This is a genomic window from Acinetobacter sp. YH12112 (assembly GCF_013418945.1).
Taxonomy (GTDB): Bacteria; Pseudomonadota; Gammaproteobacteria; order Pseudomonadales; family Moraxellaceae; genus Acinetobacter; species Acinetobacter indicus.
Genome location: NZ_VPBA01000007.1, coordinates 1 through 57671 on the forward strand (window position 1 = coordinate 1; position 57671 = coordinate 57671).

The 57671-nt window shown below is 47.2% G+C and carries 48 protein-coding genes (1 of these 48 running past the window's edge); 20 read left to right on the forward strand and 28 right to left on the reverse strand.

Translation table 11 applies throughout. The features are described 5' to 3' along the window. Positions 1–254: 254 nt before the first annotated feature. Both FTU50_RS03880 and FTU50_RS03885 read right to left on the reverse strand, forming a co-directional pair. Entirely contained in the window at positions 255–692 is a 438-nt protein-coding gene (locus FTU50_RS03880) for a hypothetical protein (protein WP_180054412.1), read from the reverse strand. Between the two features lie 195 nt (positions 693–887). Continuing rightward, the gene (locus tag FTU50_RS03885; RefSeq protein WP_180054413.1) at positions 888–2456 is read right to left on the reverse strand and encodes a phospholipase D family protein; all 1569 of its coding nucleotides are present in this window, start codon (positions 2454–2456) and stop codon (positions 888–890) included. Positions 2457–2579: 123 nt separating this feature from the next. Here FTU50_RS03885 and FTU50_RS03890 point away from each other — a divergent pair, with 123 nt between their 5' ends. Further along, positions 2580–3695: an S-(hydroxymethyl)glutathione dehydrogenase/class III alcohol dehydrogenase gene (locus FTU50_RS03890; RefSeq protein WP_016658079.1), complete on the forward strand. Its 1116-nt coding sequence runs from the start codon at positions 2580–2582 to the stop codon at positions 3693–3695. Positions 3696–4010: 315 nt separating this feature from the next. Then, positions 4011–6119, forward strand: coding sequence for an EAL domain-containing protein (locus tag FTU50_RS03895; RefSeq protein ID WP_180054415.1), 2109 nt, complete (start codon positions 4011–4013; stop codon positions 6117–6119). Between the two features lie 73 nt (positions 6120–6192). Here FTU50_RS03895 and FTU50_RS03900 read toward each other — a convergent pair whose 3' ends face one another. The 3 genes from FTU50_RS03900 to hppD form a co-directional block, all read right to left on the reverse strand. Continuing rightward, positions 6193–7413 (reverse strand): amino acid aminotransferase, encoded by a 1221-nt coding sequence (locus FTU50_RS03900; protein WP_180054417.1) that lies wholly within the window; start codon positions 7411–7413, stop codon positions 6193–6195. Between the two features lie 14 nt (positions 7414–7427). Beyond that, positions 7428–8810 carry an amino acid permease gene (locus FTU50_RS03905; protein ID WP_005178192.1) on the reverse strand — a complete coding sequence of 461 codons (1383 nt, stop codon included), beginning with the start codon at positions 8808–8810 and terminating at the stop codon, positions 7428–7430. A 151-nt stretch (positions 8811–8961) separates the two neighbouring features. Next, positions 8962–10020: a 4-hydroxyphenylpyruvate dioxygenase gene (hppD, locus tag FTU50_RS03910; protein ID WP_016658083.1), complete on the reverse strand. Its 1059-nt coding sequence runs from the start codon at positions 10018–10020 to the stop codon at positions 8962–8964. A gap of 873 nt (positions 10021–10893) precedes the next feature. On the opposite strand from hppD, the gene FTU50_RS03915 reads away from it, so the two are divergent. Together FTU50_RS03915 and FTU50_RS03920 are read left to right on the forward strand one after the other, a co-directional pair. Beyond that, a complete protein-coding gene (locus FTU50_RS03915; protein ID WP_168399217.1) occupies positions 10894–11949 on the forward strand; it encodes a 3-deoxy-7-phosphoheptulonate synthase in 1056 nt (351 codons plus the stop codon). 253 nt (positions 11950–12202) lie between these two features. Next, a complete protein-coding gene (locus tag FTU50_RS03920; RefSeq protein ID WP_045794791.1) occupies positions 12203–13396 on the forward strand; it encodes a PilT/PilU family type 4a pilus ATPase in 1194 nt (397 codons plus the stop codon). A 58-nt stretch (positions 13397–13454) separates the two neighbouring features. Here FTU50_RS03920 and FTU50_RS03925 read toward each other — a convergent pair whose 3' ends face one another. The 13 genes from FTU50_RS03925 to plsB form a co-directional block, all read right to left on the reverse strand. Then, on the reverse strand, positions 13455–14636 hold the full coding sequence (locus tag FTU50_RS03925; protein ID WP_180045741.1) for an MFS transporter: 1182 nt from the start codon (positions 14634–14636) through the stop codon (positions 13455–13457). A 255-nt stretch (positions 14637–14891) separates the two neighbouring features. After that, positions 14892–15266: a glycine cleavage system protein GcvH gene (gene gcvH, locus FTU50_RS03930; RefSeq protein ID WP_180069510.1), complete on the reverse strand. Its 375-nt coding sequence runs from the start codon at positions 15264–15266 to the stop codon at positions 14892–14894. Between the two features lie 68 nt (positions 15267–15334). After that, positions 15335–16363, reverse strand: a complete 1029-nt coding sequence (locus FTU50_RS03935; protein ID WP_005178175.1) for an AraC family transcriptional regulator — start codon at positions 16361–16363, stop codon at positions 15335–15337. 102 nt (positions 16364–16465) lie between these two features. After that, complete coding sequence (locus tag FTU50_RS03940) at positions 16466–16915, reverse strand: MaoC family dehydratase (protein ID WP_016658087.1); 450 nt, start codon at positions 16913–16915, stop codon at positions 16466–16468. A gap of 1 nt (position 16916) precedes the next feature. Then, positions 16917–18770 (reverse strand): ABC transporter ATP-binding protein, encoded by a 1854-nt coding sequence (locus FTU50_RS03945; protein ID WP_005178171.1) that lies wholly within the window; start codon positions 18768–18770, stop codon positions 16917–16919. 278 nt (positions 18771–19048) lie between these two features. Then, a complete protein-coding gene (locus FTU50_RS03950; RefSeq protein ID WP_180069513.1) occupies positions 19049–19411 on the reverse strand; it encodes a NirD/YgiW/YdeI family stress tolerance protein in 363 nt (120 codons plus the stop codon). Between the two features lie 204 nt (positions 19412–19615). Then, entirely contained in the window at positions 19616–20854 is a 1239-nt protein-coding gene (locus FTU50_RS03955; protein WP_016658089.1) for a mechanosensitive ion channel family protein, read from the reverse strand. Positions 20855–21031: 177 nt separating this feature from the next. Then, positions 21032–21565 (reverse strand): DUF2058 domain-containing protein, encoded by a 534-nt coding sequence (locus tag FTU50_RS03960; protein ID WP_016658090.1) that lies wholly within the window; start codon positions 21563–21565, stop codon positions 21032–21034. Positions 21566–21580: 15 nt separating this feature from the next. Beyond that, positions 21581–22255, reverse strand: a complete 675-nt coding sequence (locus tag FTU50_RS03965) for a YoaK family protein (protein WP_005178167.1) — start codon at positions 22253–22255, stop codon at positions 21581–21583. 35 nt (positions 22256–22290) lie between these two features. Further along, positions 22291–23484, reverse strand: coding sequence for a serine/threonine transporter SstT (gene sstT / locus FTU50_RS03970; protein WP_104470169.1), 1194 nt, complete (start codon positions 23482–23484; stop codon positions 22291–22293). Positions 23485–23714: 230 nt separating this feature from the next. Beyond that, positions 23715–25439 carry a SulP family inorganic anion transporter gene (locus tag FTU50_RS03975; RefSeq protein WP_180045747.1) on the reverse strand — a complete coding sequence of 575 codons (1725 nt, stop codon included), beginning with the start codon at positions 25437–25439 and terminating at the stop codon, positions 23715–23717. A gap of 73 nt (positions 25440–25512) precedes the next feature. After that, positions 25513–25830 carry a helix-turn-helix transcriptional regulator gene (locus tag FTU50_RS03980; protein ID WP_005178157.1) on the reverse strand — a complete coding sequence of 106 codons (318 nt, stop codon included), beginning with the start codon at positions 25828–25830 and terminating at the stop codon, positions 25513–25515. Between the two features lie 161 nt (positions 25831–25991). After that, positions 25992–28487 carry a glycerol-3-phosphate 1-O-acyltransferase PlsB gene (gene plsB, locus FTU50_RS03985; RefSeq protein ID WP_180069516.1) on the reverse strand — a complete coding sequence of 832 codons (2496 nt, stop codon included), beginning with the start codon at positions 28485–28487 and terminating at the stop codon, positions 25992–25994. 298 nt (positions 28488–28785) lie between these two features. On the opposite strand from plsB, the gene cysK reads away from it, so the two are divergent. Continuing rightward, a complete protein-coding gene (cysK, locus tag FTU50_RS03990; protein WP_016658093.1) occupies positions 28786–29784 on the forward strand; it encodes a cysteine synthase A in 999 nt (332 codons plus the stop codon). Positions 29785–29839: 55 nt separating this feature from the next. On the opposite strand, the gene FTU50_RS03995 is transcribed toward cysK, so the two are convergent. Both FTU50_RS03995 and FTU50_RS04000 read right to left on the reverse strand, forming a co-directional pair. Beyond that, the gene (locus tag FTU50_RS03995) at positions 29840–30844 is read right to left on the reverse strand and encodes an ABC transporter substrate-binding protein (protein ID WP_180054425.1); all 1005 of its coding nucleotides are present in this window, start codon (positions 30842–30844) and stop codon (positions 29840–29842) included. A 2-nt stretch (positions 30845–30846) separates the two neighbouring features. Then, positions 30847–31434 (reverse strand): ANTAR domain-containing response regulator, encoded by a 588-nt coding sequence (locus FTU50_RS04000; protein ID WP_005178149.1) that lies wholly within the window; start codon positions 31432–31434, stop codon positions 30847–30849. A 444-nt stretch (positions 31435–31878) separates the two neighbouring features. Between FTU50_RS04000 and FTU50_RS04005 the strand changes: the two genes are divergently transcribed. The 13 genes from FTU50_RS04005 (at position 31879) to FTU50_RS04065 (ending at position 47530) form a co-directional block, all read left to right on the forward strand. Beyond that, positions 31879–33219, forward strand: a complete 1341-nt coding sequence (locus tag FTU50_RS04005) for an MFS transporter (RefSeq protein WP_005178146.1) — start codon at positions 31879–31881, stop codon at positions 33217–33219. Between the two features lie 31 nt (positions 33220–33250). After that, positions 33251–35797 (forward strand): nitrite reductase large subunit NirB, encoded by a 2547-nt coding sequence (nirB, locus tag FTU50_RS04010; RefSeq protein ID WP_168381796.1) that lies wholly within the window; start codon positions 33251–33253, stop codon positions 35795–35797. A gap of 93 nt (positions 35798–35890) precedes the next feature. Continuing rightward, the gene (nirD, locus tag FTU50_RS04015; RefSeq protein ID WP_180054427.1) at positions 35891–37501 is read left to right on the forward strand and encodes a nitrite reductase small subunit NirD; all 1611 of its coding nucleotides are present in this window, start codon (positions 35891–35893) and stop codon (positions 37499–37501) included. Between the two features lie 274 nt (positions 37502–37775). Further along, entirely contained in the window at positions 37776–40553 is a 2778-nt protein-coding gene (locus FTU50_RS04020; RefSeq protein ID WP_180054429.1) for a nitrate reductase, read from the forward strand. Next, a complete protein-coding gene (locus FTU50_RS04025; protein ID WP_180045759.1) occupies positions 40550–41179 on the forward strand; it encodes a molybdenum cofactor guanylyltransferase in 630 nt (209 codons plus the stop codon). Before FTU50_RS04020 ends, FTU50_RS04025 begins: the two co-directional genes overlap by 4 nt. A 180-nt stretch (positions 41180–41359) precedes the next feature. Beyond that, positions 41360–42394, forward strand: coding sequence for a GTP 3',8-cyclase MoaA (gene moaA / locus FTU50_RS04030; RefSeq protein WP_373685466.1), 1035 nt, complete (start codon positions 41360–41362; stop codon positions 42392–42394). A 2-nt stretch (positions 42395–42396) separates the two neighbouring features. Then, positions 42397–42648: a MoaD/ThiS family protein gene (locus tag FTU50_RS04035; RefSeq protein ID WP_075166591.1), complete on the forward strand. Its 252-nt coding sequence runs from the start codon at positions 42397–42399 to the stop codon at positions 42646–42648. 3 nt (positions 42649–42651) lie between these two features. Continuing rightward, positions 42652–43176: a molybdenum cofactor biosynthesis protein MoaE gene (locus FTU50_RS04040; RefSeq protein WP_160243143.1), complete on the forward strand. Its 525-nt coding sequence runs from the start codon at positions 42652–42654 to the stop codon at positions 43174–43176. 49 nt (positions 43177–43225) lie between these two features. Then, entirely contained in the window at positions 43226–44149 is a 924-nt protein-coding gene (moaCB, locus tag FTU50_RS04045; protein WP_180045763.1) for a bifunctional molybdenum cofactor biosynthesis protein MoaC/MoaB, read from the forward strand. Continuing rightward, the gene (locus FTU50_RS04050) at positions 44149–45381 is read left to right on the forward strand and encodes a molybdopterin molybdotransferase MoeA (RefSeq protein WP_180045765.1); all 1233 of its coding nucleotides are present in this window, start codon (positions 44149–44151) and stop codon (positions 45379–45381) included. The genes moaCB and FTU50_RS04050 overlap by 1 nt, the downstream gene beginning before the upstream one ends. Before the next feature lie 11 nt (positions 45382–45392). Next, positions 45393–46148 (forward strand): molybdate ABC transporter substrate-binding protein, encoded by a 756-nt coding sequence (gene modA / locus FTU50_RS04055; RefSeq protein ID WP_180045767.1) that lies wholly within the window; start codon positions 45393–45395, stop codon positions 46146–46148. A 12-nt stretch (positions 46149–46160) separates the two neighbouring features. Then, positions 46161–46847 (forward strand): molybdate ABC transporter permease subunit, encoded by a 687-nt coding sequence (gene modB / locus FTU50_RS04060; RefSeq protein WP_127799979.1) that lies wholly within the window; start codon positions 46161–46163, stop codon positions 46845–46847. Further along, on the forward strand, positions 46847–47530 hold the full coding sequence (locus FTU50_RS04065) for an ATP-binding cassette domain-containing protein (protein WP_180054431.1): 684 nt from the start codon (positions 46847–46849) through the stop codon (positions 47528–47530). The genes modB and FTU50_RS04065 overlap by 1 nt, the downstream gene beginning before the upstream one ends. Here FTU50_RS04065 and FTU50_RS04070 read toward each other — a convergent pair. Continuing rightward, complete coding sequence (locus FTU50_RS04070; protein WP_180054433.1) at positions 47527–48450, reverse strand: LysR family transcriptional regulator; 924 nt, start codon at positions 48448–48450, stop codon at positions 47527–47529. The two genes, FTU50_RS04065 and FTU50_RS04070, sit on opposite strands and share 4 nt — an antisense overlap. A 237-nt stretch (positions 48451–48687) precedes the next feature. On the opposite strand from FTU50_RS04070, the gene FTU50_RS04075 reads away from it, so the two are divergent. Then, a complete protein-coding gene (locus tag FTU50_RS04075) occupies positions 48688–49743 on the forward strand; it encodes an aromatic ring-hydroxylating dioxygenase subunit alpha (protein ID WP_180054435.1) in 1056 nt (351 codons plus the stop codon). A 40-nt stretch (positions 49744–49783) separates the two neighbouring features. Here the strand turns inward: FTU50_RS04075 and FTU50_RS04080 are convergent, their stop codons facing one another. After that, positions 49784–50875, reverse strand: coding sequence for a putative zinc-binding metallopeptidase (locus FTU50_RS04080; RefSeq protein ID WP_168397673.1), 1092 nt, complete (start codon positions 50873–50875; stop codon positions 49784–49786). A gap of 338 nt (positions 50876–51213) precedes the next feature. Here FTU50_RS04080 and FTU50_RS04085 point away from each other — a divergent pair, with 338 nt between their 5' ends. Next, positions 51214–52101: a DMT family transporter gene (locus FTU50_RS04085; protein WP_005178106.1), complete on the forward strand. Its 888-nt coding sequence runs from the start codon at positions 51214–51216 to the stop codon at positions 52099–52101. Positions 52102–52221: 120 nt separating this feature from the next. On the opposite strand, the gene pcaD is transcribed toward FTU50_RS04085, so the two are convergent. The 6 genes from pcaD to benD form a co-directional block, all read right to left on the reverse strand. Further along, on the reverse strand, positions 52222–53001 hold the full coding sequence (pcaD, locus tag FTU50_RS04090; protein WP_005178103.1) for a 3-oxoadipate enol-lactonase: 780 nt from the start codon (positions 52999–53001) through the stop codon (positions 52222–52224). Positions 53002–53061: 60 nt separating this feature from the next. Further along, a complete protein-coding gene (pcaF, locus tag FTU50_RS04095; RefSeq protein ID WP_163145792.1) occupies positions 53062–54267 on the reverse strand; it encodes a 3-oxoadipyl-CoA thiolase in 1206 nt (401 codons plus the stop codon). Positions 54268–54401: 134 nt separating this feature from the next. After that, a complete protein-coding gene (locus tag FTU50_RS04100; RefSeq protein ID WP_180045777.1) occupies positions 54402–55055 on the reverse strand; it encodes a 3-oxoacid CoA-transferase subunit B in 654 nt (217 codons plus the stop codon). Positions 55056–55074: 19 nt separating this feature from the next. Further along, positions 55075–55761: a 3-oxoacid CoA-transferase subunit A gene (locus FTU50_RS04105; protein WP_005178086.1), complete on the reverse strand. Its 687-nt coding sequence runs from the start codon at positions 55759–55761 to the stop codon at positions 55075–55077. Positions 55762–55785: 24 nt separating this feature from the next. Further along, a complete protein-coding gene (gene benE, locus FTU50_RS04110; RefSeq protein WP_005178085.1) occupies positions 55786–57012 on the reverse strand; it encodes a benzoate/H(+) symporter BenE in 1227 nt (408 codons plus the stop codon). A gap of 54 nt (positions 57013–57066) precedes the next feature. After that, a protein-coding gene (gene benD, locus FTU50_RS04115) for a benzoate diol dehydrogenase BenD (protein WP_005178084.1) crosses the window boundary here: on the reverse strand, positions 57067–57671 show its 3' portion. It continues 181 nt past the right edge of the window; 605 of the gene's 786 nt are visible here — the last part of the coding sequence; the start codon falls outside the window, past its right edge; it ends in the stop codon at positions 57067–57069.

Consider the following 57671-nt stretch of genomic DNA (forward strand, 5'->3'; position numbering starts at 1 on the left):
AATAATTCAAGTGAATTTGTTTGAAAGAAGAACTTTAAAAGCTTTATTTTCACCCGATAAAATACCCATAAAACAAGAGGAAGCTCAAATGAGCTTCCTCTTGTGAAAAATTGTGGGACAGCAATGAACTGCATATTCATCATAAATTGGATTTAAAAATAGAACGAGAGGAAATCTGACGAGCACAGCTCAGAAAAGAGCGAAAAACTTCGCTCTTTTTTCATGTTTCAGTAGTAAAAGCAGAATAAAAGGACTTAAGCTCCGTATTCCACATAATCCCATAAATTCAGGCGGGCTTTAATTTCCTTGCGGATTTGCGGCAACATCGGTAATAAAGTGCCATCAATCCATAAGCTGAGGGCTTGGGCTGAGAGCGGTTGCTGTGCATCATCCACCAGTTGTGCACCTTTGACCATCACCAAGGTTTCCTGTTCAGCCGCAGTTTCTACACCCTTAAACAACACCTGCAATTCAAAACCGGTGTCCTGAATCAGCCATTCCAGTTCCAGCTGAATATTCTCATTCGATTGCAACACTACCTGACCTTCAAGCTGCTCCGAGTCGGACAGGCAATCATGTTCGACCCGCACTTTGGCCAGAAACCACTCTTGCTGGCACAATTCATTCAGGGTTTTAGTCGGGCTGAGAATATCACTTAATTTAAATTGACGGCTTAAATCAAAAAATTGCATGAGGAGAGATCTAAAAAAGAAGAAAAATAAAGCGTGAATTTTAAAGTAATGTAGCAGAAGAGTAAAACCTTCTGGCGATAAATACGAAGTGAGAGATCACACAATCTCTCTGGGTATCGGGTTTGCTGCAAACCCATAGAGCAACTCGTATTCAATTATCTTGGTCAATGTATATTTACTGTAATGTGGATGTCATTACATCATCCACTCGATTGGGACATGGGTCATTAAATTCATCACAAAACGCTGGAAACTGGTGGTTTCCGGATCAACCTTGTGCTGAATCACTGAACCATCTTTTTGATAATCCAGCCAGATAATATGTCCTTTCTCATCCAACCTTAGTTCATAGGCAATTTGCGGCAGGTACTGATTCAATGAATCTGAAATTTCATCTTGAAGCTCATCAGATTCCAAGACCAGCCCAACTTCAGTATTTAAAAAGGCCGAGCGCGGATCAAAATTAAAAGAGCCAATAAACACCTTGCCATCAATATCAAAGAATTTGGCATGCAGGCTGGAAGCACTGCGGCCTTTGGCCGGAATCACGTTACCGGTAATAATTTCATACCAGGTGCGTTCTTCGCGCTGAATATAACGCTTGAATTCATACAGTCGAATACCACTGGCCAACAGCTGCGGCCGGTATTGCTGATAGAAGGCATGCACAATCGGTACATCATTGGCCATATACGAGTTGGTCAAAACCCGGATATCAATGCCGTTTTCTGCCAGACGGCTCATATAATCCGTACCACGTTGGGTTGGAATAAAATAGGCAGACACCAGTTCCAGATGCTGATTGGGTGTGCCCATAATCTGGATCATCTGATGGTAAATCATCTCTTCATCTTTGGCTTTGCCCTGGATTTTTTCTGGCGGGTCGGCCACAAAATGCGCTTTGGCCCAATGATAGGAACGCTGTTTTAAATACTGCGCCACCTGTTGCTCGGCAAAACTGATCCGGCGTTGCACCTCCTGTTCATCCAGCTGCTGGCTGGCATATTTTTCCCGCAGCAAGGTCAAGCTATTACGATGGTATTTATTGCTGTTCTGGTCCATCAGCTGGACCAGATTAAAACTCAGTTCATGGTTCCAGAAAGTACGGAAATTATCGTTGGCTTTTTTGACCGCATTACCGGCAAAGAGAATATCTACATCGGTAAACTGAAAGTCATCACTGGCATCAAAATATTCCCGGCTGATATTGCGGCCACCGGTCACGGCAATCGCGCCATCGGCAATAATCAGTTTGTTGTGCATGCGGTGATTCACTGCCTGCATCCGGAAGGCATAATCCAGTGCCCGAAAATGACGGAATTTATAAGGATTAAACAGGCGAATTTTAAAGTTCGGATGATGGCTGAGTGCCAGCAAGGTATCGTCCAGTTGGGGGCCATTCTGGTCATCAATCAGTAACCGGACCTGTACCCCGCGGTCGGCGGCTTTGAGTAATTCGGCCAGCACTAAATGACCAATTTCGTCATCGGTCCAGATGTAATATTGCAGGTCTAAATGATGTTTGGCGTTATGAATTAAATGTAAACGTGAAGCAATACTGATAAATCCGTCATACAGCGGTAAATAGGCGGTTTGTCCGCGTTGTAGTTGTGCCTGTGCCTCTGGTCGCGGCATCCAGTGTTCAAAATCTGGTTCAATTGGCGCATCCTGCGCAGCATAGTTCTGTTCAAGCGAATTACAACCGGTACATGCCAGAATCAGACAGCACAACCAGATCATGTTGTAATATTTTAATGGCATCATTTTTATGAAGTAGATTTTTACTGATTCATATAGATTATCATGATGTTATAGGTTGAATCTGTTGATAAAAAGCGGTTACTGTAAGACATCTGTTAAAGACGTATCAAAAGGATGATCAATTTCATGAAATCAAGAGCTGCGGTCGCATTTGGTCCGGGTCAACCCCTTGAAATTGTAGAAATAGACGTGGCTCCGCCAAAAGCTGGAGAAGTCTTGGTTAAAATTAGTCATACCGGTGTATGTCATACGGATGCCTTTACCTTGTCAGGTGATGATCCTGAAGGGGTGTTTCCAGCCGTGTTGGGTCATGAAGGCGCGGGTGTGGTGGTGGAAGTCGGTGAAGGTGTGACCAGCCTTAAACCGGGTGATCATGTGATTCCACTGTATACCGCGGAATGTGGTGAATGTCTGTTCTGTCAATCGGGTAAAACCAACCTGTGCGTGGCGGTGCGTGCTACCCAGGGTAAAGGTTTGATGCCAGATGGCACCACCCGTTTTTCATATAATGGTCAGCCCATTTATCATTACATGGGCTGCTCAACTTTCAGTGAATATACTGTGGTGGCCGAAGTGTCACTGGCCAAAATTAACCCCGAAGCCAACCATGAACAGGTGTGCTTGTTGGGCTGTGGCGTAACCACCGGTATTGGTGCGGTGCATAATACTGCCAAAGTACAGGAAGGTGACAGTGTAGCCGTGTTTGGTTTAGGCGGGATTGGTCTGGCCGTGGTGCAAGGTGCGCGTCAGGCCAAAGCCGGCCGTATTATCGCAATTGATACCAACCCGGAAAAATTTGAACTGGCCAAACAGTTTGGTGCGACTGACTGCATTAACCCGAATGATTATGAGCGCCCAATTCAGGAAGTGATTGTTGAAATGACCGGTTGGGGTGTTGATCATTCCTTTGAATGTATCGGCAATGTCAACGTCATGCGTTCCGCGCTAGAATGTGCCCATCGTGGCTGGGGCCAATCGGTGATTATTGGTGTGGCTGGTGCCGGTAAAGAAATCTCGACCCGCCCATTCCAATTGGTGACGGGCCGTAAATGGATGGGCACTGCATTTGGTGGCGTTAAAGGCCGTTCACAATTACCAGGCATGGTCGAGCAGGCCATGAAAGGTGATATTCAGCTGGAGCCTTTTGTTACCCATACCATGCCGTTAGAACAGATTAATGAAGCATTTGACTTAATGCATGAAGGTAAATCAATTCGTAGTGTAATTCATTTCGAGTCGTAATGACCTTATCTAAAAAACACCGGGCTTAGACCCGGTGTTTTTTTTTGTATCTGCACTCACAGAAACCATCACAACTGATATCTTTTTTCTATCAAAACTGCCCAGTCTCGCTACAAAGTAGAACTAGGCTGCATGCTTAAAGTCAGGAATATGCACAGAAAATTGTATATTTTTAAGCCATTTTAATTACAAAAAGAATATACAAAAACTGGGTATTTTTATTTACCGTGGGTTAAAAATAATTTTTATAGCTCTTATAATACATATTTGTATAGAAGTGTGATCTTATTGGCACTATAACTCGGAAAATGCGATATGAGTCATATTAATCTGCTTGAGGTATTAAAAGACAAGTCCAAACAGGTCACGCCTAAACTTGAGAAATCTCCTTTTCAGAAAGACTTTATTCGCGCCATTGAAATGATGCCACAACTGATTTGGGTTAGTTCAGCCGGACATCATCTATATAATTCTAATTTTAAACAGTATCTTGCTTCAGATGAGCAAAGCCTGACTGCTCAAAGCTGGCTGAATGCCATTCATCCGGAAGATGCCGAGCATCTGCGTTTTTTATGGGAAAGTGCGCAAAAAAGTGGTCAGAGTTTTGAAAAAGAATGCCGGATTCGGGATCGCCAGCAGCGCTATCACTGGTTTTTGTTAATTGCCCGGAATTCGCAGCAGCTCGAGGGCTGTGACCAGTGGATGATCAGTTGTACCAATATTCATGACAGTGCGGTGAAATACCGGGAAACCAAAGATACCTTACGTGCCCACACCCATATGCTGGATGTCAGTGTTGACTGTATCAAGATTGTCAAACCGGATGGCTCGCTATCGCATATGAACCGTTCAGGTTGCCAGGCCTTGCTAGGCAAAGAGCGGGAAAAGAATTTTGGCATGAAATGGCTTGATCTATTACCACCCGAAGCTCGTGAAAAAGGTCAGCAAGCCATTCGTGAGGCCATTAAAGGCAAAAATTCCCGTTTCCCGGGTATGAGTATTAACCAAGATGAAGTGAAATACTGGGACAATATGCTGACCCCAGTGCTAAACGAACACGGCGAAACCACCAGTATTTTATGTGTATCGCGTGATGTGACCTTGCAAAAAATTGCCGAAGATAAATTAAGACTCAGCAGTGAAGTCGATGATCTGACCAAGCTGATTAACCGCCGAACTTTCCGGAAAAAAACCAAACAGGCAATTCAGGTCGCCAAAGAAACCCGCACATTGGTCGGGGTCATGCTGATTGACCTGGATCATTTTAAAAATATTAACGATACCCTGGGCCATCAGGCCGGCGATCATTTATTAAAAGTATTGTCCAAACGCTTTCAAAAATATATTTCAGAACAGGTCAGTATTGCGCGCCTGGGTGGTGATGAGTTTGCCGTGGTGGTGCATTCGGTTGAAAATGAACAGCAGCTGATTGAACTGGCCAAGAAGTTTGCCAAACTGCTGGATGCACCCATTACCTATAGCGGCCGGGTCATTAACTGCGGCATGAGCATTGGCTGTTCGATGTATCCCAAAGATGCCAGAGAAATTCCCGAACTAATGAAATGTGCCGATACCGCGCTGAATGACCTGAAAGCCGGTGGCCGAGGTGGCATCCGCATGTTTGATCATTCTATGCTGGCGGCGGTCCAGAGCAAGGCAGAGCAGTTGCAGACTGCACGCATGATTATTCGTGAACAGCGGATTGTACCGTTTTATCAGCCGAAAGTGTGTATTGAAACCGGTGAGCTGATTGGCTTTGAGGCTTTATTACGCTGGCAGGATGCACAGCAGCGTTACCGTTATCCGAAAGAGCTGCTAGAAGCCTTTAGCGATTATGAGCTGACTACAAAAATCAGTGAATTGATGCAGCAGGCGATTTTTAGTGATTTACAAAGCTGGATCAAACAGGGTCTACAGACGGTGCCGGTGTCAATTAATGCTTCGCCGGTGGAATTGACGCGCGATAACTACGCAGAAGTGCTGTTAAAACGGATGCAGCATTATCAGATTCCGGCGCAATTAATTGAAATTGAAATTACTGAGCAATCGCTGGCCGAGCGTGGCTCTGAATGTGTGATTCGTACCATCCATAAACTGAAACAGGCCGGTATTCGCATTTCGCTGGATGATTTTGGCACCGGACATTCCTCCTTAACCCATTTACGTGATTATCCGGTAGATAGCCTGAAAATTGACTGTGATTTCGTCAACCGCATCAATAGTGATAAATCAATTCAGGCCATTGTCGAAGCGATTATCAAGTTAGGGCCGGTTTTGTCCTTGGATATTATTGCCGAAGGCATTGAAACCAAGGAGCAGTTTGAAACCCTGAAACAGTTTGGCTGCCATTTTGGTCAGGGCTATTTATTTAGCAATGCTGTCAATCAGCTTGAAGCCAAGCAGATGTTAAAAGCCGCTTCATAATCTTCAAATTTCTACGATATAAAAATATAAAAACGGGCACATGGCCCGTTTTTATTTGCGAGGGAACAGAGGTTTAAGCAGTGAGTGCAGTATCGCTATGTTGTAATACCTGTGCCATGGCATGTGCCACTGCATCAACATTGTTCTGGTTGAGTCCTGCCACACACATCCGGCCACTACGCACCAGATAGATACCAAACTCCTGCTTGAGCTGATCGACTTGGGCTGCACTCAAGCCAGTATAGCTGAACATGCCGCGCTGCCGGGTCAGATAGTCAAAAGATTGCCCCGGTAAGGCAAGTTCGAGCTGCTGTTTTAAACGCTCACGCATCTGTTGAATGCGCTCACGCATTTCGGTCAGTTCGTCCTGCCAGCTTTGGTACAGCGCCGGCGTGTGCAACACATGCTGAATCAGCATCGCGCCGGTAGTCGGCGGGCTGGAATAAATCCGGCGTACAGTGGCTTTCAGCTGGCCTAACACACTTTGGGCGGTGGTGGCATCATTACAGACCGCACTTAAGCTGCCAACCCGTTCGCCATATAAAGAGAAAATTTTGGAAAATGAATGGCTGACCAGAAAATTCAGGCCGGCCCTGTCCATCGCCCGGATAGCATAAGCATCTGCGTGAAAATCTTCGGCGAAGCCCTGATAGGCCATATCCAAGAGCGGAATTAGCTGCTTCTGCGCCAGTAGCTCAATCAGCTGATCCCACTGCGCTGGCAATAAGTCGGCACCGGTCGGGTTATGACAGCAGGGATGTAGCAGAACAATACTTTGCGCCGGCAGCTGTTGCAGGCAATCCAGCATGGCAGCAAAGTTCACCTGACCGCTATGCGGATCAAAATACGGATATTCATGACAGCGAATGCCGGCGCCCTGGAAAATCGCAATATGGTTATCCCAAGTCGGGCGGCTGACCCATAATTCAGAGGCCGGGAAATAGCGTTTTAAGAAATCTGCCGCCACTTTTAGCGCGCCCGAACCACCCAGCGTTTGTAAGGTCACTACACGACCGGCCTGACAAACCGGACTATCTTCGCCAAAAATTAGTGCTTGGACGGCGCTGTTATAAGCCGGCATACCTTGCATTGGCAGGTACAGTTTGACCTTCTGCTGCTCGGCATTTAGGTCCTGATAAGCCTGCTGGATGGCACGCAACTGCGGAACCTGCTGGGCCTCGTTATAATACAGCCCGATACTGAGATTAACTTTATGCGGACGCGGATCATGCTGGAATTCTTCCATCAGGGACAGAATCGGATCGCCGGCATAGGTATCGACATGTTGAAACATACAATCTTCCTGAATTAATAGCTTTTGGCTTTGATGAGCGCAGGATCGCGCGCCAGTTTTTTCTGTTTAAGGTAATAGGCCAGTGATAACAGGCCAATCCATACCGGCAGCAGACCGACTGCAATACGCATCGATGGGGTCTGGCTCATAATCACCAAGATACCGAGCATAAAGGCAATACACAGGTAATTGGTAAACGGATAGGCAATACTTGGGAACAGGGTTTGCTGTTGCTGCGCCAGCATCTGACGTTTAAATTTCAGATGGGTATAGGAAATCACCACCCAGTTAATCACAATGGCTGCCACCACCAGCATCATCAACAGGCTGAATGCCGTTTCGGGGAACAGGTAATTCAGCAGCACACAGAGCAGGGTGAAAAAGGCCGAAACCATCACCGCATTCACAGGAATGCCGCGTGAATTGATTTTGCTTAAAAACTTCGGCGCATTGCCTTGTTCCGCCAGGCCTAAAAGCATACGGCTGGTACAGTAGTTGGTGCTGTTATAGACCGACACCGCCGCAGTCAAGATCACGAAATTCAGCACGGTAGCAACGCCTTGACTGCCTAAAGAATCAAACATCATCACAAACGGGCTGCCGCCTTGTGCCATCTGGTTCCATGGATATAAGGCCAGAATAATCAGCAGGGTTAAAATGTAGAATAATAAAACCCGGTATACGATCTGATTGACCGCTTTCGGTAAGGTCTTTTTCGGGTTGTCAGTTTCTGCTGCGGCAATACCGACCAGCTCAATACCGCCAAAGGCAAACATGATCATGGCCATTGCCATCACCAGGCCCATCACACCATTGGGGAAAAAGCCGCCAAGTTCCCATAAATTGCTTAAATGCGCCTGCGGACCGCCGTTACCGGACGCCAGCAGATAGCTACCAAACGCAATCATGGCCACAATCGCCAGCACTTTAATAATCGCCAGCCAGAATTCCATTTCGCCAAACAGTTTGACATGCAGCAGGTTAATCACATTAATAAAAATAAAGAAGCCCAGTGCTGAGACCCAGGTCGGAATCTCCGGCCACCAGTAATGGATATACAGGCCAATGGCACTCAGTTCGGCCATACACACCAGCACATTAAGTACCCAGTAATTCCAGCCCGACATAAAGCCGGCAAACTTGCCCCAGTATTTATAGGCAAAATGACTAAAAGAACCGCTGACCGGTTCTTCGACAATCATTTCACCCAGTTGACGCATCATTAAAAATGCAATCAGGCCGGCAATGGCATAACCCAGAATGACCGACGGGCCAGCCAGTTTAATGGTCTGGGAGATGCCGAGGAATAATCCGGTGCCAATTGAGCCACCGAGGGCAATGAGCTGAATATGCCGGTTGCTCAAACCCTTATGTAGTTTGCCATCATGTTGTTGCATCTTTTATCATCCATGTAAAATCGACATCACTGTGTTGTTATTGTTTTGGCGCAGGTGATGTGATTGCTGAAATTTAAACATGCGTCGCCCCTGACACATACCAAATCGCATGTGCAAGAGCGGCGTTGTCGGGATTTAGAACACCTGAAAATCAGGCAGAGACGTCAAGCACGCCACGTTTAATCTGGTCACGCTCAATCGATTCGAACAGGGCTTTGAAGTTTCCTTCGCCAAAGCCATCATCTGCTTTACGTTGAATAAATTCGAAGAACACCGGGCCAATCATATTTTCCGAGAAAATCTGTAGCAGCAGGCGTTTTTCACCATCTTTGGTATTGCCATCCAGCAAAATGCCACGCTGTTGCAGCTCTGCAGTCGGTTCGCCATGTTCCGGTAAACGTTCTGCCAGCATTTCATAATAGGTTGCCGGCGGTGGAGTCATAAACTTGGCGCCTAAGGCCTTGAGCTTGTCCCAGGTCGCTAGCAGGTCATCGGTTGAGAAGGCAATATGCTGAATGCCTTCGCCGTTAAATTCCGACAGGAACTCGGCAATTTGTCCGTTACCTTTGTCCGAGTCTTCATTCAGTGGAATACGGATTTTGCCATCTGGTGCAGTCAGCGCTTTTGAGGTCAGGCCGGTGTATTCACCTTTAATATCAAAGTAGCGGATTTCCTGAAAATTAAAGATTTTTTCATAGAAATTGGCCCAGTACTGCATCCGGCCTTTGTAGACATTATGGGTTAAATGGTCAATTTCTTTTAAACCGGTACCCACCGGGCGCGGATCAACGCCTTCAAAGAACTCGAAATCCTGCTGATAGATATCGCAGTCGACCAGAAAGATCGGTGAGCCACCAATGCCTTTAATCGCCGGAATATTCAGTTCCATAGGACCAATCACGTTTTTGATTGGTTCGGCACCGAGTTCGAGCGCTTTCTGATAGGCACGGGTTGCATTTTTGGTCTTAAAGCCCATGGCACAGGCCGATGGACCATGTTCATTAAAGAAATACGATGCATAGGATTCTGGCTGATAGTTCAGAATGATATTGATGTCGCCCTGACGCCATAAGTAGACATTTTTGGATTTGTGCTTAGCCACTTGGGTAAAACCGAGCGTTTGAAAAACTGAATCCAGAGCGCCATTTTCAGAGACAAATTCAATAAATTCAAATCCGCATAGCTCTAAAGGGTTAGCTAAGTTGTGCATGTTCCATCCTCATGTATGGTGAGCAATCCAATTGCTTCACTTGTTGTTTTTGCAGGAATTTCCTGAAATCAGGGAGTTCCAGATGAAAATATCTTAGCAAGAGTTAATCTTTGTTCAATACGTAATATGATTACGCATTTCGTAACTTATAACTCAAATCAGGCTTAATGATAAATTAAAGTAATGATATTTATAAAATATTGTTTTGTGTTTTATTGGTGAATAGGAAGAAATATAATTGTAACTTTTTGTAAAAAATGGTGGGTGGGCTATGATTTTTAATGAATTAGTTAATGATTTTAAAAGGTTTTTAATGGTGGTGTTTTGACTGTAAATATCCAATAGAAGGTAATTTTAATGCGGATAATTTTTTATCCAAAAGTAATTTGAGTCTTTCGACGTGATTTAACCCGGAAGATAGGAGATCAATTGGAGGAAAGCTGTGTTTTGCTAATTGTGAAAGGAAATCCGGAAGAATGCTAAAAAACATCCAGAAAACTATTGTCAAAGCTGGAAATAGCGCGTATTTTATTTTTCAGACACATACTTTTTTGAAGAAATAAAGATGTTAAAGCAACCTGTAATCTCAAACGCATACTATTACTTCTGGCAGTTTAGATAATTGCCTGAACGCGTTCGGGCAAAATAAGGTTGCCCACCAGTTGATACCTGATCGGCAACCCTGATCAGGTTTTTTATATCTTGAATTTAATCAATCTTTTGGAGATTCTCATGCGTACATTTAACTATTCATACTTTAGCAACTTTTATTGGTTTTACTTTAGTCAAGCTATGACCAACCTGACCTGTATTAGACCCATATCGCTCAAATAAAAGTTCGGACTGTCAAACCACAGTCCAAAGGAAGAATCAATGAACGCTTTAAATACTGCATTACAACAATCCTCAGCCAAAGAAACAATTTTAAGCTTACCTTATCAGCTCAAGGCGCAATTGCCGCTTTCTGGCGCGTTGGCACAGCAAATTGCCGAGCAGCGTCAAACCATTCAGAATATTCTTAACGGTACCGATTCACGTTTGCTGGTGATTACCGGCCCATGCTCCATCCATGATCCTGCGGCAGCACTGGAATACGCAAAAAAATTACAACAACTGCAAAGCCAGGTGGCAGACCAGATTTTCCTGGTAATGCGCGCCTATATCGAAAAACCGCGCACCACGGTTGGCTGGAAAGGCTTCTTATACGATCCAGAATTAAACGGTTCATCCAATATGCAATTGGGACTGGAAAAGTCACGTGAACTGTACTTACAAATTATTGAAATGGGGCTGCCTATTGCCTCGGAAATTCTAAGCCCGATGGCAACGGCCTACTTTGACGATTTACTGGCCTGGGGTGCGATTGGCGCGCGTACCAGTGAATCTCAGATTCACCGTGAAATTTCTAGCCACATGCCGTACAGCATTGGCTTCAAAAATGGTACCGATGGTTCGGTACAAATTGCTTTAGACGCAATTCAATCGGCTTCACATCCGCATCAGTTCTTAGGCATGAGCCAGCAAGGTTTACCGTGTATTTTAGAATCACAGGGCAACCCGAAAGCACATCTGATTTTACGTGGCGCCAATGCTGGCCCGAACTACCAGCTGGCTGAAATTGAAAAAATCAAAGCCAAAGTCAAAGGCGAGATGCCAGCGCTGGTGATTGATTGCAGTCATGGCAACAGCAGTAAAAATCCGTTATTACAACCAGAGGTGTTAAAAACCATTGTGGCAGAGCGTGCACAGACTCAGGTTCGCGGTGTCATGCTGGAAAGTCATCTGGTCGATGGACAACAGAAAATCTCGGATCAGATGACCTATGGCCAGTCCGTGACCGATGGCTGTTTAGGCTGGAACAAGACTGAACAGTTATTGTTTCAGGTCGCACAAGAACTGGTCTTACGACCGTTAAAACGTAGTGCTTAAACTGCAATTGTATTGAATGAATAGCCCCTGAACCTCAGGGGCTTATTTTTTATCAGCACCTTAAAATTAAAATAGAAAAGTTTGATGAAATTGGCAGATTATCTTGAATTTTTTGAATAAGTTGAAATTTTTATTGATTGTGAAATCAGGATGATTGATGCAATATCGACAACATGCTCAGCGCTGCCAATCGGTTGAATACCGGCGCGTTGGGGCCAAAAATGATGACAGAACAGATAGTGAATAATTGATGATGTACAGTGCAGAATTACTCGAAGATGCGCGTAAGTTTATGTTTCATATGCTCAGCAAAGTGGTTGAGTTTGGGGGATCAGATTTATTTATTACCGCGGATTTTCCACCGAGCATTAAACATCAGGGCATGATGAAAGCGCTGGGACAACAGGCGTTGACTGCAGAAAAAACCAAGCTGTTTGCCTACAGCCTCATGAATGAAAAACAGCGTAGCGAGTTTGAAACTGATCTGGAATGCAACTTTGCCATTAGTGTGCCGGAGGTATCGCGTTTTCGGGTCAATGTGTTTCAACAGCAGCTGCATGTCGGGATGGTAATTCGAACCATTAGCGCGGAAATTCCAAACTTTAGTCAGCTGAAACTGCCGGAATCACTGAAGCATATTATTATGGAAAAGCGTGGTCTGGTGCTGGTGGTGGGGGGAACCGGTTCAGGTAAATCGACCTCTTTGGCGGCGATGATTGATCATCGTAATGAAAATTCAGCCGGGCATATTATTACCGTGGAAGACCCGGTGGAATATGTGCACAAGCATAAAAAGTCGATGATTACCCATCGCGAAGTCGGGGTCGACAGCCATTCCTGGCACAATGCGCTGAAAAATACCTTACGTCAGGCACCGGATGTAATTTTAATTGGCGAGATCCGCGACACCGAAACCATGGAACACGCAATTGCCTTTGCCGAAACCGGGCATTTATGTTTGGGCACTTTACATGCCAATAACGCCAACCAGACGCTGGACCGGATTATCAACTTTTTCCCGGAAGAACGCCGTAACCAGCTGCTGATGGATCTGTCGTCCAATATGAAGGCCATTATTTCCCAGCGTCTGGTGCGTACCGAAGATGGCAAAGGGCGCCGTGCGGCAGTCGAGATTATGCTGAATACGCCGCTGATTTCTGAACTGATTTTAAAAGGCCAGTTCCATGAGTTAAAGTCGATTATGGGCAAATCGCGTGAACTGGGCATGCAGACGTTTGATCAGGCTCTATTTGATTTGTATAACGAAGGCGCGATTTCCTATGAAGAAGCAATTCGTAATGCCGATTCGATGAATGAATTGCGCTTACAGATTAAATTGAAAAGTAACCGGCCAAGCGAAGCTTCGGCAGCTATGAGCTTTAGCATGCTGGAAGAGCCAAAACCGGAAGATGAAGATACGGAATCTGCTCCTCAACAGAGTGCTTAAGCTGCAATTTATCTAGCATCACTTAAAAAATAAAACGCCCAATTTGGGCGTTTTTTATTTAGGCCGTGGCTGGGTGATTAACCACAAACTTATAAAAGACCAGACTCGACAACACCACTCCAGCACAGACCAGATAGGTGATGCTATAGCCTTGCCAGCTAATCAGTAAGCCGACCAGCAGCGAACCGAGGGCAATCCCAATATCGTAGCAGGTGAAGAAAGTTGAGGTGGCATGGCCAATCCGCGATTTAGGCGCACGCTGAATCGCCAAGGTTTGTAAACATGGTTGCAAGGTGCCGAATCCCATCCCAATAAAGATCGCAGAGACCATAAAACTGACCACACCCTGCATCTGGCTGAGCAATGCCAGACCTGCGGCAAACATTAAGATTGAAGAATAAATCACATAGCGCGGACCATAACGGTCATAAATTTTCCCGGTAATTGGGCGCAGGCTCATCATGGAAATGGCGAACACAATAAAGAACATACTGGCATAACTGAGCAGGTCTTTTTCTTCGGCATAGGTAGAAATAAAAGACATGATACTGGCATAGGAAAAGGCCACCAGCATCGCCATCACTGAAACCGTTAAGGCTTTTTTTTCCATAAAGTCATGCAGCGACAGCTTACGGCGAACAGTTTCAGCAGTCGCATTTTTTTCTGGCTCACGTAGCGGAATCATAAAACAGAAGGCAAAGCCCAGGCTGATAATCACCGCCAATACAGTCGCGATAATGCTATAGGACCAGGTCTGGATTAAGGAAATACCCAGCAAAGGTCCGAGGACAATCCCTAAATTCACCGACATGACAAAATAGCCCATGCCTTCGCCTTTACGTTGCTCCGGAATAAAGTCATTGGCAATTGGCACAGTAACGGTGGTTAAAATACTGAACCAGATACCATGAATAAAACGGATGATCAGCAGCAGGGTCAGGTTGTCAGCAAAAATATAGGCAAAAGACAGCAGGCAGAACATGCTTTCGGACAGGAACAAGGTCTTTTTACGGCCCAGCTTTTCAATAATCAACCCGCTAAATGGCCGAACCAGAATAGAAGATACCATAAACAGGGTCATGGCCAGACCGGCCTGTGCCAGTGAACCGTTCAGCTCATTCAGGATATAAATTGGCAAAATGGTGGTCTGGGCAAAATAGAAAATAAACAGAAACAGGTTATTGGAAAAACACAGAAGAAAAGGTTTGTTCCATAAAGGCTGTGACGCGGTGTTTGACATATTAAACCTTTGTGCTGGGATCAATAGGGCGTTTGTTGTTGTGCTGATCTGCCGCTATTGATATATGGGAGAGACAAGGCCTATCTTAAATTATTTTATGGTAAAAATATAGTATTGCTATAATTAATGTAAATTTTAATTTTATTTAATAAATTTAATTAATAAAATTATCTTATTGTGATAATTATATTTATTTAATAGGGTTTTGAGCTAAAAAAATCAGCCCGTAGGCTGATCTTCTTGTAAGATTATTTTTTATAAGCCGGCTTCATATTCGCTGCTTGAAAGCAGTTTTTCGACATCGGCCAGGTTGTCTGGCTTGATTTTATAAATCCAGCCTTTGCCATACGGCTCATCATTCACAAAATCCGGGTCATCTTCCAGCGCAGGGTTAATTTCAACCACTGTGCCGGATACTGGTGCATGAATGTCAGATGCAGTTTTCACAGATTCCACCACGCCGGCCTGTTCCCCCGCGGTTACTTGCTGGCCCACTTCAGGTGCTTCGACATAGACCAGATCGCCCAGTGCATCTTGAGCATGATCAGAAATACCTGTAACAACAAGATCACCTTCAATGCGTACCCATTCGTGTGTAGGTGCATATTTCAGTTCTGAAGGGTGATTCATGATGACTCCTTAACTATTTAAATCATTTTTGGCATGTTTATACATGCTTTTGCAGAAAAACAAAAGTTTTATAAATACGGATCTTTACGCCAGTTGCTTGGACTGCGGCCACTCCAGCGCTTAAAGGCGCGGCTAAAATTGGCGACATCGCTATAACCCAGTTCATCGGCAATCTGTTCCAGGGTGTAATCGGTACGTGACAGCAGTGAGGTGGCATGCCGGTAACGGACTTCATCAACCAGGGTAGAAAAAGAGGTGCCTTCGGCTGCCAGCTGGCGTTTCAGGGTGCGATCTGACATATGCAGCTGGTCGGCGACATGCTCGATACTTAAATAATGCTGTTCGGAATTGGTCAGAATATCGCGCACGCGCATCGACAGGCGGCGCCGTTCACCCAAGGCAGAAAGTTCGGCTTCGCACTGGTTAATGGCAATCTGGCTGGCAATAGGATCGGCATGAATCATTTTCAGCCCCAAATACTGCTTGTCAAAACTCAAGATCAGATAGGGCTGGTCAAAACGGAAACTGTGATTCGGGAATTTGGCTGCATATTTTTCAAAGCCCAGCGGTTCCGGGAAATCAAAATCGACTTCACCAGAAAGATGCTCCATGCCGGTAATGGCTTTGGCCATGGTGATCATGCCAATAATCAGTGCAATCGCAATTTCGGTTCTGAGCGGTTCCAGATCAATTTCACCTTGCAGCTGCAGGGTGGCTTTTTCACCAAAGGTAGAGAAAAACAGCTGTAAAAAGGGCATCCGCAGCTGAATAAAGCGGTTGGCCAGCATTAAAGCATCACTAATATCATTGGCAGTCATAATCGCATAGCCGATAAAGCCATGAATCGAGATGCGCATTTGCGTGCCTAAATGATAGCCCAGCGTCGATTCACCGGTGAGATACAGTGCATGTTTGACCATGTCATTGGCCATGCTGGTCGGAATCCGAAAGTCAGGATCGGCCAGTTGTTCAGTGGTCAGATGGAAGGGAGCAAAAAAGGTTTCAGCGTTATATCCCCAACGGGAAACAACATCCAGAATAAGTAAGCCATAAACACCAGGAACACCCTGATCCTGACGCGGTAAAAGTGTTTTCATGCACGGTCCATTGCACTAATGAGTATTATTTTTTAAATTTGCTTGCCTATATTGGCATGAAAAAACCGGAAAACTAGAAAAATTGTTTGACAAAATGACTGCTTAGGCCACCTGTGCATCCCGCCGGAACACCACAATTTTGGTGGTCGAAATCAGTAAAACTTCACCATGCTGGTTTAAGGCCTGTGTCACATAACTGACCAGACCACGGTCCAGCTTGGTTTTTGATGGACTGATGGCGGTAATTTCAACATCAACATGAATCAGGTCACCCGGACGGGTCGGACGCGGCCAGCGCAGACTGGATTCTGAACCAATCAGGCCATGTGCCACCGGAAAACATTCGGTCCATAAACGCATGGTTACCGCGGCAGTATGCCAGCCACTTGCGGCAATACCTTGAAATACCGGATGCTGCGCGGCTTGCTGCACATCGGTATGGAAAATTTGTGGGTCATACAGGTGGGCAAACTGCTGAATTTCTTCTAAAGTCATTTCGTAGTCACGACTGACAAAGTGATCACCCACCTTCAAATCTTCCAGATACAACATATCAGGTTCCTTGTTTTTGCTTTAATTGTTGTTGCTCAATCAGAAAGCCACCAGTTTGGCGTTGCCACAGCTGAGCGTAAATTCCGTTCAGTGCCACCAGTTCATCATGCGTGCCTTGTTCGGCAATCTGACCCTGATCCAGCACAATCAGGCGATCCATCTGCGCAATGGTCGATAAACGGTGAGCAATCGCAATAACGGTTTTACCTTGCATCAGTTCATCCAGACTGGACTGAATTGCGGCTTCAACTTCAGAATCCAGCGCACTGGTGGCTTCATCCAGAATTAAAATGGGCGCATCTTTTAAGAATACCCGGGCAATCGCAATCCGCTGACGTTGTCCGCCCGACAGTTTCACGCCGCGTTCACCCACATAGGCTTCATAACCGCGTTTGCCACGTAAATCGGTCAGCTGCGGAATAAATTCTTCAGCCTTGGCTTTGGCCACTGCAGCATACATCTCTTCATCGCTGGCATCAGGGCGGCCATATTTAATATTTTCAGCCACGGTACGATGCAGCAGTGAAGTATCCTGTGTTACCAGCGCGATATTTTTACGCAGGCTGTCTTGGGTGACATCGACAATATCCTGACCATCAATCAGAATCCGGCCCTGATTAATCTGATAAAAATGCAGTAACAGCTGGATGAGGGTCGATTTCCCGGCACCGGAACGTCCGACAATCCCGATTTTTTCACCCGGGCGGATGGTCAGGTTAAACTGCTCAATTACGTTTTTGTCGTTATAGGCAAAGCTGACATTTTCAAATTTGATTTCGCCCTGTGCGACATTCAAGGTTTTGGCATCCGGTTTATCTTCAATTGTGATCGGGCGGCCGAGGGTTTTCATCCCGTCTTGAATAGTACCGACATTTTCAAACAGCGCCGAGGTTTGCCACATCATAAATTCAGCAATGCTGTTCAGCTTGAGAATCATGGCGGTGGTGGCGGCAATAATGCCGAGTTCTGCCTGGCCATTCATCCATAACCACAGCGCCGTACCCAGCACACCGACATACAGCACAACCGTCAGCAGGTTAATGCTGATTTCATACTGTGCTCCCAAACGCATCTGCTTATAGACCGTGACCATAAATTCCTGCATGGATTCTTTGGCATACTGGCTTTCGCGGCCGGCATGGGCAAACAGTTTCACGGTCTGGATGTTGGTATAGGCATCGGTCACGCGGCCGGTCATGACGGCGCGGGCATCAGCCTGGCTATTGGAGATTCTGCTTAAACGTGGAATAAAATAACTGGCTGCGGCAATAAACAGGCCCAGCCATACCAGCAACGGGATAATCAGCATAGGTGAAATGGCGCCTAACACCACGCTGATGGTAATAAAGTAAATCACCACATAGGCCAGCATATCGCCCAGAATAATCCAGAATTCTCGTACCGCCAGCGCTGTTTGCATGACTTTGGCCGATAGCCGCCCGGCAAAATCATTATGGAAAAAATCCAGACTTTGACGCAGCAGTAAGTTGTGAAAACGCCAGCGCAGGCGCATCGGGAAATTACTATATAAAATCTGATGTTTGATAATGGATTGCAAACTAGCAAAGAAAATATTGGCCAGCAGGATAAAAGTCAGAATAGTCAGATTGGTTTGATGTTCGGCCAGAAAGGTATCTGGCTGACTTTGACTGAGCCAGTTCACCAGCTCGCCAATTTTGGCATAGAGCAGGGCTTCAAAACTTGCCGCACCTGCGGTACACAGCACCAATAGCAATAAGTACGGACGAACACCGCGCGCGGCCTGCCAGACAAAAGGAAAAAAACGGGTAGGTAGTGGTTTATTTAAACCTTTGGTGGGGTATGGATTAACCAGGCTCTCGAACCACTTAAACATACACAATGTCCTTTTGAGCAAGCAGATTGATGATCATCATTGGTATCGGCCATGCGGCTTGTACAGACGAAGAGCATGTTCTATTCAATGCGCTACTGATCACGATTACCGCTTGCGAGATAAACAACAGATTTATTGCCAAGAATACCCAGTTTAAAAGAAAAGTAAAACTTTTCAGGGCGGTGCTGCTTTAAAATCAGGCAGATAAATAAGGCTTTGCAGTTGAAAGAAACCTCATATTTTTTGCGAGCTTCGATCAGAAAATATCTGCCTGAAACTTACAGAATTTCAATCTCGACTACATCAATATCGGTTGGTTTATAACGGTGTGTATCCACTTCACCGACCACCCGGACTTTTTTACCCGGATTCAGCAATTGCGCCGGTGTCGCCAGATCATGATCAATTTCGACATGGATGATGCCGGTCTCATCCTGAAGCTGGTACATTTCATCTTTAATATGTTTATGAATAGTGCCATACACCGTAACTGGTGTTTCATCTGCGGCTTTCAGTGCCTGCGCAGTGGTCATAATATTTTTTGCTGCTTGCGCAATAATTTTCTGGTCATCATCCGCAAAGGCAGGAGCTGAAAGTGCAAGCAGAACACTGGCGAAGATTAACGGCATTTTAATTTTCATGCAGGATGTACCTCTTTCTTTTATAAGCTTAATTTCAGTATACGTAAAAACAGCGTGCTGTAATGCTGTGTCATTGTAAACATCAGCGGGCAGTGTTTAGGTAAGAAAGAACAGGGAAATGAGTCTGATACATTCGAAAGGGAAGATGAAAAAGAAAACCCACCAAGCGGTGGGTTCTCATGTGTTTAGTTTCAGTCTAAAAACTTAAGATGCTTTAAACGACTCTTTAAAATCGGTTCCAGATGGCGCCTGATACACTTGTAAACCAAACTCCGGAATAATTGCCAGTAAATGATCCATAATATCTGACTGGATATTTTCATACTCTTTCCACACTGTGGTATTGGTAAAGGCATAAATCTCCAGTGGTAAGCCTTCGCTGGTCGGTTGTAGCTGACGCACCATCAGGGACTGGTTTTTGCTAATGCCCGGATGCTGCTGAAGATAAAACTCGACATAAGCACGGAACGTTCCCAGATTGGTCAGACGACGATGGTTGTACTGGGCATGGTTGTTCAGTTGTTGGTTAAATTTCTCCAGTTCTTCCGCTTTGGTATTTAAATACTGATCCAGCAAAATAAACTCTTTCAGCTTGGCCTGTTCTTCAGCGCTCATGAAATGCACGCTGCTCTGATCAATATGAATCGAGCGTTTAATTCGGCGTGCACCGGCTTCCTGCATACCGCGCCAGTTTTTAAAGGTGTCGGTAATTAATTTATTGGTCGGAATGGTGGTAATGGTCTTGTCAAAGTTCTGTACTGTGACGGTATGTAATGACATATCAATGACATCACCATCGGCATTTAAAGATGGCATTTCAATCCAGTCCCCTAAACGCACCATGTCATAAGAGGCAATCTGTACCGAAGCCACCAGCGATAAAATCGTATTCTGGAACACCAGCATCAGCACCGCAGCCATGGCACCAAAACCGGCCAGCAAGGTGAATACATCTTTTTTCAGGAAAGTGCCCAGAATCATCAGACCACAGACAATAAAGATAATCAGCTTGACCAGCTGCAAATAGCCCTTAATCGGTTTATTGCGTGACTTAGGATTACGCTGGTAAATCAGATTAAAGATATTCAGCAATTCGCCAATGGCCAGGGCAATGGTCAGGAAGATAAAGGCCTGCGCGCCCATCTGCACAAAGGTGATGGCTTTATCGGACAAATGCGGAACGGTGGTAATCCCGTTCATGATTACAATCGCCGGCACAATATTGGCAATACGGCGGATAACGCTGTGTTCGGCAATAATTTCGTTGTGGGCAAAAGGAAGTTTGGAAATAAGCTTGCGAATGCCGCGTACCACCACTTGCTTGGCAATAAAATTGGCAATAATCGCCAATAAAATCACAATACTGAGAGATGACAGCATTTCTAGCCATGGGTATTGATCTATCCAGTCTTGCAGATTCTGGATGACGTCAAACTGTTCCAAGTGATCCTCGCTTAATTCATTTTAAAAATGTGATAGAGTTTAAAGGTTTATATTTAAATTTATAACCTCTAATAAAATTTTTATACATATCCTGTGCATCTGCTTACGTTCAATCGTGTCTGAATCACATGAAACGGCCCATAAAAAACCGGCCTAAGCCGGTTTTCTTGGAAATGCTTACCACATCAGGTCATCAGGAATCACATAAGCCGCATACGGATCTTCTTCATCGGTGGTATCCGCGTTGCTTTGTGAATTATTCACCAGAATAAAGCCTTCCATTTTCTGGTTAATACGCTCCGCCAACGCTTTTGGCAAGAAGGCATAAGCTTCATTTTCCTTGGCAATCACCAGACTTCCGGCCACCAGTGCATTATAAATCTGCTGGTTGATGTAGACTTTTTTAATGGTGCCATCAATAAACTGATACACGCTGTCGCCATCGGTGTCGCGGATTTTATGCTGGTTGATCATTTGCATGATGGCAGCTTTCAGCTCTTTTTCCTGCAAGGCGGCTTTTTTCTCTTGTTCCAGCGCCTGATCACGGGCCATTTTCTGCTGTTTGTCCTGCTCGATTTTGGCTTTTACTTCAGCATCTTTACTCACACCTGTGCGCTGCTCATGTACCGCCTGTTTAGACAGTTTTTTAGCCTTTTTATTATCGACTAACCCTGCTTTGAGTAACTGTGCCTGTAATGCATTTTTGACCATGAGAAAATGTCCGAACTATTTCTGAAAATGTCGATAACGAAAATAAATCACCCAGTACACCAGACTTAAGCTAAAGCTTAAAGCCACCGGCACCAGGAAAGAGTTTAATTGTAATAAAGGATAAACCGCTGTCGCAACCAGACCGCCAATAAAGAAGCCAATTAAAATCAGCAGGTGCAGAATCACCCGGCGTTTGCCAACATGCAGGCCACGCACGCGATAGCCCAAAGCCAGACCCAAATCGGTCAATACCCCGGATAAATGCGTGGTCCGGATGATGGTGCCTTTGTAATAGCTGATCATGGCATTTTGAACGCCCATCGCGACACAGGCCCAGAGCAATGCATAACGCGGGAAGTACGGCAGTAAAATCCAGCACAGCAGAATAAAAATAGCCACTAAACTCAGCGGCAGCCCATAACGGCGTCCGAGGAGAAAGTGGCTATTTCCCAAGATAAGTCCACTATAAAATGAACCAATCACATAACAGACAACGACCAGAAACAGATAAATTACCTGTGACCATTGCCAGTCTAAAAGTGCCATTGCCAGCATGCTGACATTACCGGTCATGTGGGAAACAGACTGGTGCAACACAGTCACCAGTCCTAGAACATTAATGATTCCTGCATTCACAGAAAGAAAAAATGCACCCAGCTGAACCCAGAGCGGTAATTTTTGAAATGGCATAATTCATTGATTAATCAACAGACGTCGTGCATATATTAACGCAAACTACGATCAACTGCGGCAGTAAATAATACATCGGTAGATGAGTTCAGTGCAGTTTCCGTCGAATCCTGCAACACGCTAATCACCATACCAATGGCCACCACCTGCATAGCGATGTCCGATGAAATTCCGAACAGGCCACATGCTACCGGAATCAGCAGCAATGAACCGCCGGCCACACCTGATGAACCACAAGCCGAAACTGTTGCGACCACGGATAAAATCAGCATGGTGCTAAAGTCAACCTGAATGCCTAAAGTATTCACCGCCGCCAGTGACAGCACAGTAATGGTTACAGAAGCACCAGCCATGTTAATCGCAGCACCCAATGGAATGGCAACACTGGCAGTCGATTCCTGTACCCCTAAACGCTTGGCCAAATCTAGATTCACCGGAATGTTAGCGGCAGAGCTACGGGTAAAGAAGGCGGTAATGCCACTTTCACGTAAACATTTGAATACCAGTGGATATGGATTTGAACGGGTGACAAAGCCCACCATCATCGGGTTAATCACCAGCGCCACGAAAATCATGGTGCCAATCAGCACAGTTAATAATTGCGCATAGCTAACCAGTGTACTCATACCCGATTCGGCAAAAGTCACCGCCACCAGACCGAAAATACCAAACGGCGCAAAGTTAATCACCAGACGGATCACTTTATTCACAGCATCTGCAGCATCGGTCAGGAAGGCTTTGGTATTGTCAGTTGCATGACGGAAGGCCACACCTAGAGCCACGGCCCAGGCCAGAATACCAATAAAGTTGGCTTCACTAATTGCTGTTACCGGGTTAGCCACAAAACTTAATAGCAGATTCTTTAAAATCTCAGCCAGACTGCCCGGTGGTTGCATGTCGGTATTGGCCGGAATATCCAGGAACAGCGTGCTTGGGAACAGGCTGCTGGCAATTACTGCAGCCAGCGCAGCCAGGAACATACCTGCGGCATACATCAGCATAATCGGGCGGATATGCGCACTATGGCCAACCTTGAAATTGGCAATAGAGGATAACACCAGAACAAACACCAGAATCGGTGCCACGGATTTAAGCGCTTTAATGAATAAATCGCCGAGCAGGCTTAAGTAGGGCGCAAATTGTGGAAAAGCCACCGCAACTATCACACCTAAAATGATAGCGATCAGAATTCGAGTGACTAAGCTCAAGCGCAGAAATGCTGAGAACATAGGAAGGCCTTGTCTGAATTACGGACAATATAGGGGAAAATTAGCGATGTATTTTATACCGAAAATTTAAATAGCTTACAAAAAAAATTCATATAAAAATCAAATGGCTGTTTTTAAATAGAATATTCGAAAAATTAAGCTATGCAAAAGTCATGATTTTTTCATGTTTTTATGCTTATGCCTGCTTTTTAGGGCGAATAATTGCCTGAAAAGCAGACAGGATCGGCATCTTAGGTGATGTCCGGACTCAGCTCGCGAATGGCCTGATAATGGGTCAGGAAAATTTTACCGCTTAAATGATTCAGTAATTTAGAGCGTTGCAGTTTGTCCATGACGGGGCCTTTAACTTCGGAAAAATGCAGCTGGATATTCAGTTTTCTCAGTTCATTGTCCAGATCTTCCAGCATTTCCAGCGCACTTAAATCAATGGCACTAATACTGGAACCGTTAATTACCACATGCTCCAGTTCCGGTTTCTGGCTGACTGCATTAATCAGGAAACCTTTTAAGGTATTGGAGTTTAAAAAGGTCAGGTCTTCATCAATCCGGATCGACAGCACTTTGGCCGAGGTGATGACCTGATGACGCTGGATATTACGGAAATGCTGGGTGCCTTCGACCAGTCCAATTTCGGCAATATGCGGCCGGCTAATACGCCACAGCAGCAGAATAAAGGTTGAAACAATCCCGATAATCAGCCCGGTAGAAATATCAATAAATAACACGCCGAAGAAGGTAATCCACATCGCCAGACCATCAGCCTTGGAATAACGCCAAGTGTCGATAAACGGTTTTAGCTCGACCAGTTTCCAGATTGACACAATAATGGTTGCCGCCAGTACAGTCAGTGGCAGATCACGGAAAAAGCCGGTGAAATACAGGCTGACCAGCACAATAAATAAAGATGACAGCACGCCAGCCATGGAGGTTTTGGCACCGGCATCAGCATTGACCACGGTACGTGATAGGCTGCCGGTCACCGGAAAGGCTGAACTGAGGCCGGCCCCAATATTGGCTGCACCCAGGGCAATGAGTTCCTGATTGCTATTCAGCTGGCTACGCTGCTGCAAGGCGGTGGCTTGGGCAATGGATAATGACTCCACAAAGCTGATCATGGCAATCATCGCGGCGCCGGGTAACAGTTGCAGTACCAGCTCCAGATTCCAGAATGGCATCGACAGCGCCGGGAACCCAGATGGAATTTCACCGACGGTTTTAATGCCCACCTGTTGCAGATTGAAAAAATAGACCAGGGCAATGGAGACCACCACCAGTACCAGCGGTAAAGATTTAATGATAAATCCGTTGGCCCCGAGGCGCTGTTTGACTGCTTCCAGATTAAAAAACTTCGGCATGAAGACCAAAAACAGAATGGATGCGATACCAAAGATCAGGCTTTCCCAATGCATCAGGCCGATATATTCAAAGACACTCAGCACAAATTCTGGAATATTGTTGGCTTGTAACGGCACATTAAACAGAAACTTTAACTGGCCCAGTGCAATCAGCAGTGCCGAAGCAATAATAAAGCTTTTAATAACCGGATGGCTGATCAGCTGGATCAGGAAGCCAAAGCGCAGCATACCGAGCAATAGGGAAATGACCCCAACCATCAGCGCCAGCAGACAGGCGGCTTGAATATACACCGGAGAGCCGACTTCAAATAAGGGATTTAAAGTGGCAAAGGTCATCATGGAGATGATGGCCACCGGGCCAATCGAAAGCGTAGGACTGCTGCCGAAAAAGGCATAGATGATCATCGGCAGTACACTGGCATACAGTCCCATCACCGGTGGAAGACCAGCCAGCATGGCATAAGCCATACCTTGCGGCACCAGCATCGCAATGACAATTAGCGAGGCCAGCAGGTCAGATTTCAGGGTCACGGTATTATAATGTTTTAACCATTGCCAGGCGGGTAAACGATCGAGCAGGCGTGACTTAAAATCTGACATATAAAAATCTAAATCATAAATTTAGATATATTATGCATAAAAAATGCTAAGAAATCTGCCTATGCAAAATTTATTAAAGTGGGGTAGCCGGGCAATACAGTCGATAGAGCGTGCTGAGAACTTCAACCAGTTTCGGATCTTTAATGGTGTAATAAATCTGTTTACCGTCTCGGCGGGTGTTCACCACATCACTTTTACGCAACATCATCAGCTGTTGCGACAGGGTCGGCTGGCGAATTTGAGTAATTTCCTCAATTTGCGATACATTCAACTCTTGTTGGGAAAGATGGCAAAGAATCAATAGACGGTCGGTATTGGCAAGCGATTTTAAAATCGTTACGACAGTTTCAGCAGAATCACGCATTACGTCTATTTCAAGACCATCACTCATAGTTAATTTCTCTAAAACACGTTGCTGCTAGTATAGAGCGAGTCGGGGCAAAGCGCTGAATAAAAGCGCCAAAACCCCATTGTTTTTTGTGAATAAATATATCAAATTAACTGATAAGATCGTGTGATTAGTATCACAATAATATCTGAGAATCTGATACTTTATTTTTTACTATACTCTTTAAACTGTTTGATTTCTTTCTCAGAGAACAGCAGCTTATCTGCAATCTGCTGTTGCAGCTCAGGGGCATACCAGCCCAGATAATCTGATATTTCTGTATCAAATTGTGGTTTCAGTTGTAACTGCTGACCTTGCATCTCCAGCAGTCCAAGCTGTTGTAAACTGCCCATAAAGCTCTTTAACGTGGCACTGTCGAAGTAATAACCGCTGTTTAAATTGCCTGACTCTGCCAGCCGTTTAAATACGGTTTTGGCCATTTTTTCCAGCGCTTTTAAATCTAACTGATACGGCTCGGCATATTCCTGCAATAATTGGCTAATCAACACAAAGTTGTTCAGGCTGCTGCGTGCCAGCGTTGCCAGACTGTGCATTGGATGTGTTGATTGGAGTTCAAGCAGCTGAATGTTCTCCGATACCTCAATCCAGCCCAGTTGCTGCATGCTGTCGAGAATACGGTCAATCTGTGCAGGAAGTTCTGTGGCCGACCATTTTAAAAACAGCTCCGATTTCAAGAATGGATATAAGCGGCTGACGTGCTGCTTAAGCTGCGCTGTGGTGATCGCCGGCATATCCTGCACGAGCAGGGCAATCAGTGCCGGTAAGCTTAAGCAGTGCAGAATATTATTGCTAAAGTAGCTGAGTAAAATACGCTGACTCTCGGCCACACGAATCCAGGTCTGGTTATCCTGCTGATAATGCTCAACCTGTTTCAGTTTCAGCGCATATTCAATAATTTCCGGTGCCGACAGCTGGGTGATAATCATGCGATCATCATAATGCGTCGCTTTAAGCAGCTCACGATACTGTTCAATCTGGCGCAGTAAATCATCCTGGCTTAAGGCATGTTGCGGTGCATTCAGCAAGATGGTGGAAATCAGCGAAATCGGGTTAATGACCACCGCTTTATTGATATTTTCCAGAATCTCCCGTGCTGCCTGATCAACCGTGTTGATGACTGGACGTGGCAATTCATCATGAATTGAAAGCTGAATCTGATCGGCCTGATTCTGTTGCAGAATATTGTCCAGGAACACCGGTTCGCCGAAGTTGACATAGACCTGGCCAAATACTTTTTCAATTTTCCGCGCCGAGTTCAAAATGCCCCATAACGATTCAGCTTCTTTGGGCTTGCCATTCAGCTCATTTAAATAAGAGGTACCTTCCATTAGCTTTTCATAGCCAAAATAGGTCGGAATAAAGGCAATCGGTTTGGTGGCACCGCGTAAATGGCTTTGCACCGTCATCGACAGCATGCCTTTTTTCGGTGGCAGCAATAAGCCGGTACGGGAACGGCCACCTTCAATAAAATATTCCAGCGGGGTATTGCGTGACAGCAGGCTGTGCAGATATTCCTTAAATACCGATGTATATAGTGCATTACCGCTAAAGGTACGGCGAATAAAATAGGCACCGCCACCACGTAAAATTTGCCCAACCACCGGTAAATTCAGGTTAATGCCGGCAGCAATATGCGGCACCATCAGGCCACGGTTAAAAATCACATAGGACAGCAGCAGATAGTCAATATGACTGCGATGACACGGCGTATAGACAATTTCATAGTCTTTGGCCAGTTCACGCACGGTATCGAAATGATGCACTTCAATCCCGTCATAGAGCTGGGTCCAGAGTTTGGTCAGTGCCAGCTCGGCAAAGCGTAAAGTCGAATAGGAAAAGTCCGATACAATTTCGGTCAGATAGCTTTTGGCACGGTTTTCTGCCTCAAACATGCTGACTTTTTTATCAATACTTTCTTTACGAATCGCCTGTTGCACCGCCTCGGTTTTCATCAGTTTATTGATCAGGTTGCGGCGGTCGGACAGGTCAGGGCCTAAAATGGCTTCTTTATATTGGTTAAAGTTCTGGTCCAGGGTTTGCACCACAAAATGCGCCGGAGAAAAGTTCGGGCGTTCGGTCTGCGCGGTTTCCAGCAAAGCTCTTAACGATACCGGCTTGTGAAACTCAATATAGTTTTCACGGCCATATAAGGAAATATTCAGGGTTTGTTTCAGCTTGTTCGGTTTGGCCCAGGCATCGGCAAACAGGGCTTTAAACCAGGAATCTTCATATTCCGGCGCACGCCCCCAGAGCACAGTTACCGGCACTAGCTGCACATCCTGATCCGGATGCTGCTGCAAGGCCTCAATTAGACGAATCAGTCGGGCTGAATAATGATAGCTGTCATGCGGATGATCCTGCTCATTCAGTGCCAGCATCGAGTTATCTTCATTGTACTGGCCTAAAATCAGCGGTGAAAATACCGAAGGCAGACCACGTGCTTGCGCTTCTTTATCAATCAGTACGGTATTACTTAAAGAAGCGTCTTGCAGTACATAGCAGATACGGGTATGTAGCTGATTCTGCGCCAGATTCTGTTCCAGTTCGCTGGTGCTGCCCAGGACTTGCGGGGTCACAATCTTATCTAGAATTTTTTGCGTCAGGTTACGATAAATTCGGCTGTAACTCTTGTTAGACATTGCATTCCCTAAATATTTTCATGGGCCGGATGGGCTGTTTTTACAGTAGAACCTGAGGCCGGTGGGCTGACACGGTCGTCAGTCAAGATCAAAATTGAACTAAGTTTACAGCGATTTATAGGCTGGACTGAATAGATTTCATGGGGTGATCACCTAATTTAACGAAAAACTGGCCGTATTTGTGTGAAACTTATTCAGTTTTTATTGTAACCAATCTTAGAGAAATCGAATTTTAAAATTTAAAGAAGCCTGTATGATAGAAGGTGAGGTAAATGAAAAAAGACTTAAGGAAAACATGATGACAACAGATACAGCTTTTACCGCCCCGGACAATTTGGGGATTGCGGTTTATGCCAACAATGCCGAAGCCATTGGCAATACGCCACTGGTGCGCATTAATCGTGTCATTGGCGGGGGAGCCAATGTATTTGCCAAAGTGGAAAGCCGTAATCCGGCATTTTCCGTCAAGTGCCGGATTGGTGCGGCAATGGTGGCCGATGCAGAACAGCGTGGCGCGCTTAAAGCTGGCATGCATATTGTTGAGCCAACCAGCGGCAACACCGGTATTGCGCTGGCTTTTGTAGCAGCAGCCAAAGGTTATCCGATTACTTTAACCATGCCGGCCAGCATGAGTATTGAACGCCGTAAAGTATTAAAAGCGCTGGGCGCCAATCTGGTATTGACCGAACCAGCCAAAGGCATGAAAGGCGCGATTGAAGAAGCCGAGCGTTTGGTGGCGGAGCAACCGGATGTCTACTTCATGCCGCAGCAGTTTGAAAACCCGGCCAACCCGGACATTCATGAAAAAACCACCGGGGTAGAAATCTGGCAAGCCACAGGCGGTCAGGTCGATATTCTGGTTGCCGGCGTGGGCACGGGCGGTACGCTTACCGGTATTTCGCGTTATTTCGAAAAAGTGCAGAACCAGCCGTTGTATTCGGTGGCGGTTGAGCCGGCAGAATCAGCCATTATTGGTCAGGCCAAACGTGGTGAAGCGATTAGCCCGGCACCACACAAAATTCAGGGTATTGGCGCCAACTTTATTCCTAAAAACCTCGATTTAGACCTGGTTGATGAAGTCATTGCCATTCCAAGCCAGGAAGCAATTGATTTTGCGCGTAAGACGGCAACCCAGGAAGGCATTCTGGTTGGAATTTCCAGTGGTGCTGCGATGGCGGCTGCGGCACAGCTGGCTGCACGTCCAGAAAATGCCGGTAAAAATATTGTGGTGATTTTGCCAGATGGTGGCGAGCGCTATTTATCTTCAGTGCTGTTTGAAGATATTTCTGCCGACTAAGTCTGTCGACTGTAAAAATAGCTAAAAAAGCCCGCCATCGTTGCGGGCTTTTTGATTAGACGTGACTTGATGGTAGCGGATAAATACAGCGTTGACTGACCGCAGCACTTTCCACCTCGAGCACATCCAGCGCGTCCCATTTCAACATCTGCTCGGTAAGCCAGATAAAATCCTGCGCTTGCGGCTGGGCTGACGATTCATCCACCAAACTGCGAATAATATTCTGAATAAAATAATAGCGTTCGACATGGACCTGTGCGGAACAAGGAAACTGGATGATGCCGGCCTCATTTAGCATTTGCCAGACTGCTTGTACATCTTCCAGCTGGTGCAATTCGGCTTGCGCGCGCTGAATGGCAGAGGTCATGGCATTTAAGGTATTCGGATGCTGGGCGGCCCATTCTGCGGTTACCGCCAGCACTTTATCGGCCACTTGCGGAATAACCTGCTGACCCGAGAGCAATATTTTAGAATAGCCCTGTAATTCGGCCTGGGTATTCCAGGGTTCGCCAACACAAAAGCCATCAATCTGCTGCTGGGAAATCGCTTCGACCATATACGGTGGTGGCAGCGTACTGAGCTGAATATTTTTTGCCAGGATCGGGTCGGCCAAGGCCAGCCATTCTCTTAAACAGTAATGATGAATCGAGGTGTGAAACACATGCGCCAGTTGTATCGGGCGTTGCTGATGGGCATTTATCAGTTTTGTGGCGATGTGTGCGGCATCATCTTCCGACTGGATGCCCAGTTCAAAACACAGCGATTGACTCAGGCTGATGTAAGCCTGATTGGTACTTAGCACCAGCGGCGTTTGCAGCGGAATCCCCAGTTGGTCGGTGCCGAGCGCCGCCGCAGGTAACATGGCCGACAGACAATGCGCGGCATCCATAAAACCAAAGGCCAGCCGGTCTCTTAAACTGGCCCAGGACGGTTCTTTTAGCAGTTCGACGTTTAGGCCGGCATCGGCAAAAAAGCCGCGCTGTTTGGCCCATAAAATGGCGACGCAGTCGAGCAAAGGAATATAGCCAATCTGAAGTTCGGTTTTTTCTAAGTTATGCATGGCTAATCCTTAAATTGGTTTTGCAGGAGTTGCTGGGCATCGAGCAGGCGCCGTGCCATTTCACCAATGGTCATCCGGTGGCTCATGGCATTTTTGCGTAGCAGGCCAAAGGCATCTTCTTCGCTTAAGGCATGCATCTGCATCAGCAAGACCTTGGCTTTTTCGACATCTTTACGGTCGGCCAGTTTGCCTTTGGTTTCTTCCAGATCGTGCAGCAGCTTTTTGTGTTTTTTAAACTGCTCGATGGAAATTTCCAGAATGCTGTCCAGCTTGGCCGGATCAATCCCATCGACAATATAGGCAGTAACACCGGCATCAATGGCATTTTTGATGGTGTCTTTGTGGCTGTTTTTGGTGAACAGCACGGTCGGTAAATCAAACTGGCTGACGCAGCTTTCAATAATGTCCCGATGCGGATGGTCCATATCCAGCAGAATTACATCGGCATGCAATTGCTGTAAATGGAACATATTGGAATGATTGATAATTAAACAGGCAACCACCTCAAATTCATGCTGAATCAAGGAGGCTTTGATGAACTCTGCGCGCTCGAGATCATCATCAATTAACGCGATTTTCAGTTTTGGCATGCAACTCTCAATAGAGTCTGTACAACGATTGCTTTTAATAATGCAAAGATGGTGCCAAACCCAAATTTATTGAAATAAAACCTTTAAAATCAAAAATTAAATCTGAACTTAACAGGAAGATGCACTTGCATGAAACAAAACGCACCAAGATAAGGCAGCGAGCTTTAAAAAATACAACAGGAGCCTGCCAGAACCGTGAAATCGGGATGCCACTCGCATCTGAATACCTTCACCCAGAATAGATAACCCTCAAAACCCAATAAAAAACAGCAAGCTAATGGGCTTTTCTAAAAAGTTGGCACACTATCTGCATTATTCCAGCTGAGTCAAAGAAGACTCCCAAAATTTGAAAGACGGCCAACGACGTCCGCTCTGTTCGAATCTGTTATGCAGCTATCCGTATAGCAGGTTAACCCACACGTTCAGTTCAGGTAGGAGATGGTCATGTCTTCAAATTTGCAAGCGAATAAAGCGACAAAAATAAGTCTATTTAACTTTAAAACTTCAGCGATGAGAGCCTTCCATATGAGTTGGCTCGCATTTTTTGTCTGTTTCTTTGCCTGGTTTGCCTGCGCACCGTTAATGCCAGTCATTGCCGGCGAGTTCAACCTAACCAAAGATCAGATCGCCAATATCAATATTGCCGCGGTGGCCATCACCATTCTGGTCCGTTTAATTGTCGGGCCGCTGTGTGATAAATACGGCCCGCGCAAAACCTATACCGCCTTGCTAATTATCGGCAGTATTCCGGTGTTTGGGGTGGCAGCTTCCAACAGTTATGAATCCTTCCTGTTTTTCCGTTTGCTGATTGGCGCCATTGGTGCCAGCTTCGTGATTACCCAATATCACACCAGCATCATGTTTGCACCGAATGTGGTGGGAACAGCCAATGCCACTACGGCAGGCTGGGGCAATGCCGGCGGCGGCGCTACCCAGGCACTGATGCCTTTGCTGTTATCTGCCTTGGTCATGTTTGGGGTCGAGCAAGCCATGGGCTGGCGTATTGCCTTGCTGGTACCGGGCATCATGATGATTATTGTCGGCATCCTGTACTGGAAACTGACTCAGGACTGTACCCAAGGCAACTTTAAAGAGTTACGCGAACAGGGCATTCAGGTCGGCAGCGACAAAAAAGGCGGTATGGCGATTCTGCTGCATGCTGCACGTAACTACCGCGTCTGGATTTTATTTGGTGCCTATGCTGCCTGTTTCGGGATTGAAATCTTTATTCACAACATTGTGGCGATGTATTACGTCGAACACTTTAGCTTTGGCCTGAAAGAAGCCGGTATGGCGGCGGGCATCTTCGGTTTGCTGGCCCTGTTTGCCCGTGCATTGGGCGGCATTGTCTCTGACAAGGTGGCACTAAAAAGCGGTCTGGATGGGCGTACCAAAGTGCTGTTTGCCATGATTTTAATGGAAGGCTTGTTCCTGATTCTGTTCTCGCAAATGAACAGTGCCATGCTGGCCATTTTAGTCATGACCATTTTTGCCCTGTTTACTCACATGGCTTGCGGCGCGACCTATGCACTGGTGCCATTTATTGACCGCGATGCACTGGGCGGTGTGGCCGGCATTATTGGTGCCGGTGGGAACGTCGGCGCAGTCGCCGCAGGCTTCCTGTTAAAAGGCGTACTGGATATTCAGACCTGCCTGATGGTTCTGGGCGGACTGGTGGTAATTGCCGCAAGTTTTGTCCTGATGATTCGCTTCTCGGTGGAGCATAAAGAAAAAGAACAACGCCTATTCGAACAGGCCATTGTTGAACGCAATAACGCAGCCTAAGCCAACACAGAATATTATTGAGGAGAACTGTATGAAACTTGTCATGATTGGCCACGGTATGGTCGGCCACAAATTTATCGAATCGGTTTTGGAAACTGCGGGCGATGAAGTTGAAATCACCATTTTGGCAGAAGAACCGCGTTTGGCTTATGATCGCGTACATTTAACTGAATACTTCACCGGCAAGTCTGCCAAAGACCTAAGTCTATGCCGCAGTGACTTCGCCGATGCCTATGGCATTGATCTGCGCCTCAATACCAAAGCCACGGATATTGACCCGGTACATAAACTGGTCACCACCAATCAGGGTGATGTGATTGCCTATGACAAACTGGTACTGGCGACGGGCTCTTATGCCTTTGTGCCACCTATTCCGGGCAATGACCGTGAAAACTGCTTTGTTTACCGCACTATTGAAGATCTGGATGCAATTAAAGCCGCTAGTCTGAATGCCAAATCTGGTGTCGTGATTGGTGGCGGTTTACTTGGTCTGGAAGCAGCCAAAGCCTTAAAAGACCTAAATCTGGAAACCCATGTAGTCGAGTTTGCGCCGCGTCTGATGGCGGTGCAGGTTGATGACCTGGGCGGTAAGGTGCTGCGCAGCAAAATTGAAGATCTGGGCGTGAAAGTCCATACCCAGAAAGCCACCTCCTCAATTGAAGATGGCGCGTCGGCCAAGCATGTGATGAAGTTTGGTGATGGCGCTGAACTGGAAACCGATATCATCCTGTTTTCTGCCGGGATTCGTCCACGTGATGAACTGGCGCGCCAAAGCGGACTCAGCATTGGCGAGCGCGGCGGGATTGTGATTAATGATTACTGTCAGACTTCCAATCCGGATATTTATGCGATTGGGGAATGTGCGCTGTGGCAAAACAAGATTTACGGTCTGGTCGCACCGGGCTATGACATGGCTCGAATTGCCGCCAAGCATGTGATGCAGCAAAACCCGAACTGCTTTGCTGGCGCCGACATGAGCACTAAATTAAAGCTGATGGGTGTGGATGTGGCATCTATTGGTGATGCACATGCCATGACTCCAAATTCACTCAGCTATTTTTATGCCGATGAAGATGCGCTGATCTACAAGAAAATTGTGGTTAATGCGGAAAAAAACCGATTGCTGGGTGCGGTGCTGGTTGGCTGTGCCAAAGAATATAACGATCTACTGCAAATGATGCTGAATGGTCTGGCAGTTCCAGAACAGCCAGAAAGCCTGATCATGCCGGGCTTTGCCGAGTCAGGTGCCAAAGCCGGTGGCAGCGGTGTCGATTTGCTGCCAGACAGCGCCACCATCTGTTCCTGTAATAACGTGTCTAAAGCCGATATCTGCCAGGCGATTGAAGCCGGTTCAACTTCACTCGGTGCACTGAAGAAATGTACCCAGGCCGCAACTGCTTGTGGGGGCTGTGCACCTTTAGTGACTCAGGTATTAAAAGCCGAATTGCAGCGTCAAGGGGTGACGGTCAATAACCATCTTTGTGAACACTTTGCCTATTCGCGTCAGGAACTGTATCACCTGGTGCGTGTGAACGAGATCAAGACTTTTGAAGATTTAATCCAGCAACATGGTCACGGTCTGGGCTGTGATATCTGTAAACCAACTGTGGCCAATATTCTGGCCTCCTGCTGGAATGACTTTGTGCTAAAACCAAGTCATGCCGGCCTGCAAGATAGCAATGACTACTATCTGGGCAATATCCAGAAAGATGGTTCTTATTCGGTGGTCCCACGAATGGCCGGTGGTGAAGTGACTCCAGATGGCCTGATTGCCATTGGCCAGATTGCCAAGGAATACGGCCTGTACACCAAACTGACCGGTGGTCAGCGCGTGGATATGTTTGGGGCGCAGGTACATCAGTTACCGGAAATCTGGCAAAAACTGATTGATGCCGGTTTTGAATCGGGTCATGCCTACGGCAAGTCACTGCGTACCGTGAAATCTTGCGTGGGTAGCACCTGGTGCCGTTATGGCGTGGATGATTCAGTTGGTTTGGCGATTTTCCTGGAAAACCGCTACAAGGGCCTGCGCTCTCCACACAAACTGAAAATGGCGGTATCGGGCTGTACCCGTGAATGTGCCGAAGCACAAAGTAAAGATGTCGGGGTGATTGCCACTGAAAAAGGCTGGAACCTGTATGTTTGCGGCAACGGCGGCATGAAACCGCGTCATGCTGAACTGCTGGCTTCCGATCTGGATACCAGCACCTTAATCAAATACATCGACCGTTTCTTTATGTTCTACATTCAAACCGCAGACCGTTTACAACGTACTTCAGTCTGGCGTGACAACCTCGAAGGCGGGCTGGATTATCTGAAAGATGTGATTGTGCACGATTCCTTAGGTCTGGCCGAAGAACTAGAACGCCGCATGCAGCATGTGGTGGGTACTTATCAGGATGAATGGCGCACCGCGATTGAAGATCCGGAAGTACGCAAACGCTTCAAGACCTTTATCAATGCCAAAGCCGAGCAGCAGCACGATCCGCACATCCAGTTTGCCACCGAGCGTGGGCAGATTCGCCCGAAAACGGCAGCCGAGCGTGATGAAAGCCGGATTCCGGTGATGCAGGCATAACCTTCAAGATCAAGACGCATCTTCTAAAGCAAATCCGCCAGAAAAACCAAATGGGATATGCAGCAGAAGATGCCAAAGCACAGGATAACGATGATGACAATTTTAAAAGATATGAATGAATTGGATTGGGTAGAGGTCTGTCATCTGGAGGAGATTACACCACATACCGGGGTGGCAGCCTTGGTGGAAGGCCAGCAGATTGCAATTTTCCGTGTGGGGCAGGAACAGCGTGTTTATGCCCTGAGTAATCAGGACCCGTTTAGCGGCGCCAATGTGATGTCGCGCGGTATTCTGGGTGATTTGCAAGGTGAGCGTGTGGTGGCATCACCAATCTATAAACAGCATTTCAGTCTGGCCACCGGCCGCTGTCTGGAAGATAAAGACCAGAAATTACTGGTGTTTCCAAGCAAAATTGAACAGGGCCGGGTTTTTGTCAGTCCGACCGCACAAAAAACCTATATCACCAATAATGGCGTGCAACAGGAAAAAATGAAGCTGGTGCTGGTGGGTAATGGTCTGGCGGGCATGCGCTGTCTGGAAGATTTGCTGGATATGGCACCTGATCGTTACGAGATTACCGTGATTGGCGAAGAACCGTGGGGCAACTACAACCGGATTATGCTGTCCCCGGTCTTGGCCGGTGATAAAACGGTGGACGATATCATGCTGCATCCGCATGCCTGGTATGCCGAAAAAGGTATTCAGCTGATTGCCGGTGATGCTGCGGTGAAAATTGATCGTCCACGCAAGCAAGTCTTCACCCAGTCGGGGCAGGTGGTGAATTATGACCGGCTGATTTTAGCCACTGGCTCGCAGCCCTTTATTCCACCAATTCCGGGCACAGAGCTGGACGGTGTGCTCAGCTTCCGCGATATCTATGATGTGAACCGGATGCTGGAATATTGCGAACAGAAACGAAATGCTGTGGTTATTGGTGGTGGTTTACTTGGACTTGAAGCGGCCTATGGTTTGAAACAGCGTGGCATGAACGTTACCGTGCTGCATCTGATGGACCGTATTATGGATCGTCAGCTGGATAGCAAAGCCAGCCTGATGCTGAAAAACAGTATTGAAGAAAAAGGTATTCATGTACTGACCGAAGCCAATACCGAAATGCTGCTTGGTGAAAATGGCCATGTCACACAAGTCCGGCTAAAAGATGGCACGCTGCTCGATGCCGATCTGGTGGTGTTTGCGGTAGGAATCCGTCCGAATATTGCACTGGCGCAAAGTGCCGGCCTGCGCTGTCAGCGTGGGGTGCTGGTCAATGACACCATGCAAAGTTATGACCCGAGTATTTATGCAGTCGGTGAGTGTATCGAACATCGTGGTCAAACTTTTGGTCTGGTGGAACCGCTGTGGGGCCAAGCCTTTATTTGTGCCTCGCATCTGGCAGAACACGGTAGCTTGACCTTTAAGGCACCTACTGTTCCGACCCAGCTCAAAGTCAGTGGTTGTGATGTGTTCTCGGCCGGTAATTTTGAACCGGAAGATGATTTTGAAGACATTGTCCTGAAGGATGAAAAACGTCAGATTTATAAACGCATCATCATCCAGAAAGACAAAGTCATTGGTGCAGTACTGTTTGGTGATACCGAGGATGGTGCATGGTATGCCGAGCTGATTGTAGATCAGACACCAATCACTTCGATTCGGAATAAACTGCTATTTGGTCGGGATTTTGCATTAAAGAAAGCAGGGTAATTAGATCTCTGTAATTAGTACTTCATAAGAAGGATGTCATAGCCTCAAATGGAGTGCTAAAACAACTGTTTACGTGTAGGCACTCCCTTACTTTTGAAAGATCAAAAGTAACAAAAATCTTAGATTCCCATACATTACGTCCTGTAATGATGGGAATCGGTGGCATCCATGCCACCTCACGATAGTGAATGCTTACACAAATTTCGTATTTCAAATAAAGCCAAGATAAAAATCGGAATTACGTGAATTTAGATAATTAAGGAGCACAGCAGCAATGAATAGTATCCCAGTGGTGGAACTGCATAGCTCCACAGAATTAAAAACGATGACTACGCAAACCACCTGTCCTTATTGTGGGGTTGGTTGTGGGGTTAAGGCCCATGTCAGCCATTCACCACAGGGCGTGCAGGTGAAAGTCGAAGGCGATGTACAGCATCCGGCCAACTTTGGCAAACTGTGTATTAAAGGCAGCAATCTGGCCGATACCTTGGGGCTAGAGACACGGGTATTAACCCCAATGCTGGGCCGTAAGGACAACCGTCAGCCAACAGACTGGCAGACTGCCACCACCGAAATTGCGCAAAAATTCCAGCATTGTATTGAGCAATATGGCCCGGAAAGTATTGCTTTTTATGTTTCGGGGCAATTGCTGACCGAAGACTATTATGTGGTCAATAAATTCGTCAAAGGTTATTTGGGCACGGCTAATATTGATACCAACTCGCGGCTGTGTATGTCTTCTGCGGTGGCGGCGCATAAACGGGCCTTTGGTGAAGATCTGGTGCCTGCCAGCTATGCAGATTTTGAACAGACCGAGATGGTGGTGCTGGTCGGTTCCAATACTGCCTGGTGCCATCCGGTTCTGTATCAGCGCATGATGCAGGCCAAAGAACAGCGCAATCTGTTTGTGGTGGTGGTCGACCCACGCTTTACCGCGACCTGTGAAGCGGCCGATTTACATTTGCCGATTATGCTCGGGCAAGATGTGGCGCTGTTTAACGGCTTGCTGCAGTACTTACAGCAAAACGGTCATCAGGACCACAATTTTACCGCTGCCTATACCGAAGGCTTGCAGCAGGCGTTAGAAGCCAGCGCCGCGGAGCAGCAGCTGGAAAATGTGGCAGCGCGTACCGGGATTTCCGCCGAGAAATTACAGCTATTTTTTGAAAAATTTGCCCAGACTGACAAAGTCATGACCCTGTTTTCGATGGGGGTGAACCAGTCTTCACAAGGGGTCAATAAAGCCAACAGTATTATCAATTGTCATCTGTTGACCGGCAAAATTGGCAAGCCGGGCGCAGCACCGTTTTCCATGACCGGACAACCGAATGCCATGGGCGGGCGTGAAGTGGGTGGACTGGCCAATATGCTGGCCGCGCATCTGGATCTGGATCAGCCAGCCCATCAGCAGCTGGTACAACAGTTCTGGAACAGTCCAAAAATTGCCACCCAAGCGGGGTTAAAAGCGGTCGATCTGTTTGAGGCGGTAGAAGCCGGGAAAATCAAGGCACTGTGGATTATGGCCACCAATCCGGTGGTGAGTTTACCCAATGCCGATCAGGTCAAACGCGCCTTGGCGCAGTGTGAATTCGTAGTGGTCTCTGATATCTGTCAGGATACGGATACTACTCAATATGCTGATGTATTACTTCCAGCTTTAGGCTGGGGCGAAAAAGATGGAACTGTCACCAATTCGGAACGCCGTATTTCAAGGCAACATGCCTTTTTAGATGCGCCGGGTGAAGCCAAAGCTGACTGGTGGGCGATCAGTCAGGTGGCCAAGGCCATGGGCTTTCGCGGTTTCGATTATCAGCATGTGCATGAGATTTTTCTGGAACATGCGGCTTTATCGGCCTGTGAAAATGGTCCGGTGACACAGCGTCAGGACTATCCGCTATTTCGCTACTTTAATTTAAGCGGTCTGAGCCAGCTAAGCCTGCAACAGTATGAACAGCTGCAGCCGTTGCAATGGCCAGTATTAACGCCTCAGCAGAATCCACCGGTGGAACAGCTGTTTACCCAGGGACAGTTTAGTTTTCCAAATGGCAAAGCCCGTTTTATTGCCACTCAGGCCATCGACCCGGTACATGGCGCTTGTGAAGATTATCCTCTCATTCTGAATACTGGCCGGATTCGTGACCAGTGGCACACCATGAGCCGTACCGGTTTATCGGCCAATTTAAGCACTCACAAAGCCGAGCCCTATTGTGAAATTCACCCCAATGATGCACTGAAATATGGCCTGAAAGATGGGGAACTGGTGGAGCTGAAATCCCGCTGGGGCAGCTGTGTATTGCGGGTTGAAGTCTCGACTGGTATTCGTCGTGGTCAGCTGTTTGCGCCTATTCACTGGAATGATCAGGTCGCTTCCGATGCGCGAATTGGAAAAGTGGTCAATCCGGTGGTGGATGTCATTTCTGGCGAACCGGAATTTAAACATACCCCGGTCAGCATCCAGCCATTTTATACCGACTGGCAGGGCGTGCTGTATATTCGCCATGGGCATGAAGCGGCAGTTCAGATTACTTTGGCGCAGGTAGCGTGGTGGAGCAAGATTCAGACCGCCAAAGCGGTTCGTTATGAACTGGCCGACCGGAAAAAATTTAAACATACCGCCGCACAGATTAAACAGCTGCTGCAGCTGGAAGATAGCCGCTTTGAATGGCTGCAGCTGGAAGATCCATCGGCATTCATCAGCCATAGTGTGGTGTTACAGGACGGGATTTTAATTGCCAGCCTGTATATTGCGCCCAACGCTTTATTGCCCGATCGGGACTGGGTTGCCAGCCTGTTTAAACGTGAGCGTTTAAGTGCCACGCATCGCAAAGCCTTGCTGGCCGGACAGGCGATGTCGGTACAGAACAATGAAGGACCGCTGGTATGTAGCTGCTTTAAAGTTGGCAAAAACCGCATTATCCAGACCATTCGGGAGCAGCAGTTAAGCCATGAAAAACAGATCACGGCCTGTTTAAAAGCTGGCGGCAATTGTGGCTCATGTTTACCGGAAATCCGTGGGCTGATTAAAGCCTGTCAGATGGAGGAAATGCCATGAATCGCAACTCCACCACCATTCAGATGGATTATCCTGCCACGGATCTGGTCATTCTTGCGGGCGGCCAAGCCCGCCGCATGAATGGCGTGAACAAGCTGCTGCAAAAGTTTGATGATGACATCCAGCTGCTCAAAATCCAGCGGCGCTTTAAAACGGAAATTCAGCAATTGTGGATCAATAGCCATCGTGATCGTTCTATTTACGCCAGATTGCTGCCGCATCTGCATTGTTATCATGATGATGAAGGCGGTTTTTTAGGCCCATTGATGGGCATGAAAAGCGCCTGGGGCCATGTACAGGCCGATTATGTGCTGTTTATTCCCTGTGATGTGACCTATATTCCGCCCGATGTGCTGCCACGGTTGCATCAGCGTCTGGCCAGACAGCCGCAGGCCGACGTGGCCTATGTGATGATGAACGGACAGGCGCTGTATCCATTTTGTCTGATGAAACGCAGCAGTTTGCCCACACTTCGCGCGCATCTTGCACAACATCAGCGCAGTTTAAAGCACTGTTTCGCAGAAATGCATGCTCAGGTGGCAAAATTTAAAAATCGTGCGCTATTTTTTCACAGTATTAACTCGCTGGATGAACTGCAACAGTATCGTCAGCTGAAATTTCTTTAAAAATCATCTCATTTCTTCGCTTCTAGCATGTGCTGGGCAGAATTTAAACACTCTCTTTATTAAAAGCCCAAAGTTGGAACATTAATTGCAAATTTAAGCCTAAAGCGCGGCATGTGATCCGTGCAAACCTATTGCCTATTGCACAGCCATGAAGCAATTACCCAGAGGATAACAGGCGTGATCAATCCCCAGATTCCCGTGAGACCCGCATATTTTCAGGATCAGTTTGGCCGGAGCAAACGCAAACTGCGGATTTCTGTGACCGATCGCTGCAATTTTAAATGCGTCTACTGTATGCCTGAACATCCTGAATGGATGAAGAAACATCAGTTGCTGAGTTTTGAAGCCTTGCTGCAGTTTTGCCAGTTGATGGTTGAGCAGGGGATTCAGCATATCCGGATTACCGGCGGCGAACCGTTGATGCGTCAGGGGGTGGTGCATTTTATCCGGGATTTACAGCCGCTACGCCAATTGGGCTTGGCGCGAATTTCCATGACCACAAATGGCCATTATTTAAGCCACTATGCGCAGGAATTAAAACAGGCCGGTCTGGATGATTTAAATATCAGCCTCGACAGTTTAGATCCGCAGCAGTTTTTTACGCTAACCCAAAAACAGTTAAAGCCGGTACTTGACGGGATTCAGGCCGCCCAGCAGGCGCATTTGCCTGTCAAACTAAATAGCGTGCTCATTAAAGGCATTAATGACGACCAGATGGTGCCACTTTTGCAGTGGAGCAAAGCCGAGCAGATTGCGCTACGTTTTATTGAATTTATGCCGCTGGATGGTGATGGACGCTGGAGCGCCGCGCATGTAGTGACGGAACAGGAGATTTTGCAACGCCTAAGCCTGCATTTTCCGGTCGAAGCCATCCACAGCCAAGGCGCGAATCCGGCACGGGAATATCGGGTCGATGGCCACCCGGTAGGGATTATTTCCACCATCAGCCATGCCTTTTGCGGCCAGTGTGACCGGTTGCGTTTAAGTGCCCAGGGCGAATTGTATAACTGTCTGTTTGCCGAACAGCCTGTGCCGTTAAAAGCGCTGATTGAACAGCTGCAGACTCATACGGCGCCCGTGGCACGTGAGCAGTTACTGCAGCAATTACAAAGCTATATCTGGCAGAAAAAAGCCGGCTTTCATGCCATTCATTCTCAAGCCACAACCACTGCCGGGAGCGCCCGGAAAATCAGCATGTATATGATTGGAGGTTAAGTATGCACGATATCCTGATTCAGATTGAAGCCTTTGGCGCTGTAAAACAGGCGCTGCCAGAAACTATTCAGATGCAGTGCCTGCCCGGTACGGCCATTGCGGACTTGTTGCTGCAGTTAAACCACAGTTATCCGGCGGCGGCAGCTCTGGTCGAGCGGTGTGCCTGCGCGATTGGTGAAGATATTGTGCCGCGCCAGCAGACCTTGCAGCACAGTACCACGCTGGTGTTGCTGTCACCGGTGGCAGGAGGTTAAACGATGCAACATCTAAAACAGTTTGCCCGGATTCAGGATATGCCACTCAGCCAGTCCAGCTTCGATGAGATTCAGCACTTTCCCGAATGTGGTGGCATTGGCATTTTTGTGGGCACAGTTCGCAACCATCATGAAGGTAAGGCAGTGCAGTCGCTGAAATATACCGCCTATGCACCGGTGGCAGAAAAAATGATCCGGCAGATTGAGCAGGAAATTCAGCAGCAATATGGCGTGTCTTATGTGCGGGTCATCCACCGGATTGGGGATTTAGCCATTGGTGAAACCGCAATTATTGCCATGGCGTATGCGCCGCATCGCCGTGAAGCCTTTCAGGCCTGCGAGGTGGCGGTAGAGCGGGTCAAACATGAAGTCCCGGTCTGGAAAGAAGAATTTTATTGCGATGGCAGCAGCCAGTATGTCGAAGGCTGTTGTATTCGTAAAGATCATCCGCCAGTGGAAGCGAATACGCATACCGAGTGCTGCAATCACCCCCATGCAGGCGAAAACGCCTATCAATGGCCGCTTTAAATTTGATGTTAAGCCTAATTTTTTAAATCAATAATTCCGGAATAAAGTCATGAAAAATGTAGGCATGAAAGCCGAAACCTATCGTACTGCGGTGGCCAGTGCCATTTTATATGCGCCGCCGCACTGTATCGAGCTGCTGCGTCAGGGCAATACTGAAAAAGGCGATGCGCTGAAAACCGCGCGTATTGCCGGTATTCTGGCGGCCAAACGTACCGATGAGCTGATTCCGCTATGCCATCCTTTACCCATTTACCGGGCCGATGTGGATTATGAACTGCATGAACAGCATGTCGAGATTATTGCCACGGTAGAAACTATTGGTCCGACCGGTGTCGAGATGGAAGCCTTAACCGCAGCCAGTCTGGCCGGACTGACCTTATACGACATGCTGAAACCGCATTGTGAACCGGAAGATTTGTGTCTGGATCAATGCAAATTACAGCAGAAAAAAGGCGGTAAATCCCATTTTAGCCGGGTCTTGGCGCAGCCGATGCCAGCCTCGGTGATTGTGCTGTCCGATACCGTCGCCGCGGGTAAAAAACCGGATACCGCCGGCCAGAATATTCTGGAAATATTGGCAGAGGCCAATTTCCAGCAGCTTCAGTATCAGGTGATTCCGGATAGCCCGGAACAGCTGCTGGCTTTAATTGAACAGCAGAAAAATCAGTATCCGCTGATTTTAACCGTCGGCGGCACCGGTCTTGGCCCGAAAGATTTAACTGTAGAAACCCTGGCTCCGCTATTAGAACGGGAAATTCCGGGGCTGATGGAAGCCTCGCGCAGTTTTGGCCAGAAACGCACGCCGTATGCGGCTTTAAGCCGTGGAGTGGCTGGCTATATTGAAAATAGTCTGGTGATGACTTTACCGGGCAGCCGTCAAGGCGCGAAGGAATCCTTGCTGGCGGTATTACCGGCCTTGGTGCATGTCTTTGATGTGCAGAAAAATATTCCACATGCAGGAGGCTATCAATAATGTCAGGCTGTGGTGCAGAAAGCGGGCTGATCAGTCTGGATCAGGCGTTGGACAAGATAATTGCGGCAACGCCCTGTCTGGAGGTGGAAACCCTGCAGCTACAACAGGGCTTGCATCGCTATTTAGCTGAAGATATTTATGCGGGGATTGATCTGCCTTTATTTTCCCAAAGTGCAGTCGATGGTTATGCCCTGTGTAGCGATGGAGAGATAGCGCCAGGCGCGCAGTTCCAGCTGGTCGGTGAAATCCGGGCAGGTCAATCAGCCGATGTGACGCTGCAGCGTGGACAGGCGATGCGTATTTTTACCGGCGCGCCCATTCCTGCCGGTACCACCACGGTGGCACGTCAGGAAATTGTGCAGCGGATGTCGAGCCATCTGGTTCAGCTAGAGACTGCGCTCAAACTGCATGCCGATATCCGGGATGTGGGCGAAGAAATTAGCCAAGGTCAGTTACTGGCATCAGCCGGACAATATTTAAATATCGGCGCAATTGCCGCCTTAAGCATGGCCGGTATTGATCAGGTACAGGTCTATCAGCAGCCTAAAGTTGCCGTGCTGATTACCGGCGATGAAGTCGCGCAGTCGGCTGCAGATCTGCAAGCAGGAAAAATTTTTGATGCCAATGCGCCTTTAATTGCATCCTGGTGTCAGGCACGGCATCAACCTGTGCATATTGTGCATCTGGAAGATAATGAAATTGCCTTAATCCGATACTTTCAGCAACTTCAGGAGGAGTACGATGTCATCATCAGCACTGGCGGAATTTCGGTTGGTGATTATGATTTTATCCGTCCGGTGGCTTTAAATGCAGGCTTTGAGCAGGTGTTCTGGAAAGTGAAACAGAAGCCGGGGAAACCGGTTTTTTTTGCCAAATACCGAAAATCGGCTAACAAATTTTGTCACTTATTGGCATTGCCGGGCAATCCTGCGGCGGTATATGTTGGAATGTCGATCTATACGCAAACTTTATTAGAAGTATTACAAGGGCAAAGTCAGCCGCCCGCGTGGTGGACAGGGCAAATACAACATGACTTAAAGCCCGATGCGAGAGAAAGGATTTTAAGAATGGCCGCCTGTTTTGAAGATGGGGTGTTGAAACTGCACAGTTTAGCCAAGCAGCAGTCGCATATGCTCAGTAATCTGATGTATGCCAACTGTCTGGTGCGTGTGCCGGCCCATCAGCCGATTCAAAAAGGCCAATGCTTAAAGGGAATATTCATACAGCATTGAGGGAGTGCGTTTTGAAGACCATCCAACTTGGTTTAATCTGTGTCGCCTTGTGCTTAAGCACATTCAGTCGAGCCAATTCCGTTCAGGTGTATGCAGCTGCAAGTCTGGGCCCGGCATTGACGGATGTGATTCGGCATTATCAGTTGCAACATCCAGAAGCCAAGATTGTACCGGTTTTTGGCACTTCATCAACCTTGGCCAAACATATTGTCCGCGGTGCAAAAGTCGATCTTTATTTCCCGGCCGATCAGGACTGGATGACCTATCTGGTGAAACGCAACAAGGTCAAAGCCAGTCAGGTCAAACCAATTATTTATAATCAGCTGGTGGCAATTGCCCTAAAAGATGCCCGGATTCCGTTTCGGGCGCATCCTACCTTTAATTTTCCTCAGGCATTTACAGGGCGGCTATGTACCGGACAGGTCGATTCGGTGGCGGTTGGAAAATATGCCAAACATAGTCTGACCAAGCTGGGCTGGTATAAACGGCTGGAAAAACGCATTATTGGCGCGTCGGATGCCCGGGCTGCTTTGGCCTTTGTCGAGCGCGGTGCCTGTCAGGTCGGCATTGTTTATCGCAGTGATGCGGTCAGCAGCGATAAAGTAAAAGTGCTGGGCACGTTTCCGGTGCAAACCCATCCGGACATTCTCTATACCGTGGCTTTAACCAAACAGGGCGAAAAGAATCGTCAGGCGATCAAGTTCGGGCGCTATTTGGGTAGCGCCGCGGCTCACAAGATTTTTGTTCAACATGGTTTTCGCCCCTAGGTTGCTGCTTTGATGCTGAGTCCCGAAGAACTAAGTGCCTTGTATCTGTCTGCCAAAGTGGCCAGTGTTGCGACCTTGTTTTGCCTGCCATTTGCAATTTGTCTGGGCTGGATGCTGGCACGCTATGAATTTCGCAGCAAGTTTTTGATCGAAGCCATGTTACAACTGCCGATGGTTTTGCCGCCGGTAGTGTTGGGCTATGCATTACTGGTGCTGTTTAGTCCGCAAGGTTGGATTGGGCAGGTTTTGGCCCCCTGGGGTATTGAGCTGGCATTTAACTGGAAAGGTGCAGTAGTGGCCGCCATGCTGGTTGCATTTCCCTTGCTGGTTCAACCGATTCGTTTGTCTTTTCAAATGTTGAATCCACAGCTGGAACAGGTGGCGGCCTCACTTGGGGCTGCGCCGCTGAAAGTCTTTTTCAGTATTAGCTTACCGCTGGTGCTGCCCGGGATTCTTATGGGCAGTATTCTGGGCTTTAGCCGCAGTCTGGGTGAATTTGGTGCCACCATTACCTTTGTTGGCAATATTCCGGATGAAACCCGCACCATTCCCATCGCTATTTATACGCTCATTCAACAGCCCGATGGTGAAGCCGCTGCCATGCGTCTGGTGCTGTTATCTACCGGCTTGGCTTTTGCCGCCTTGCTGGCCAATTATTTTATTTTGCACAGATATCAACGTAAATTGGGGCAAAGCTGATGCTGGATTGTCAGATCGATTATCAAAATGCGCAGTTCAAATTACAGCTGCAGCTGACCTGTGCAGAGCAGATTGTCGGAATTCTGGGGCCCTCCGGTTCCGGGAAAACCAGCTTTTTGCATTTGCTGGCCGGGCTGTTACGGCCGCAACAGGGCCGGATTGTGCTGAATCACCGTTTATTGCTCGATACCCAGCAGCAGATATTTGTGCCCGTGCATCAACGTAAAATTGCCCTGATTTTCCAAAAGGCCCTGTTATTTCCGCATTTGAATGTTGAGCAGAATTTAAGATATGCAGAAGGTTTACAGCCGTTGACACAGCGTAAATTTGAATTTGAGCAGATTGTCGAGCTGTTAGAACTGTCCAGGCTGATTCGACGCAAAGCGCATCAATTATCCGGCGGGGAAGCACAGCGCGTTTCGATTGGCCGGGCTTTATTGTCTGCACCGCAGTTATTGCTGCTGGATGAACCTTTAAGCGGACTGGATCAGCAGTTAAAACAGCAGATACTGCCATTTTTAAAACGCATTCAGCGCGAATTGCAGCTGGGCATGATTTATGTGACCCATCATCCGGAAGAACTGCTGGAACTTCAGGCCACGGTGTATCAAATGCAAAAAGTGCAGGGCATCAGCAGTTTGCAACGGGACAAGGTAGTACCTTTGATTCAGCCGGTTTTTTAAAGCTGGGCAATCTGCTGTTGCAGCTGCTCCAGCTGCTCGGTTAACTGTTTCATCATGATTTGCGCAATCCGGGAAAGCTGTCGTTTCGGTGCCACACACAGGGCCAGCGTCAGTGGATATAAACCTTTGTCCTGAACCGGTTTAAAGATGGCTGTTTGATGCTCCAGGAGCGGCAGAGCATCTAAATAACTCATTAGCCCCAGGCCCAAATTCTGCTTTAACAATGACATTAACATACGAATGTCATTACATTCGATGCGGCTGCGCGGACTAAACTGATGGTGCTTATACAGCGCGCTGACATATTCATGAATAATCAGCGGTGGTGCTGGCATTAAATGGGCATAAGGCAAGGTATCGGAAAAATACAGCGGTGTTTGTTCTGCCAGAGGATGCTCAACTGGAATCACAAAACCCAGCGGAATTTCTACAAAAGCCACCACCTCTAAATGCGGATGTGCTTGCGGATTCAGCAGCAGGCCAAAATCCAGCTCCGCGGCCTGAATCATCTGCGCGACTTTTTCACTGTCCAGCACATGCACGAGAAAATCAATCCAGAGATAATGCTGGCTCATGTGTTGCATCGACTGCAGCACAAAACTTTCGCTGAGCGCTGAAATTAAGCCAAATTCAATGCTGCCACGATGCAGGCCCTGAATTTCATCAAAACGGATGCGGGTCTGCTGAAATTCTTTGTGCCATTTTAATAGATCGGCATACAGCAACTCTCCGGCCAAAGTCAGCCGTAGCCCATGATTCAGACGTTCAAATAGTGCAATCCCAAGTTCCTGCTCGGCCAGTACAATTTGTCGATGCACGGCAGATACCGAAATAAACAGCTGTTCGGCTGCCTTACGCAAGCTGCCGGTTTGCGCCACCGCAATAAAATATTCTGAAAAACGCGAAAATGGGGTATTCACCATTTAAGACCTGGCCAGCGTGATATCGACAGGTTTTAAAAGAGCAAGATCTACGCCAGTTCAGGTCAATTTTGACTAAAGTGTTCGAATATTTAGAACAGATCATCAAAAACATTCTAATAGACAGAAAAAGCAGAAGCTCTTAATTTAAAACAGGAAATTAACAATAAACGACATGAGAAAACCGCGGATTTCCGTTTGTTCTTGACCCTGTATAGCTTAAAAGTGAGCCAGCCTATGAATGCGATTCCTGTAATCAACCTGTTTGCCCAACCCCATGACAGCCGCTTTGATGCCAGTGACTGGCATATTCTGGCGCAGCATTGGTATCCGGTGGCACGAATTCAGGATGTCAGCAGCCAGCCGCAACAGGTGACTTTACTGGATGTGAAAATGGCGCTGTACCGGACAGAAAGCGGTGACATCCAGCTGGTGCGGGATATTTGCCCGCATCGCGGTGTGCCTTTAAGCAAAGGCTGGGTGGAGGGCGATGAAATTGTCTGTCCTTACCATGGGTTGCACTATAACCGGGCCGGCAAATGCACCAAAATTCCGGCCCAGCCCGACCTGACCCAGATTTCGGAACGTTTTAGCCTGACCACGTTTCCGGTGGTGCTGAAATATGGTCTGGTCTGGACCAGCCTGTTCGGGCGCGATGAACAGGCAGCCAATTTTCCGGTGCTGGATACTTGGGAAGATGCTGAGCATCAATCCATTTTACCACCAAGTGTGGATATTGCCGGTTCCAGCGGCCGTCAGTTAGAAGGCTTTATTGATGTTGCACATTTTGCCTGGGTGCATCATCAGGCCTTTGCTGATCGGGACAATCCGGTGGTACCGAAATATCATACCGAACGCACTGACTATGGCCTGAAAAGTATCTATATTTCCAATGTCAGCAATTATCCGCATGGTATGCAGCATTTAGCACCCGAAGGCTTTTTATGGACGCGTGAATTTGAGGTTTATCCACCTTTTGCAGCGACCTTGACCATTTATTTTCCGAATGATGGCATCTTGAAAATCTTAAATGCCTGTTGTCCGGTATCGGTCCATCAGACCCGGTTATTTGTGCCTTTAACCCGGAGTTTTGATACCACCGGCGACCTGCAAGCAGTTTACGATTTTAATGCGCAGATTTTTGCCGAAGATCAGGACATGGTAGAAAGCCAGAAACCGGAAGAACTGCCGCTGGATTTAAGCATGGAAGCCCATTTTGAGGCAGATCGCTCCTCGGCCTTATACCGCCGGATTCTGGCCGAATGGGGCCTAAGTAAACGCTATATCGTGTAGCAAATCTCATTGAATTGAAAGCGAGGAATTGAAAGTGAGCTTAAGCAGGATGACTGGCCTGATTGGATTTAAAGGCTTTATCCAGCACATGCCGGTGAATAAAACGCAGCTTATCTTTTACCGGCTCGGTCAGTTTAAACGGATAGGCATCATCCAGCCCGATACTGCGATTCAGCGCATTCAGATTAAAGGTCAGGGCAATCCAGTTTTCTAAAATGTGTTCAATATCCTTGCCGCCAATCGGGCATTCGGTAAAGTACAGATTGGCCAGGGTACGGCCGTTACCTTGTACCCGGATTCCGGCAAAATAGGCGGTTTCTAAAGTATCCATCATGTGCAGATAATGCGCCCAGGTTTCAGCCCAGTCTTCCCAGGGATGGGTGGTGGCATAGGTGCTGATATAGCTGTCCTGCCAGTCGGAGGGCGGGCCTTGTTCATAATGGCGTTTGAGTGCCATGCCATAATCCTGACGTTCATCACCAAAATAGTAGCGGAATTCATCGACCAGTTCCGGATGGCGGTTTTGCATCACATCAAAATAATAATGGCCGCTTTCATGGCGAAAATGGCCGAGCAGGGTGCGGTAGTTTTCTCCCATGGTTACGCGCGTGGTTTCCCGGTACACCACATCGGCTTCAATGGCATTGAGGGTAATCAGACCATTGGCGTGGCCGGTCAGCACCGGTTGGCCTTCCATGGGCATTAAAAATTCATAGCGCAGGCCATAGCGGTCATCTTCAGAACGTTTTGGCCGCGGCATAATATTCATGCGCTGCGCCAGATATAAAAACCGCCGTTTAGCCTGTTCCAGATAACGCCAGTACTGGATATTTTCCGGTTCATCTAAATTGGGGATGGTGTGGGTAAGCTGGCAGGATTCGCAATAGATATTTTCATCATCGACGGGAATCATCCAGTTGCAGACCTGATAGTGACTATAATTAAAACAGGGCTTAAATTTCTGATTACGATAGCTTTCATTCAGGCTGACCCATTCATTGTCGCTATCCTTACGAAAGGTGCCCATATCTTTTTCGGAGGCAACAAAGCCAATGGGCGCCTTGCAATATTCACAAAATGAGGCACCAAAAAAAATCTGCTGATGGCATACCGCACATTCAAAATACTTCATTCTTGATCCTCAGCCTGCAGGATACGTCCATTTATCTAAACATAGATTGAGTCAGGAGGGTATTTGAAACCCGCTATAAAATTGTAGCAGATTTACAAAGTTGCCTGATGCGATCAGTCGCTTAGCCTCATTTTGAGTCGAAAAACCAGGTGGATGCAAACGGCAAGCATGTGCCTTGCAGTCATTGCATTCCGGATTAAAAGGAACATAAAAGCTGCAAATAGACAGAATTGGAGATTTATTCAGCAAAGCCACGGTAAATGAATGAAAAATGGTCGAATATGCGCCATGAAAGGAGTAGATTAAACCTTATTCCCGATCATATTTTTCATACTCGCATGGCCAGTACCTGGATTCTTTTTACCCTGATGGCTGCATTTATGCAGGCCTGGCGCAATGCCTTTCAAAAACAGCTCAGCATGACGGTCGACGTTTATGGCGTCACGCTTGCACGCTTTATTTTTGCCTTGCCGTTTGCGGTCGGTTATTTGAGTTTTTTATATCTGCAGCAGCCTGCCGCAACGCCGGTTAGCTTTAGCGGGAAATTCTGGCTGTATATTGCTGTGGCGGCTTTTTGCCAGATTCTGGCCACCATTCTCATGGTGCAGCTGTTCAAGCAGAAAAACTATGCCATTGGGGTCGGACTGGCCAAAAGCGAGGCGATTCTGGCGGCTTTAATTGGCGTGGCACTACTGGGCGAATATTTAAGTCTGCTGGGCTGGGTTGGCGTCGTATTAGGCGGCGTGGCAGTCTTTTTACTCAGTAAAGGGCCGGCCAATACCAAGCTTTCTGTCAGCACGTTGGCGATTGGGGTGGGCAGTGGTCTCAGTTTTGCCATTACCTCACTGCTGGTGCGTGAAGCGAGTCTGGAACTGGAGAATTTACCCTTTTTACATCGTGCCGGCTGGGTATTATGTTTTGTGATCGGGCTGCAATGTATCAGCATGTTGTTGTATTTGGGGCTGTTTAGCCGGCATACCTTACAGGCGATGTGGCAGCGGCTGGGACTGACCTTTAAGGTGAGTATTTGCAGTTTTCTGGCCTCCCTTGGCTGGTTTAGTGCCATGAGTATGCAGACTGTGGCCTTGGTCAAAACTTTGGGACAGATTGAAATTCTATTTAGCTTGCTGATTTCTGCCTTTTTCTTTAAGGAAAAACTGGCCCGAACCGATCATCTGGGCTTGGTACTGGTGGTGATTGCCGCGATGCTGGTGATCTGGGCTTAAAGTTGAAGTAGATGGGCAGGGCATCTCAGTAGAATCATCAATCTTTTTAAAAATTGCCTAAAACAAAAAAAAAGATAATCCGGAGATTATCTTTTTTAAATGCTTTCAACCGAGCTGGGTTTAACGTTGAATAAACGCCTGTACCGCCTGATTAAAGGCTTCTGGCTGTTCGATATTGGAAATATGCGAAGCATTAATTTCAAACAGTTCAGCATTGGCAATGCGTTGCTGCATAAATTCACCATCGGCTACGGTTGTTACTGGGTCTTGCTGACCAGCAACAATGAATACCGGTACCTGAATGTCTTTTAACTGTTCACGTACATCCGCTTTAGCCAAAGCTTCGCAGCAGCTTGCATAACCCTCAGGGCTGCCAGCTCCCAGGTCGTTTGAAAGAGTCGCTACAGTTGCTGCGTTACTTTGGATAAAGGGTTCGGTAAACCAACGACCGGCCGCCGTTGATGCAATAGGGGCCAAACCTTGTTCACGGACCAGTGCGGCACGCTCATTCCAGGCCTGTTCCTGACCAATTTTAGCGGCCGTATTACAGACCACAACATGGCTAAAACGTTCAGGCTTGTTAATTGCCAGCCACTGACCGGTCAAACCACCCATCGAAATCCCACAGAAGGCTGCTTTTTCAATATTTAAATGATCGAGCAGATTCACCACGTCTTGGCCGAGCTGGTCAAGCGTATATGGACCTTGTGGAGCAGAAGATGCGCCGTGACCACGGGTGTCATAGCAAATGACAAAAAAGTCCTGCTGGAAGTGGTCAATTTGCGGTTGCCACATTTTAAAGTTGGTACCTAGCGAGTTAGAAAATACCAGCGCAGGTTTTGTCGCATCACCAAAGGTTTGGTAATTAATTTCAGCATCTTGAGATGTAAATGTTGGCATTGAATCCCTCCCGACCTCCCTTTAAAAAAGGGAGGGGAAATTTAATTTGTTATCGTATCTTTAAACGCGTTCAATAATCAAAGCGATGCCTTGACCGACACCAATACACATTGAGCACAGGCCATATTTGCCGCCAGTGGCTTCCAGCTGGTTCAGGGCCGTGGTGACCAGACGCGCACCTGATGCACCGAGTGGATGACCCAGTGAAATGGCGCCACCATTCGGGTTCACTTTCGCGGCACCATCTTCCAGACCAAGGTCACGGGTACACGCCAGTGCTTGAGCAGCAAAAGCTTCGTTTAGCTCAATCACATCCATCTGCTCTAACGTCAGACCGGTTTGGGCCAACAGTTTTTTTATGGCTGGCGCTGGACCAAAGCCCATAATGCGTGGTTCTACACCGACTACTGTTGCACCAATAATTTTGGCACGTGGTTTTAAACCGTATTCCGCTACCGCTTCATCAGAGGCAATTAATAATGCTGCTGCACCATCGTTAATACCTGAGGCATTACCGGCAGTCACAGTACCATCGGCTTTGACCACAGGTTTGAGTTTCGCCAGACCTTCTAACGTGGTTGATGCACGTGGATGCTCATCGGTATCGACCACAACTGGTTCGCCTTTACGCTGTGGAATGACCACAGGTACGATTTCATTTTTAAAGAAACCTTTGGCTTGGGCAGCAGCAGTACGTTGCTGGCTTTCAAACGCAAACTTGTCCTGATCTTCACGGTTAATGTTGAACTGTTCTGCCACGTTTTCAGCAGTTTGAGGCATGGTTTCAACACCATACATTTCTTTCAGTTTCGGGTTAATGAAGCGCCAGCCCATGGTGGTGTCTTCAATTTTCTGGCTACGGCCATAGGCAGATTCAGATTTACCCATCACAAATGGTGCACGTGACATGCTTTCTACACCACCCGCCACAATCAGATGTGCTTCACCGGCTTTAATGGTACGCGCCGCCATGGCAACCGCATCCAGTGATGAACCACATAAACGGTTTAAAGTTGTTGCAGGCACCTGATGCGGTACGCCAGCTAATAGCGCAGACATACGACCCACGTTACGGTTGTCTTCGCCGGCCTGGTTGGCACAGCCGTAGATCACGTCATCTACTTTTTCCCAGTTAACACTTGGGTTACGCTCCATCAGCGCCTGAATGGGAATGGCACCCAGGTCATCTGTACGTACAGGAGCAAGTCCACCTGCGTAGCGACCGAATGGGGTGCGAATAGCATCAATGATATATGCGTTTTTCATTTTTTCTGTTTCCTAAATTCTTTTTTAATCCCCCTAAATCCCCCTTTAAAAAAGGGGGACTTTTCCTCCCTTGCTTGCGCTGAGTTTTTAAAGCCGTGCTTTAAAACTCGCTCAGGGAGGTTGGGAGGGATTACTTAACCCTGTGTCGCATCAATCAGCTTCGCACCGGTCAGGGATTGCAGCTCTTCAAATGACAGACCGTCAACTTTCTCAATCACTTTCAGGCCTTCAGCAGTCACATCAATCACGCACAGGTCGGTATAAATACGATCTACACATTTCAGGCCAGTTGCTGGATAGCTCAGCTCCGCTACAATTTTTGGCTCGCCTTTTTTGGTGACGTGATCCGTGGTGATAAAGACTTTCTTGGCACCAACTGCAAGGTCCATTGCACCACCCACCGCAGGAATTGCATCTGGGGCACCAGTATGCCAGTTGGCCAGGTCACCATTTTCTGCAATCTGGAAGGCACCCAATACAGCGATGTCCAAGTGACCGCCACGCATCATCGCGAAAGAATCCCCATGATGGAAGAAACAGCCACCGGTCAGCATAGTTACATATTCTTTACCGGCATTGATCAGTTCCGGATCTTCTTCACCTGGCGCAGGTTTTGGACCAAAGGCCAATAAACCGTTTTCAGAATGCAGGAATACATCTTTATCTGCAGGCAGGTAGTTTGAAATTTTGGTTGGCAGGCCAATCCCGAGGTTGACATAGGCACCATCTGGAATGTCTTGGGCAACGCGTTCAGCAATCTGGTCACGTGTTAATTTGGTATAGCTCATCGTGTTCTCCTTCACGTATTTATGCTGATTGTTCAGGCTGTTTGGCAGCAACTGACACCACATGCTGTACAAAAATACCCGGAGTGATGATGTGCTCAGGATCAAGCTCACCCAGTTCAACCACTTCTGCGACCTGTGCAATGGTAACATCTGCCGCCATGGCCATAATCGGGCCAAAGTTACGTGCAGATTTACGGTACACCAGGTTGCCCCAACGGTCGCCTTTGTAGGCTTTAATTAAAGCGAAATCGGCTTTAATCGGGTTTTCCAGAACGAAGTCTTTGCCTTCGTAATTTAAAGTCGGTTTACCTTCAGCCAGTAAAGTACCAAAACCAGTTGGGGTGTAGATTGGGCCTAAACCCATACCTGCAGCCTGAATACGGCAAGCCAGGTTACCTTGCGGCACCAGTTCCAGCTCGATTTTACCGGCACGGTACAGTTCATCAAAAATATAAGAGTCAGACTGACGAGGGAACGAGCAGATGATTTTACGTACAGCGCCTGCTTTGAGTAATTTGGCCAAACCGTAGTCGCCATTACCGGCATTGTTATTGACGATGACCAAATCCTTGATGCCCAGTTCAATCAGGCCATCAATCAGTTCAGCAGGCTGACCTGCTGTACCGAAACCACCAATCATGATGGTTGAACCATCTTTAATTTGAGAGAGCACATCTTTTAAAGATGCTGAGCTTTTATCAATCATAGTTGTTTCCTAGTCAAACAAACTTCATTGACCCGTGCTTTTGCTTGGGCTTGAAGGTGAGGTCAGTGCTGATAAACCGGTTCTGCTTAAAATGACATGAGCCAGAATACCCAGACAAATTCCCCAAAAAACTGAGCTGAGACCTAAAAACTGCATACCCGATGCAGTTGCCAGGAAGGTAATAAGTGCTGCGTCACGCTGGTTTTCCTGATGCATGGCGGCATTTAAATTGATGCCAATGGCTCCTAGAAGTGCCAGACCGGCCAATGCTGCCACCAATTCTTTCGGGAGCAGGCTAAACAGCATCACAATGCTGCCGGCAAATAAACCGCCTAAAATGTAGAACAGGCCGTTGGCAATCCCGGCGATATAGCGCTTTTCTTTCAGTTCATGCGCGTCTTTGCCCATGCACAGCGCGGCGGTAATTGAGGCCAGGACAATAGTGATCCCGCCAACACACGCCACCGCCAGCGAAGCGATACTGGTGGTGGTAATAATGGGTTTAGCCGGCGTGTCGTAGCCACTGAGCTTTAAAATGGCCATCCCCGGTAGAAACTGACCAGACAGGCTGACTAAAATCAGCGGTAAGGCCAGGTTAAGGGTCGAGTTCCAGGTCCATTCCGGCGCAATAAACTGCGGCACTGCCAGGCTAAAACTCATTTCGACCGGATTCATGGTGCCGAGCAACAGGCTCAGGCCAATTCCGGTCAATAGTACATACAGCATGGCATAGCGCGGACTAAAACGTTTGGCCAGTAAGAACACCAGCAACATGCCAAATACAATAAACGGCATGTTGTTACTGGCGGTAAACAGACCAAAGCCAAACTGGCACAAAATGCCGGCCATCATGCCTGCTGCAACTGCTTGCGGAATTAAGGCCAGCAATTTGTCGAAATAACCGGTAATCCCAATAATGAAAATCACCACGGCTGAGGTGATGTAGGCTGCAACGGCTTCGTTCAGGGAAATATCAGGAAAGAGGGTGACCAGCAAGGCCGTTCCGGGTGCCGACCAGGCGGTGACCACCGGAACTTTGAATTTAATTGAAAGGAAGATACCGGCAACGGCTGCGCCAATAGAAATGCCCCAAATCCATGAAATCATCATGGCATTGGACACTTGAGCCTGTTGGGCTGCCTGGAAGAAGATGATTAAAGGACCGGCATAGGAAATCAGTACAGCTAAAAATCCTGCAACTGTGGCTGATAAGGACCAGTCTTTTCTTAAGGTATCTAACAGGTGACTCATTGTTTGCCTCCGTGCAAGTCTGGCAATGATCCTGTACAAAAAAAGATGATCAGGTTAACCCTGATCACCACCGCCGACAGGAACAACTGTGCCTGTCACATATGACGCATCGTCAGATGCCAGGAATAAAATGGCATTGACTTGTTCTTGAATGGTGCCGTAACGGCCAAGGAAGGTACGATCAATGGTCTGATCAACCACTTCCTGCATCCATGCCTGTTCTTGTTCAGACAATGGGGCAGTGTTACGTGGCACTTTACGTGGTGGTGCTTCAGTTCCACCAGTTGCCACGGCATTAACACGAATACCATCTTTCGCATGTGCAAAAGCCAGCGATTTGGTCAGGGCATTGACGCCGCCTTTAGAGGCAGAGTAAGGAATACGGTTAATACCACAGGTGGCAATAGATGAAACGTTTACAATGGTGCCTTTCTGATTTTTCAGCATTTCCGGCAATACTGCGCGGCAGCACCACATGGTTGGGAACAGTGAACGGTTCACTTCCTTGATAATTTCTTCTTCAGAAAATTCCTGGAAAGGTTTCATCCAGATGGCACCGCCGACGTTGTTGATTAAGATATCAACGCGGCCGTAAGTGTCGATGGCTTTGGCAACCACTGACTGCGCGCCAGCATAGGTTTCCAGGTCAGCATTAATGG

Excerpts from the sequence above, each read along its gene's own strand:
- FTU50_RS03925 (WP_180045741.1), bottom strand. The coding sequence starts at position 14,636 with ATGTCAAACACCGCGTCACAGCCTTTATGGAACAAACCTTTTCTTCTG.
- FTU50_RS03885 (WP_180054413.1), bottom strand. The coding sequence starts at position 2,456 with ATGATGCCATTAAAATATTACAACATGATCTGGTTGTGCTGTCTGATT.
- FTU50_RS03960 (WP_016658090.1), bottom strand. The coding sequence starts at position 21,565 with ATGGTCAAAAATGCATTACAGGCACAGTTACTCAAAGCAGGGTTAGTC.
- gcvH (WP_180069510.1), bottom strand. The coding sequence starts at position 15,266 with ATGAATCACCCTTCAGAACTGAAATATGCACCTACACACGAATGGGTA.
- sstT (WP_104470169.1), bottom strand. The coding sequence starts at position 23,484 with ATGTTCTCAGCATTTCTGCGCTTGAGCTTAGTCACTCGAATTCTGATC.
- FTU50_RS04065 (WP_180054431.1), top strand. The coding sequence starts at position 46,847 with ATGCTGGATTGTCAGATCGATTATCAAAATGCGCAGTTCAAATTACAG.
- FTU50_RS03920 (WP_045794791.1), top strand. The coding sequence starts at position 12,203 with ATGTACAGTGCAGAATTACTCGAAGATGCGCGTAAGTTTATGTTTCAT.
- FTU50_RS04040 (WP_160243143.1), top strand. The coding sequence starts at position 42,652 with ATGCAACATCTAAAACAGTTTGCCCGGATTCAGGATATGCCACTCAGC.
- nirB (WP_168381796.1), top strand. The coding sequence starts at position 33,251 with ATGAAACTTGTCATGATTGGCCACGGTATGGTCGGCCACAAATTTATC.
- FTU50_RS03965 (WP_005178167.1), bottom strand. The coding sequence starts at position 22,255 with ATGCCATTTCAAAAATTACCGCTCTGGGTTCAGCTGGGTGCATTTTTT.
- FTU50_RS03975 (WP_180045747.1), bottom strand. The coding sequence starts at position 25,439 with ATGTCAGATTTTAAGTCACGCCTGCTCGATCGTTTACCCGCCTGGCAA.
- FTU50_RS03995 (WP_180054425.1), bottom strand. The coding sequence starts at position 30,844 with ATGCATAACTTAGAAAAAACCGAACTTCAGATTGGCTATATTCCTTTG.
- nirD (WP_180054427.1), top strand. The coding sequence starts at position 35,891 with ATGACAATTTTAAAAGATATGAATGAATTGGATTGGGTAGAGGTCTGT.
- modB (WP_127799979.1), top strand. The coding sequence starts at position 46,161 with ATGCTGAGTCCCGAAGAACTAAGTGCCTTGTATCTGTCTGCCAAAGTG.
- FTU50_RS03940 (WP_016658087.1), bottom strand. The coding sequence starts at position 16,915 with ATGTTGTATCTGGAAGATTTGAAGGTGGGTGATCACTTTGTCAGTCGT.
- FTU50_RS04080 (WP_168397673.1), bottom strand. The coding sequence starts at position 50,875 with ATGAAGTATTTTGAATGTGCGGTATGCCATCAGCAGATTTTTTTTGGT.
- FTU50_RS03890 (WP_016658079.1), top strand. The coding sequence starts at position 2,580 with ATGAAATCAAGAGCTGCGGTCGCATTTGGTCCGGGTCAACCCCTTGAA.
- FTU50_RS04105 (WP_005178086.1), bottom strand. The coding sequence starts at position 55,761 with ATGATTGATAAAAGCTCAGCATCTTTAAAAGATGTGCTCTCTCAAATT.
- FTU50_RS04020 (WP_180054429.1), top strand. The coding sequence starts at position 37,776 with ATGAATAGTATCCCAGTGGTGGAACTGCATAGCTCCACAGAATTAAAA.
- FTU50_RS03980 (WP_005178157.1), bottom strand. The coding sequence starts at position 25,830 with ATGAGTGATGGTCTTGAAATAGACGTAATGCGTGATTCTGCTGAAACT.
- FTU50_RS04000 (WP_005178149.1), bottom strand. The coding sequence starts at position 31,434 with ATGCCAAAACTGAAAATCGCGTTAATTGATGATGATCTCGAGCGCGCA.
- hppD (WP_016658083.1), bottom strand. The coding sequence starts at position 10,020 with ATGCACAACTTAGCTAACCCTTTAGAGCTATGCGGATTTGAATTTATT.
- FTU50_RS03915 (WP_168399217.1), top strand. The coding sequence starts at position 10,894 with ATGAACGCTTTAAATACTGCATTACAACAATCCTCAGCCAAAGAAACA.
- pcaD (WP_005178103.1), bottom strand. The coding sequence starts at position 53,001 with ATGCCAACATTTACATCTCAAGATGCTGAAATTAATTACCAAACCTTT.
- pcaF (WP_163145792.1), bottom strand. The coding sequence starts at position 54,267 with ATGAAAAACGCATATATCATTGATGCTATTCGCACCCCATTCGGTCGC.
- moaCB (WP_180045763.1), top strand. The coding sequence starts at position 43,226 with ATGAAAAATGTAGGCATGAAAGCCGAAACCTATCGTACTGCGGTGGCC.
- FTU50_RS04050 (WP_180045765.1), top strand. The coding sequence starts at position 44,149 with ATGTCAGGCTGTGGTGCAGAAAGCGGGCTGATCAGTCTGGATCAGGCG.
- plsB (WP_180069516.1), bottom strand. The coding sequence starts at position 28,487 with ATGTCTAACAAGAGTTACAGCCGAATTTATCGTAACCTGACGCAAAAA.
- FTU50_RS03950 (WP_180069513.1), bottom strand. The coding sequence starts at position 19,411 with ATGAAAATTAAAATGCCGTTAATCTTCGCCAGTGTTCTGCTTGCACTT.
- benE (WP_005178085.1), bottom strand. The coding sequence starts at position 57,012 with ATGAGTCACCTGTTAGATACCTTAAGAAAAGACTGGTCCTTATCAGCC.
- cysK (WP_016658093.1), top strand. The coding sequence starts at position 28,786 with ATGACAACAGATACAGCTTTTACCGCCCCGGACAATTTGGGGATTGCG.
- FTU50_RS04100 (WP_180045777.1), bottom strand. The coding sequence starts at position 55,055 with ATGAGCTATACCAAATTAACACGTGACCAGATTGCTGAACGCGTTGCC.
- FTU50_RS03880 (WP_180054412.1), bottom strand. The coding sequence starts at position 692 with ATGCAATTTTTTGATTTAAGCCGTCAATTTAAATTAAGTGATATTCTC.
- FTU50_RS03895 (WP_180054415.1), top strand. The coding sequence starts at position 4,011 with ATGAGTCATATTAATCTGCTTGAGGTATTAAAAGACAAGTCCAAACAG.
- FTU50_RS03900 (WP_180054417.1), bottom strand. The coding sequence starts at position 7,413 with ATGTTTCAACATGTCGATACCTATGCCGGCGATCCGATTCTGTCCCTG.
- FTU50_RS04025 (WP_180045759.1), top strand. The coding sequence starts at position 40,550 with ATGAATCGCAACTCCACCACCATTCAGATGGATTATCCTGCCACGGAT.
- FTU50_RS04085 (WP_005178106.1), top strand. The coding sequence starts at position 51,214 with ATGGCCAGTACCTGGATTCTTTTTACCCTGATGGCTGCATTTATGCAG.
- FTU50_RS04075 (WP_180054435.1), top strand. The coding sequence starts at position 48,688 with ATGAATGCGATTCCTGTAATCAACCTGTTTGCCCAACCCCATGACAGC.
- FTU50_RS04035 (WP_075166591.1), top strand. The coding sequence starts at position 42,397 with ATGCACGATATCCTGATTCAGATTGAAGCCTTTGGCGCTGTAAAACAG.
- FTU50_RS03905 (WP_005178192.1), bottom strand. The coding sequence starts at position 8,810 with ATGCAACAACATGATGGCAAACTACATAAGGGTTTGAGCAACCGGCAT.
- FTU50_RS04005 (WP_005178146.1), top strand. The coding sequence starts at position 31,879 with ATGTCTTCAAATTTGCAAGCGAATAAAGCGACAAAAATAAGTCTATTT.
- FTU50_RS03935 (WP_005178175.1), bottom strand. The coding sequence starts at position 16,363 with ATGAAAACACTTTTACCGCGTCAGGATCAGGGTGTTCCTGGTGTTTAT.
- FTU50_RS03945 (WP_005178171.1), bottom strand. The coding sequence starts at position 18,770 with ATGTTTAAGTGGTTCGAGAGCCTGGTTAATCCATACCCCACCAAAGGT.